The organism is Shewanella sp. FDAARGOS_354, assembly GCF_002209245.2.
Classification (GTDB): domain Bacteria; phylum Pseudomonadota; class Gammaproteobacteria; order Enterobacterales; family Shewanellaceae; genus Shewanella; species Shewanella xiamenensis.
In genome coordinates this window covers 1,153,432-1,211,102 of sequence record NZ_CP022089.2, presented here as the reverse complement: position 1 = coordinate 1,211,102, position 57,671 = coordinate 1,153,432, and the positions used below count along the sequence as shown (strand labels likewise).

52 protein-coding genes and 8 tRNA genes (2 of these 60 only partly in view) are annotated in these 57,671 nt (G+C 45.5%); 32 read left to right on the top strand and 28 right to left on the bottom strand.

The window, feature by feature from the left end; all coding sequences use genetic code 11:
- The 7 genes from CEQ32_RS05550 to CEQ32_RS05520 all read left to right on the top strand — a co-directional run.
- Positions 1-244: the end of a chemotaxis protein CheA gene (locus CEQ32_RS05550; protein ID WP_122040743.1), read on the top strand. It extends 1,862 nt beyond the left edge of the window; 244 of the gene's 2,106 nt are visible here — the last part of the coding sequence; the start codon falls outside the window, past its left edge; it ends in the stop codon at positions 242-244.
- Between the two features lie 14 nt (positions 245-258).
- Positions 259-771, top strand: a complete 513-nt coding sequence (locus CEQ32_RS05545) for a chemotaxis protein CheW (RefSeq protein ID WP_037418008.1) — start codon at positions 259-261, stop codon at positions 769-771.
- 5 nt (positions 772-776) lie between these two features.
- The gene (locus tag CEQ32_RS05540) at positions 777-2,747 is read left to right on the top strand and encodes a methyl-accepting chemotaxis protein (protein ID WP_088585659.1); all 1,971 of its coding nucleotides are present in this window, start codon (positions 777-779) and stop codon (positions 2,745-2,747) included.
- Entirely contained in the window at positions 2,748-3,599 is an 852-nt protein-coding gene (locus CEQ32_RS05535; protein ID WP_055647834.1) for a CheR family methyltransferase, read from the top strand.
- The gene (gene cheD, locus CEQ32_RS05530; protein WP_037418018.1) at positions 3,580-4,200 is read left to right on the top strand and encodes a chemoreceptor glutamine deamidase CheD; all 621 of its coding nucleotides are present in this window, start codon (positions 3,580-3,582) and stop codon (positions 4,198-4,200) included. Before CEQ32_RS05535 ends, cheD begins: the two co-directional genes overlap by 20 nt.
- Positions 4,201-4,203: 3 nt before the next feature.
- Positions 4,204-5,256, top strand: coding sequence for a protein-glutamate methylesterase/protein-glutamine glutaminase (locus CEQ32_RS05525; protein ID WP_055647832.1), 1,053 nt, complete (start codon positions 4,204-4,206; stop codon positions 5,254-5,256).
- 121 nt (positions 5,257-5,377) lie between these two features.
- Positions 5,378-6,409: an IS630 family transposase gene (locus CEQ32_RS05520; protein ID WP_047532823.1), complete on the top strand. Its 1,032-nt coding sequence runs from the start codon at positions 5,378-5,380 to the stop codon at positions 6,407-6,409.
- Positions 6,410-6,440: 31 nt separating this feature from the next.
- Here the strand turns inward: CEQ32_RS05520 and CEQ32_RS05515 are convergent, their stop codons facing one another.
- Positions 6,441-8,072 (bottom strand): diguanylate cyclase, encoded by a 1,632-nt coding sequence (locus CEQ32_RS05515; protein WP_037429090.1) that lies wholly within the window; start codon positions 8,070-8,072, stop codon positions 6,441-6,443.
- A 351-nt stretch (positions 8,073-8,423) separates the two neighbouring features.
- Here CEQ32_RS05515 and CEQ32_RS05510 point away from each other — a divergent pair, with 351 nt between their 5' ends.
- Both CEQ32_RS05510 and CEQ32_RS05505 read left to right on the top strand, forming a co-directional pair.
- A complete protein-coding gene (locus tag CEQ32_RS05510; RefSeq protein ID WP_122040742.1) occupies positions 8,424-9,446 on the top strand; it encodes a nuclease-related domain-containing protein in 1,023 nt (340 codons plus the stop codon).
- 265 nt (positions 9,447-9,711) lie between these two features.
- Positions 9,712-9,993 carry an SRPBCC domain-containing protein gene (locus CEQ32_RS05505; protein ID WP_264291152.1) on the top strand — a complete coding sequence of 94 codons (282 nt, stop codon included), beginning with the start codon at positions 9,712-9,714 and terminating at the stop codon, positions 9,991-9,993.
- 143 nt (positions 9,994-10,136) lie between these two features.
- Here the strand turns inward: CEQ32_RS05505 and CEQ32_RS05500 are convergent, their stop codons facing one another.
- The gene (locus CEQ32_RS05500) at positions 10,137-11,729 is read right to left on the bottom strand and encodes an ABC-F family ATPase (protein ID WP_088585657.1); all 1,593 of its coding nucleotides are present in this window, start codon (positions 11,727-11,729) and stop codon (positions 10,137-10,139) included.
- A gap of 991 nt (positions 11,730-12,720) precedes the next feature.
- Between CEQ32_RS05500 and CEQ32_RS05495 the strand changes: the two genes are divergently transcribed.
- Positions 12,721-13,293 (top strand): helix-turn-helix transcriptional regulator, encoded by a 573-nt coding sequence (locus CEQ32_RS05495; RefSeq protein ID WP_226871873.1) that lies wholly within the window; start codon positions 12,721-12,723, stop codon positions 13,291-13,293.
- Between the two features lie 9 nt (positions 13,294-13,302).
- Here CEQ32_RS05495 and CEQ32_RS05490 read toward each other — a convergent pair whose 3' ends face one another.
- Positions 13,303-14,511 carry an IS4-like element IS10A family transposase gene (locus CEQ32_RS05490; RefSeq protein ID WP_001206290.1) on the bottom strand — a complete coding sequence of 403 codons (1,209 nt, stop codon included), beginning with the start codon at positions 14,509-14,511 and terminating at the stop codon, positions 13,303-13,305.
- 128 nt (positions 14,512-14,639) lie between these two features.
- Between CEQ32_RS05490 and CEQ32_RS05485 the strand changes: the two genes are divergently transcribed.
- The 7 genes from CEQ32_RS05485 (at position 14,640) to CEQ32_RS05455 (ending at position 21,099) form a co-directional block, all read left to right on the top strand.
- A complete protein-coding gene (locus tag CEQ32_RS05485; protein WP_226871872.1) occupies positions 14,640-15,038 on the top strand; it encodes a hypothetical protein in 399 nt (132 codons plus the stop codon).
- On the top strand, positions 15,035-16,240 hold the full coding sequence (locus CEQ32_RS05480; protein ID WP_088585656.1) for an EAL domain-containing response regulator: 1,206 nt from the start codon (positions 15,035-15,037) through the stop codon (positions 16,238-16,240). The genes CEQ32_RS05485 and CEQ32_RS05480 overlap by 4 nt, the downstream gene beginning before the upstream one ends.
- Complete coding sequence (locus CEQ32_RS05475; protein WP_088585655.1) at positions 16,233-16,541, top strand: hypothetical protein; 309 nt, start codon at positions 16,233-16,235, stop codon at positions 16,539-16,541. The genes CEQ32_RS05480 and CEQ32_RS05475 overlap by 8 nt, the downstream gene beginning before the upstream one ends.
- Positions 16,531-17,628: a sensor histidine kinase gene (locus tag CEQ32_RS05470; RefSeq protein WP_088585654.1), complete on the top strand. Its 1,098-nt coding sequence runs from the start codon at positions 16,531-16,533 to the stop codon at positions 17,626-17,628. Before CEQ32_RS05475 ends, CEQ32_RS05470 begins: the two co-directional genes overlap by 11 nt.
- 113 nt (positions 17,629-17,741) lie before the next feature.
- The gene (locus tag CEQ32_RS05465; protein WP_011787758.1) at positions 17,742-19,352 is read left to right on the top strand and encodes an IS1634-like element ISSpu7 family transposase; all 1,611 of its coding nucleotides are present in this window, start codon (positions 17,742-17,744) and stop codon (positions 19,350-19,352) included.
- A 76-nt stretch (positions 19,353-19,428) separates the two neighbouring features.
- Positions 19,429-20,232, top strand: coding sequence for a hybrid sensor histidine kinase/response regulator (locus tag CEQ32_RS05460; protein WP_226871871.1), 804 nt, complete (start codon positions 19,429-19,431; stop codon positions 20,230-20,232).
- Between the two features lie 84 nt (positions 20,233-20,316).
- Positions 20,317-21,099 carry a CLCA_X family protein gene (locus CEQ32_RS05455; RefSeq protein WP_088585652.1) on the top strand — a complete coding sequence of 261 codons (783 nt, stop codon included), beginning with the start codon at positions 20,317-20,319 and terminating at the stop codon, positions 21,097-21,099.
- A 10-nt stretch (positions 21,100-21,109) separates the two neighbouring features.
- On the opposite strand, the gene CEQ32_RS05450 is transcribed toward CEQ32_RS05455, so the two are convergent.
- Positions 21,110-22,036 carry a hypothetical protein gene (locus CEQ32_RS05450; RefSeq protein WP_088585651.1) on the bottom strand — a complete coding sequence of 309 codons (927 nt, stop codon included), beginning with the start codon at positions 22,034-22,036 and terminating at the stop codon, positions 21,110-21,112.
- A 476-nt stretch (positions 22,037-22,512) separates the two neighbouring features.
- Between CEQ32_RS05450 and CEQ32_RS05445 the strand changes: the two genes are divergently transcribed.
- From CEQ32_RS05445 to CEQ32_RS23190, 3 genes are all read left to right on the top strand, one after another.
- Positions 22,513-23,682, top strand: coding sequence for a PepSY-associated TM helix domain-containing protein (locus CEQ32_RS05445; protein WP_088585650.1), 1,170 nt, complete (start codon positions 22,513-22,515; stop codon positions 23,680-23,682).
- Positions 23,682-24,146, top strand: coding sequence for a hypothetical protein (locus CEQ32_RS05440; protein ID WP_088585649.1), 465 nt, complete (start codon positions 23,682-23,684; stop codon positions 24,144-24,146). Before CEQ32_RS05445 ends, CEQ32_RS05440 begins: the two co-directional genes overlap by 1 nt.
- Before the next feature lie 97 nt (positions 24,147-24,243).
- Positions 24,244-24,378 (top strand): hypothetical protein, encoded by a 135-nt coding sequence (locus tag CEQ32_RS23190; protein ID WP_264291151.1) that lies wholly within the window; start codon positions 24,244-24,246, stop codon positions 24,376-24,378.
- Here CEQ32_RS23190 and CEQ32_RS05435 read toward each other — a convergent pair.
- Complete coding sequence (locus CEQ32_RS05435) at positions 24,359-25,258, bottom strand: IS982 family transposase (RefSeq protein ID WP_088585327.1); 900 nt, start codon at positions 25,256-25,258, stop codon at positions 24,359-24,361. The two genes, CEQ32_RS23190 and CEQ32_RS05435, sit on opposite strands and share 20 nt — an antisense overlap.
- 66 nt (positions 25,259-25,324) lie before the next feature.
- Between CEQ32_RS05435 and CEQ32_RS05430 the strand changes: the two genes are divergently transcribed.
- Positions 25,325-25,525: a hypothetical protein gene (locus CEQ32_RS05430; RefSeq protein ID WP_122040741.1), complete on the top strand. Its 201-nt coding sequence runs from the start codon at positions 25,325-25,327 to the stop codon at positions 25,523-25,525.
- A 163-nt stretch (positions 25,526-25,688) separates the two neighbouring features.
- On the opposite strand, the gene nth is transcribed toward CEQ32_RS05430, so the two are convergent.
- The 13 genes from nth to CEQ32_RS05365 all read right to left on the bottom strand — a co-directional run bounded on the left by nth (position 25,689) and on the right by CEQ32_RS05365 (position 35,662).
- Positions 25,689-26,330, bottom strand: coding sequence for an endonuclease III (gene nth / locus CEQ32_RS05425; RefSeq protein WP_088585648.1), 642 nt, complete (start codon positions 26,328-26,330; stop codon positions 25,689-25,691).
- A gap of 65 nt (positions 26,331-26,395) precedes the next feature.
- On the bottom strand, positions 26,396-27,094 hold the full coding sequence (locus CEQ32_RS05420) for an electron transport complex subunit E (RefSeq protein WP_037418658.1): 699 nt from the start codon (positions 27,092-27,094) through the stop codon (positions 26,396-26,398).
- A complete protein-coding gene (gene rsxG / locus CEQ32_RS05415; protein WP_088585647.1) occupies positions 27,087-27,725 on the bottom strand; it encodes an electron transport complex subunit RsxG in 639 nt (212 codons plus the stop codon). The genes CEQ32_RS05420 and rsxG overlap by 8 nt, the downstream gene beginning before the upstream one ends.
- A 54-nt stretch (positions 27,726-27,779) precedes the next feature.
- Positions 27,780-28,829: an electron transport complex subunit RsxD gene (rsxD, locus tag CEQ32_RS05410; RefSeq protein ID WP_069455019.1), complete on the bottom strand. Its 1,050-nt coding sequence runs from the start codon at positions 28,827-28,829 to the stop codon at positions 27,780-27,782.
- A gap of 80 nt (positions 28,830-28,909) precedes the next feature.
- Complete coding sequence (rsxC, locus tag CEQ32_RS05405; protein ID WP_088585646.1) at positions 28,910-31,717, bottom strand: electron transport complex subunit RsxC; 2,808 nt, start codon at positions 31,715-31,717, stop codon at positions 28,910-28,912.
- Between the two features lie 3 nt (positions 31,718-31,720).
- Positions 31,721-32,302, bottom strand: coding sequence for an electron transport complex subunit RsxB (gene rsxB, locus CEQ32_RS05400; protein ID WP_011626120.1), 582 nt, complete (start codon positions 32,300-32,302; stop codon positions 31,721-31,723).
- A complete protein-coding gene (rsxA, locus tag CEQ32_RS05395) occupies positions 32,303-32,881 on the bottom strand; it encodes an electron transport complex subunit RsxA (protein ID WP_023267235.1) in 579 nt (192 codons plus the stop codon).
- Positions 32,882-33,006: 125 nt separating this feature from the next.
- On the bottom strand, positions 33,007-34,911 hold the full coding sequence (locus CEQ32_RS05390) for a GGDEF domain-containing protein (protein ID WP_088585645.1): 1,905 nt from the start codon (positions 34,909-34,911) through the stop codon (positions 33,007-33,009).
- A gap of 202 nt (positions 34,912-35,113) precedes the next feature.
- Positions 35,114-35,189, bottom strand: a tRNA-Asn gene (locus tag CEQ32_RS05385).
- 45 nt (positions 35,190-35,234) lie between these two features.
- A tRNA-Asn gene (locus tag CEQ32_RS05380) sits at positions 35,235-35,310 on the bottom strand.
- A 45-nt stretch (positions 35,311-35,355) separates the two neighbouring features.
- Positions 35,356-35,431, bottom strand: a tRNA-Asn gene (locus CEQ32_RS05375).
- A 31-nt stretch (positions 35,432-35,462) separates the two neighbouring features.
- A tRNA-Asn gene (locus tag CEQ32_RS05370) sits at positions 35,463-35,538 on the bottom strand.
- Between the two features lie 48 nt (positions 35,539-35,586).
- A tRNA-Asn gene (locus tag CEQ32_RS05365) sits at positions 35,587-35,662 on the bottom strand.
- 1,079 nt (positions 35,663-36,741) lie between these two features.
- Here CEQ32_RS05365 and uvrB point away from each other — a divergent pair.
- Positions 36,742-38,763: an excinuclease ABC subunit UvrB gene (gene uvrB / locus CEQ32_RS05360; protein ID WP_047533490.1), complete on the top strand. Its 2,022-nt coding sequence runs from the start codon at positions 36,742-36,744 to the stop codon at positions 38,761-38,763.
- A gap of 148 nt (positions 38,764-38,911) precedes the next feature.
- Here the strand turns inward: uvrB and rrtA are convergent, their stop codons facing one another.
- Together rrtA and queC are read right to left on the bottom strand one after the other, a co-directional pair.
- Positions 38,912-39,526, bottom strand: coding sequence for a rhombosortase (gene rrtA / locus CEQ32_RS05355; RefSeq protein ID WP_088585644.1), 615 nt, complete (start codon positions 39,524-39,526; stop codon positions 38,912-38,914).
- The gene (gene queC / locus CEQ32_RS05350) at positions 39,523-40,239 is read right to left on the bottom strand and encodes a 7-cyano-7-deazaguanine synthase QueC (RefSeq protein ID WP_088585643.1); all 717 of its coding nucleotides are present in this window, start codon (positions 40,237-40,239) and stop codon (positions 39,523-39,525) included. The genes rrtA and queC overlap by 4 nt, the downstream gene beginning before the upstream one ends.
- A 188-nt stretch (positions 40,240-40,427) precedes the next feature.
- Here queC and queE point away from each other — a divergent pair, with 188 nt between their 5' ends.
- Positions 40,428-41,096, top strand: a complete 669-nt coding sequence (gene queE, locus CEQ32_RS05345; protein WP_088585642.1) for a 7-carboxy-7-deazaguanine synthase QueE — start codon at positions 40,428-40,430, stop codon at positions 41,094-41,096.
- A 186-nt stretch (positions 41,097-41,282) separates the two neighbouring features.
- Here queE and CEQ32_RS05340 read toward each other — a convergent pair.
- From CEQ32_RS05340 to CEQ32_RS05330, 3 genes are all read right to left on the bottom strand, one after another.
- A tRNA-Tyr gene (locus tag CEQ32_RS05340) sits at positions 41,283-41,367 on the bottom strand.
- Between the two features lie 117 nt (positions 41,368-41,484).
- Positions 41,485-41,569 (bottom strand) — tRNA-Tyr (locus CEQ32_RS05335).
- Between the two features lie 39 nt (positions 41,570-41,608).
- Positions 41,609-41,693 (bottom strand) — tRNA-Tyr (locus CEQ32_RS05330).
- Between the two features lie 125 nt (positions 41,694-41,818).
- On the opposite strand from CEQ32_RS05330, the gene CEQ32_RS05325 reads away from it, so the two are divergent.
- The 3 genes from CEQ32_RS05325 to CEQ32_RS05315 all read left to right on the top strand — a co-directional run bounded on the left by CEQ32_RS05325 (position 41,819) and on the right by CEQ32_RS05315 (position 45,130).
- Positions 41,819-42,307 (top strand): VC2046/SO_2500 family protein, encoded by a 489-nt coding sequence (locus CEQ32_RS05325; RefSeq protein ID WP_088585641.1) that lies wholly within the window; start codon positions 41,819-41,821, stop codon positions 42,305-42,307.
- 164 nt (positions 42,308-42,471) lie between these two features.
- Positions 42,472-42,759 (top strand): DUF406 family protein, encoded by a 288-nt coding sequence (locus CEQ32_RS05320; protein WP_037418691.1) that lies wholly within the window; start codon positions 42,472-42,474, stop codon positions 42,757-42,759.
- Between the two features lie 187 nt (positions 42,760-42,946).
- Positions 42,947-45,130: a putative bifunctional diguanylate cyclase/phosphodiesterase gene (locus CEQ32_RS05315; RefSeq protein WP_088585640.1), complete on the top strand. Its 2,184-nt coding sequence runs from the start codon at positions 42,947-42,949 to the stop codon at positions 45,128-45,130.
- 120 nt (positions 45,131-45,250) lie between these two features.
- Here CEQ32_RS05315 and CEQ32_RS05310 read toward each other — a convergent pair whose 3' ends face one another.
- Both CEQ32_RS05310 and CEQ32_RS05305 read right to left on the bottom strand, forming a co-directional pair.
- Positions 45,251-45,745, bottom strand: coding sequence for a YchJ family protein (locus CEQ32_RS05310; RefSeq protein ID WP_088585639.1), 495 nt, complete (start codon positions 45,743-45,745; stop codon positions 45,251-45,253).
- Positions 45,746-45,774: 29 nt separating this feature from the next.
- Complete coding sequence (locus CEQ32_RS05305) at positions 45,775-46,350, bottom strand: YybH family protein (RefSeq protein WP_037418700.1); 576 nt, start codon at positions 46,348-46,350, stop codon at positions 45,775-45,777.
- A gap of 132 nt (positions 46,351-46,482) precedes the next feature.
- Here CEQ32_RS05305 and smrA point away from each other — a divergent pair, with 132 nt between their 5' ends.
- The gene (gene smrA / locus CEQ32_RS05300; protein ID WP_088585638.1) at positions 46,483-47,073 is read left to right on the top strand and encodes a DNA endonuclease SmrA; all 591 of its coding nucleotides are present in this window, start codon (positions 46,483-46,485) and stop codon (positions 47,071-47,073) included.
- A 140-nt stretch (positions 47,074-47,213) separates the two neighbouring features.
- On the opposite strand, the gene CEQ32_RS05295 is transcribed toward smrA, so the two are convergent.
- Positions 47,214-49,064, bottom strand: coding sequence for a M2 family metallopeptidase (locus tag CEQ32_RS05295; protein WP_088585637.1), 1,851 nt, complete (start codon positions 49,062-49,064; stop codon positions 47,214-47,216).
- Positions 49,065-49,282: 218 nt separating this feature from the next.
- Here CEQ32_RS05295 and CEQ32_RS05290 point away from each other — a divergent pair, with 218 nt between their 5' ends.
- Both CEQ32_RS05290 and CEQ32_RS05285 read left to right on the top strand, forming a co-directional pair.
- Complete coding sequence (locus CEQ32_RS05290) at positions 49,283-49,921, top strand: TetR/AcrR family transcriptional regulator (RefSeq protein WP_037419025.1); 639 nt, start codon at positions 49,283-49,285, stop codon at positions 49,919-49,921.
- A gap of 16 nt (positions 49,922-49,937) precedes the next feature.
- A complete protein-coding gene (locus tag CEQ32_RS05285) occupies positions 49,938-52,217 on the top strand; it encodes an acyl-CoA dehydrogenase (protein ID WP_099458141.1) in 2,280 nt (759 codons plus the stop codon).
- 140 nt (positions 52,218-52,357) lie between these two features.
- On the opposite strand, the gene pyk is transcribed toward CEQ32_RS05285, so the two are convergent.
- Both pyk and CEQ32_RS05275 read right to left on the bottom strand, forming a co-directional pair.
- Entirely contained in the window at positions 52,358-53,797 is a 1,440-nt protein-coding gene (pyk, locus tag CEQ32_RS05280; protein ID WP_037418713.1) for a pyruvate kinase, read from the bottom strand.
- A gap of 184 nt (positions 53,798-53,981) precedes the next feature.
- Positions 53,982-54,836 carry a MurR/RpiR family transcriptional regulator gene (locus CEQ32_RS05275; RefSeq protein ID WP_011072455.1) on the bottom strand — a complete coding sequence of 285 codons (855 nt, stop codon included), beginning with the start codon at positions 54,834-54,836 and terminating at the stop codon, positions 53,982-53,984.
- Positions 54,837-55,148: 312 nt separating this feature from the next.
- On the opposite strand from CEQ32_RS05275, the gene zwf reads away from it, so the two are divergent.
- The 3 genes in view from zwf to edd are tightly spaced (at most 12 nt apart) and all read left to right on the top strand, a layout consistent with a single transcriptional unit that may run on beyond the window.
- Entirely contained in the window at positions 55,149-56,621 is a 1,473-nt protein-coding gene (gene zwf, locus CEQ32_RS05270) for a glucose-6-phosphate dehydrogenase (protein ID WP_037418717.1), read from the top strand.
- A gap of 9 nt (positions 56,622-56,630) precedes the next feature.
- Entirely contained in the window at positions 56,631-57,329 is a 699-nt protein-coding gene (pgl, locus tag CEQ32_RS05265; protein WP_037418721.1) for a 6-phosphogluconolactonase, read from the top strand.
- A 12-nt stretch (positions 57,330-57,341) separates the two neighbouring features.
- Positions 57,342-57,671, top strand: partial view of a phosphogluconate dehydratase gene (gene edd / locus CEQ32_RS05260; protein WP_088585636.1) — the 5' end (the start) only. Its footprint extends 1,497 nt past the window's final position; the window shows 330 of its 1,827 coding nt (coding positions 1-330); it begins with the start codon at positions 57,342-57,344; its stop codon lies beyond the right edge, outside the window.

The window sequence follows — 57,671 nt, the reverse complement described above, 5'->3', positions numbered from 1 at the left end:
ATTGATGGAAATCGATCCGTTTGCCAAGCGTCCCGAAGAGGGCATTGTGGTGCTCCTTGAAAGCAACAATAAACGTTTTGGATTGTTTGTTGATGCATTGGTTGGTCAGCAGCAGGTTGTGATTAAAAGTCTTGAAAAACATTATCGTCGGATCCCTGGCGTGTCTGGAGCCACCATTATGGGAGATGGTAGTGTCGCTTTAATTCTCGATGTGGAATCACTGGCCCAGCATATTAAGCATTAACTGAGGACATGCTAATGGAAAGTCGCACATTGCTCGGCCCTAAACCGGAATTTAGTGCCCATGATGAAGTAGAGTTTTTAAGTTTTGTGCTGGGTGAAGAACACTATGCATTGGACATTATGTCGGTAAAAGAAATAAGAGGTTACGAGCCTGTCACAAAAATTGCCAATGCGCCCAGTTTTATTAAAGGAGTGCTTAACCTGCGTGGTGATATCGTACCGATTGTCGATTTACGAATGAAATTTAATGTCGGAACAGCTACTTATGATGAGTTCACGATAGTGATTATGCTCAATGTTTGTGACCGAATTGTCGGCATCGTGGTCGATGCTGTTTCAGATGTCATTAAACTGGCGAGTGAAGCCATTTTACCCGCCCCGCAATTTGGCGCTGCCTTTGATAGTCGCTATCTCAAAGGTCTCGCAACCGTTGAAGAAAAAATGATTATTTTGGTCAATATTCAAGCTCTTATCAGCAGTGATGAGTTGGGGCTAATGGATACAAACAGTCTTTCTGAGCAGGAGTAAACACTATGGGTATCTTAGATATTTTCGGTAATACCGAAGAGCGCCAACGTCGAGATGAAGAGCGCCAACGTTATTTCCAATTGCTCGATAACAGTGGTAATAATTTCATGATTGCCGATAGTGAGCGCAATATCATTTACGCCAATAAAGCCGTACTGAATATGCTGTCAGAGGCTGAGGCTGATATCCGTAAACAGTTACCCCAGTTTTCCGTTGCCAAGATCGTTGGCAGTAATATCGATATCTTCCATGTTAATCCCGCTCATCAGCGCAATATGCTAGAAAGATTAACACAACCACATACGGCACAAATCAGCATTGGTAAGCGTACCTTTAAATTGATACTGACACCTATTATTTCCCGTGATAATAAGCATTTAGGGACTGGTGTTGAGTGGATTGACCGCACTGAAAGTATTGAAGCTGAACGGGCAACCCAACGCATATTAGAAGCGCTCAATAACACAAGCACCAATGTGATGATCGCCGATGCCAATCGAACCATTATTTATATGAACCGTTCAGTTGAAGCCATGTTAAGCCGCTCTGAAAGTGAAATTCGCCAGGTTTTACCCCATTTCGCCGTGGATAAGATCATCGGTAGTTCTATGGATATCTTCCACCGTAATCCGGCGCATCAAGCGAGTCTGCTTGACAAGCTCGATCGTAAATATGAGTCGCAGATCAAAGTGGCGAGTTGTCATTTCCGTCTAACGGCAAGCCCGATTATTGCAAAGTCAGGTGAACGGTTAGGCACAGTTGTTGAGTGGCTCGACCGTACTGAAGAAGTACAAGTTGAACAAGAAATTGCTCGGATCGTTGGGGCAGCCGCTGCGGGAGACTTTACCCAACGTGTTGATAGTCAAAGTAAGCAGGGTTTTTTCTTAATGTTAGCGAATAGCCTCAATGCTTTGATTGAAACCTCTGATAGAGGATTACAAGATGTTGCTCGTGTGCTAATGGCCATGGCTGAAGGGGATTTGACCACGAGGATTTATAACGAGTATGAAGGCACCTTTAATGATTTAAAAAACTATTCAAACCAAACCGCTGAAAAGCTCTCTTATATGATAAGAGATATTCAAAAAGCAGCTGATACCATCAATACCGCATCTACTGAAATCGCTCAAGGTAATGCCGATCTGTCCAGTCGAACAGAGGAGCAAGCCTCGAGTCTCGAAGAGACTTCCGCCAGCATGGAAGAGTTAACGGGAACTGTAAAATTAAATGCTGATAATGCCAGCCAAGCCAATGCGTTAGCTTCAAAAGCTGCCGATGTGGCTGAAGATGGGGGAGAGCTTATCCAGCAAGTCGTGCAAACCATGGCGTCAATCAACGAATCCGCGCGCAAAATTGCCGATATTATTGGTGTGATCGATGGTATTGCCTTTCAAACCAATATCTTAGCGCTCAATGCTGCGGTCGAGGCAGCCAGAGCCGGTGAGCAGGGGCGTGGGTTTGCGGTCGTGGCCTCAGAAGTGCGAAGCTTGGCTCAACGTTCTGCAAATGCAGCGAAAGACATTAAGGCATTAATCTCTGACTCGGTCAGTAAAATTGAGAGCGGCAATAGCCTCGTCGGAAAATCCGGCGATACCATGAAGGAAATTGTCATTGCAATCAAACGAGTGAACGACATTATGGCGGAAATAGCCTCCGCCTCTAATGAGCAAGCGATTGGTATCGATGAAATAGGCAAAGCCGTTGTGCAAATGGATGAAATGACGCAGCAAAATGCGGCGTTAGTCGAAGAAGCCGCTGCGGCTGCTGAAAGTATGCAATCTCAGGCGCAGCAACTTGCTGATAGTGTGGCAAATTTCAAAGTCGATGAGGAAACAAGCGTAATTGGCCGCACCTCTGAGCTTAAAAAAATAGCGACTAAAACCCCCTCATTAGCACGAGTGTCCACGAAACCTAAAGCAATGACGCCTAAGCCTAGGTTAAATAAAGTCGATCAAGATGAATGGGAAGACTTTTGATTGAGTGATCTCAGACCGCTAGGTAAGGAATATGCGTTTACATTGGCTCACTTTAAGGCGGTGAAGACCCTGCTGTATCAGTTCGCTGGTATAAAATTAGCCGACAGTAAAGACGCTATGGTGTATAGCCGATTAGTGAGGCGAATTAGGGCACTGAAATTATCGGGATTTACGGCTTATTTAGAGTATTTACAAGCCAATGAATGCGAACACCAGGAATTTATTAATGCACTCACGACTAATCAAACCGCGTTCTTTCGTGAGCCGCATCATTTTGAGGTGTTAAAACGCTATTTACAGACTCATCCACACACAAAACGGATCTGGTGTGCTGCAAGTAGCACGGGTGAAGAACCTTATTCAATAGCTATGGTTGTCGCTGAGCATTTTGGTCGATTTAATACGCCGATTGAGATAATAGCGTCAGATATTGACAGTGCAGTCTTAAAAAAAGCGCAGACGGGGATTTATCCGATAGAGCGTATTGAGACGGTGAGCGATGAGCGTAAAACGTTATTTTTTCAGCGGGGTAAAGGGGCGAAACTCGGTCAAGTCCGTGTGATCCCGGAATTAAAGCAAATGTTGCAGTTTACTCGAATCAACTTAGTTGATTCTTTTTGGTCGATTAAAACCCCCGTCGATATTATTTTTTGCCGAAATGTAATGATTTATTTCGATAAAGCAACTCAAGAAGCCATTTTAAAACATATGGTGCTGTCACTAACGGAAGAGGGGTTATATATCGCGGGACATTCTGAAAATTTCAATATGTTTCCACAGATCCTCACCCCTGTAGGACAAACTACTTATCAGGCCGTAAAGGGAAAAACGAGTGCTAAGACCGAATATTGAATATCCTGCCCTAGGGCCAAATCGGTATTTTGATCACTTGTTTGATTGTGAAGCCGTGAAAATTATGCCGGGTGAATATTATGCCACTCGGGAGGGTAACTTAATTGTGACTGTATTAGGGTCGTGTATTGCCGTTTGCTTATATGACCTCGAACGGAAAATTGGTGGCATGAATCACTTTTTATTGCCCAGTTGTGATAATCATGGAAATGGTATTTTAGCTGAATCAGCGCGTTATGGTGTCTATGCGATGGAGTTGCTGATCAATGATTTATTGAAATTAGGTGCAAGACGGCAGTTCATTGAAGCGAAGGTGTTTGGTGGTGGCAACATGCTATCAGGATTAACATTACACAATATTGGTGAGCGTAATGCTGAATTTGTGTTGGATTACTTGCAGATAGAGCAAATACCCGTCATCGCTGCGGACTTACTCGATATTTACCCGCGTAAAGTGTACTTCTTCCCGGAAACAGGATTAGTTAAAGTTAGAAAAATCAAGACGATGCATAATAGCACTATTATGGATAGGGAAAGTGAATACCGCTTACGGATTAAAAATCTTCCGAGTGGTGGGGATGTGGAACTCTTTGGTGAATAGCAGATGGCAATAAAGGTATTAGTGGTAGACGATTCAGCCTTAATCCGCAGTCTGTTGGGCAGGATGGTCGAGTCCGATCCTGAGTTGTGTCTCGTTGGCATGGCAGTCGATGCCTATATGGCCAAGGATATGGTGAATCAATTTCGGCCAGATGTGATTACCTTAGATATTGAAATGCCAAAGGTTGATGGACTCACTTTTTTAGATCGATTAATGAAGGCAAGACCAACAGCTGTCGTGATGATTTCTGCCTTAACCGAAGAGGGCGCAGATGCGACATTCAATGCACTAGCTCTGGGAGCTGTGGATTTTATTCCTAAGCCTAAGCTGGATTCACCTCAGGGATTTAATGAATATCAGGATTTAATCCTCGAAAAAATTAAGTCTGCGGCAAAGGCAAAGTTGCAAAGCCTGCCTGCACCGACCATAACGCTGAAACCCAGTTTAAAACCTGCCTTAAATCAACGTACTGTTAATACCCAGTTAGTGGCTATTGGAGCTTCCACTGGCGGGACCGAGGCTATTTTGCACCTTTTACAACAATTTCCTGCGGTTATGCCGCCAATCGTGATTACGCAACATATGCCTGCTGGATTTACCCGTACCTTTGCAGAACGACTAAACAAACTCACTCGTCTTAATGTAAAGCAAGCTGAGGAAGGGGAGCGGTTATTACCTTGTTATGCCTACATAGCACCAGGGGATCAGCACTTAGAAATCATCAAAGTCGGTGGGAGTTTTAAGGCAAAGCTTAGCCAAGGTGACAAAGTCAGTGGGCATAGACCATCAGTGGACGTGTTATTCCATTCATTGGCTCAATATGCGGGCGCGAATGCGACAGCTGTGATCCTAACTGGTATGGGTAAAGATGGGGCCGATGGGATGGAAGCGATAGATAAGCAAGGTGGCAAAACCTTTGCCCAAGGAGAGCAGAGTTGTGTGGTATTTGGTATGCCTAAAGAGGCGATCAAACGCGGTGCGATTCATCATATAGTAGAATTGCCTCAATTAGGGGATAAACTGCTCCAGTATTTGGCATCATTAAAACGAGACTAGGTCATGCTGATTTTTACCCTAAATAGCTGTTCCAAATAGTAGATCAAAGGAAGGGAACTCAGTCCTGTTTGAGCGATCTGATCTATCGCCAAACAAACCCACCACTCGCCGAGGACTGAGAATGGCCATCTTACCACCACTTTGTCGCGCAGAGCGCAAACAACTACAGAAATTGATCCATAAAACCAAGGATAAACACTTCGCTCGACGTCTTATCGCTATGCTGATGCTGCATCAAGGGCTGTCGATTACTGACGTTCATCATGCTACTGGTGCAGCACGCTCCAGTATTGGTCGTTGGTTAGGCTGGTATACCGAAAGCGGCGTTGATGGGCTTAAATCTCTGCCGCTGGGACGGCCGGCAAGCTTGCCCATAGACCCCATATTGCTCTGTCTATCTTTGCTTATTCAGCTATGCCCACAGGACTTTGGTTACCAACGTAGCCGCTGGAGCAGTGAACTGCTTGCCATGGTGATTAATGCACAGCTTAAGCTCAACATCGCTGCATCCACCGTCCGCCGATTACTACCCAAAGCAGGAATGGTCTGGCGCCGCTCGGTTCCGACATTGCGTATCAAAGACCCACACAAAGAGGAGAAAATGGCCGCGATAAATCAGGCACTTGAGCAGTGTTGCGTCGAGCATCCGGTTTTCTATGAAGATGAAGTAGACATCGACTTGAACCCAAAAATCGGGGCAGATTGGATGCCAAAAGGACAGCAAAAACGCGTTGTCACCCCAGGCAAAAACCGTAAGCATTACATAGCTGGAGCCCTGCATGCCAGCACCGGAAAAGTGCTTTATGTAAGCAGCGATAGCAAAGCGTCAGAGCTGTTTATTGCCATGTTGGAGAAGCTTAAGCGTCATTACCGCAAAGCCAAAACCATCACGCTCATCCTGGACAATTACATTATTCATAAGAGCCGTAAGACCGTAGCTTGGCTCAAGCATAATCCCAAATTCAGATTACTATTTCAGCCGGTATACTCGCCGTGGGTCAACAAGATAGAACGCTTATGGCTCGCACTGCATGAAACGGTAACCCGCAATCACGCTTGCAGGAACATACGGGAACTGCTTGGCATGGTATGGCATTTTATGGGAACCGTTTCCCCATTTCCTGGCAGTGGGCATGGCACGGCGAAAATGTAGCTGTATTCGGATCAGCTATTTAGGCAATACATTAAACTAAGGTATTGATAATACAATTTCGTCCGCTTCGTTTGGCTTCATACAAGTTTTTATCCGCTAATAATAAACACTCTTGAAACTGATGACATTCGGTTGAAAATGCCAAACCACCACTCAATGTGACTTTAAATTCGGCGCCTTCTTCAACAAACACAATATGGCTAAAGCTTTCGCGAATGGCATTAATTTTGGCAATCGCCAGCGGTGCGGGCATGTCAGGTATGACCAGCATAAACTCCTCACCGCCATAACGCCCCATAAAATCCGCAGGGCGTAGGGACTGTTGTAACAGGTGCGAAAAAGCTAATAGAACCTTATCACCACCTGAATGGCCATAAGTATCATTCACTTGCTTAAAGTGATCTAGATCCAGCATCGCGATACATACGCAAGAGTTTGCTCGTTTGGCTAAGCTGAAACTATGACGAGCCGCAACAAGGATTTGAGTATGATTCAATAAGCCCGTTAAACTGTCACGGCTGGCAGAACTGCGTATATCATGGCCACGTTGCGCGCGGGAAATCACTTGGGTAACAAAGAGGCTGGGGGCCGTTTGTTTAGAGATAAGATCATCGGATCCCGCCTGAATAATGCTGACTTTATTTTGCATGGTGTCATCTGAGCTCAACACTAAAATAGGGCTTGAAGTATATTTATCGAGCTGACGGATCATTCTTGCCAGTTCTAAGCCATTTACCTCCGGCATATAGAGATCAAAGATAAATAAATCCGGTTCAAATTGCTCCAGGGTTGGCATGACGTGCTCGGGTTTGGTCATGCCTCTAACCATTAACCCATGGCTACGTAATAAGCTCGAAAAATAATCCACCATCGATTGCTGATCATCCACTAACAGCACTTTAAGGGGAGGCTTATCGGACATTTTGAGCCATTGATGAATTTTACGAACCAACAATGTTGTTTCGGCCGGTTTAACAAAATACTCGCTGACATTGGCACGAATCGCTAATAAACGCATATCAAAATCGCCACGAGAAGATAATACAAATACCCGAGTATTATTTTTCTCAAATTCGGTGGCGGCTTCGAATAGTGCCTCTTCGGTATAATCGGGCAAGATAAGATCTAATAAAATTAAATCGAATGGACTTGAGTATTGCACCTTGAGAAAGTCGGTAAAATTTAAGAAATGTTGCACATTAAAACCAAACTCGTGTAGTTGTTTTGTGATCATTAAGCCCACATTACTGTCATCTTCGATGATGGCAATACAGTATTCATGGCGAGACTTTGAGGGTTTATAGGGGCTTTGTTGCATTTGCGCCTCAACCACGGGGGCCGCAGGCTGACAATGCTGATTATTTTGCAGTAACTGGTGAAAAAGCGTATCTAGGCCTTTGATCACATTTAGCGTTGGTGCTGGGGTGTCGAGAAGATGTTTCAATTGAAGCTCAAGCTTATCGACTAGATCTTTGGTCTCGATTAAGCCAAAGGTTTCACAGGAACCTTTTAAATTATGCACTTCGCGATAAACGGCTGACAGCATATGTCCTTGCCAGTTTTTCCGTAGTGAGATCCATAACGTAATGATTTGTTTCTTTTTATCAGGCAAAGCATGTAAATACTGACGTTTGAGTTGTTCTAAGGATTCTTCAAGACTCATAAAACCATCACCATGATAAGGATTTACAGAATAAACTGGTGCAGCGCTGCTGCGTATGCAATACCCCTTAGAGATTTAGTATTTAGTTGTGTTTTGTTGGGTACCTAATGAGTGTAAACCAAGGGAGAAAAAATGCGGCAGAAATACAGTGTTAATAACATTTAAACCTTAAAGCTACCTATTTTTAGCTGAAGTGATACTTTGATAGCGCTTAGTGGAAATAACCTATGCAATTAGAAAATAATAAGTAAGATCAATTAATTTATAAGCGTTAGCAATGGTAACAGGAGTGATTTCAACGTGAAGGGATGCGTAAAGAATATCAGGCACAACGCCAAGTTTTGTATATTGTTGGCTGTAACGGCCAGTGTCGTTGGTATTTATCCATTCTCGCTAAAAGCATTAGAGAAACAAGATTCTGAAGCCATCTGTATCCTTATCCAAAGTGAGATCCAAGATTGGCATCCAACCACGCCGCGTTATCAGGAGCTCAAAGCAAGATTCGATGAGCGTTGTCAGCAACCCGTAGCCAATGGCATAAAATCCCTAACTAACCAGCCTAAAACGCAATTCACTGCTCGCCATGATACGCCGGAGCAGAAATCCAATGTGATCCCTACCGAGATAACACCTAAACATACGCCCACTCCAAGCGCGATCTCACCTATTTCCTCAATACTCGAGGCGCTATCTATTCTTGTGAGTATCCCAGTCTTTATGATTGTGTTGACTGTAGCCATATGGCTATTTCGTCCATTGCTAAGACGATACCGAGCCGAAAGGTTAGGCCAACAGGGTGAAAAGCGAGTCGCTAACTTACTCAAGCAAGGACTAAAAGATGAGGACTACCGACTTTATCGTAATCTAATTTTACCCATGGATGAGTTGAGTGAAGGCACGCCCTCTTTGACAGAGGTTGATTTAGTCTTATTGACTCATTTTGGTGTTTTTGTTCTTGAAGTTAAAAATTACTCTGGCTGGATATTTGGGGGAGAGAAGCAAGCGCAGTGGACGCAGAAAATTTTTACTAAACAAACTCGCTTTAAAAATCCGCTCCATCAAAATTATAAACATTGTTTAGCGGTTGCCCATTGCTTAGGGTTAGTCGAGGGGCTCCATTCTGTAGTCGTTTTTAGTGATGAGGTGAGCTTTAAAACCCCATTGCCTAAAAATGTGGTAAATGAGTCGGGACTTTTGAGTTTTATCGCTCAATATAAAGTACAAACGAGTGAAACTTCTCAAAACACACATTTAGAATTTTCTCGCGCTGCAGAACGGCTGGATATCGCCAAGCAGCAGTCGAACTCTGATGCTAAGTCATTGCACTTAAAGCAGTTTAAGCATCGTCGCGTTGAACCAACCATCTCAAGTTGATATTAGAGTTAGATTCTCGCTAAGGTGATAATGAATGGATTATTGCGCTATCTTTAAGAACACCATATAACCTATAAACAAGTGGAAGGATAAGGATATGTCGGATAACACTGGTACAGTGAGATTACATCGGGTGTTGCGTGCGCCAGCGGCGTTAGTCTACAAAGCATTTACCGATAAAGCGGCGTTAGAACGTTGATTACCACCTTATGGCTTTGTCGGGGCAATTCATGAGTTTGAGTTGGCTGTCGGTGCAGGGTATTCCATGAGTTTTACCCAATTTGCGACCGGGTACAGTCATTCTTTTAAGGTGACTTATACCGAGCTAATCCCTAATAAACTTATCCGCCATAGCGACCAATTTGATGATGCTAATCTACCCGGGGTGATGCAGGTGACAATTGAACTTGCCGAGGTAGCCTGTGGTACCCGCTTGCAGATAGTACAGGAGGGCATTCCTGCGATTATTCCTGAGGAGATGTGTTATTTAGGCTGGCAAGAGTCACTACTGCAACTTGCGGCTTTGGTGGAAGCGAAGACGGAATGAGGTCGTCAGTCACTGGGTGATATAAAAAGGGTGATATAAAAAAGACGCTTATCTCGAGTAGAGTGAAGCGTCTTTTTTATTGGGTAATTTTATTGGCAAAGGATAAAGCCTTTAAAAAGGCTTAGTACCTAGTACCCGCAGGGCTACGCACTGGCAAGGTTTGCCAGATACTCATCAAACGTCCCTTGAAAGTTCACCAATTTTCTATCACGAATATCAATAATGCGAGTCGCTAACGAAGAAACAAATTCGCGGTCATGGCTGACAAAAATCAGCGTGCCTTCAAAATCTTTGAGGGCATTATTGAGCGCTTCAATTGCTTCCATATCCATATGGTTAGTCGGTTCGTCCATAATGATGACGTTGATATCTTGCATCATTAACTTACCGAAAATTAAACGGTTTTTCTCTCCGCCGGAGCAGTTTTTAGCCTTTTTATTAGCATCATCTTCGGTAAACAGCAAACGACCTAACATGGCGCGTACCATCAAATCGTTATGTTTGGGTTGGCGCCATTGGTCCATCCATTCAATGATAGTCAAGTCATTATCGAAATCGCTGGTACTATCCTGTGGGCAATAGCCGATAGCGGCATTTTCGGACCACTTAATCGTGCCTTCATTATGGATTAATTCATTGACTAAACAGCGTAATAGGGTGGTTTTACCCACACCGTTCTCGCCAATAATTGCTAGTTTTGCGCCAGCTTCGAGAATTAAATCACCACCTTCGAATAAGTTTTCGCCATCAAAACCATGGCCAAGATTTTCTAGCACTAAGGCTTGGCGATGCATTTTCTTGCCAGCAGCAAAACGAATCGATGGGGTAATTCGGCTGGAGGATTTCACTTCATCCAGTTTAATTTTGTCCATGCGTTTGGCGCGCGAGCTGGCTTGTTTTGCCTTAGAAGCGTTGGCACCAAAGCGGTTAACAAAGTCCTGTAATTCTTCAATCTCGGCGCTCTTTTTGGCGTTGCCAGCTAAGAGTTGTTCACGCAACAATGCCGATTGGGCTAAAAAATAGTCATAGTTGCCGGGATAAATACGCAGTTCGCCGTAATCGATATCCGCCATATGGGTACACACTGCATTAAGGAAATGCCTATCGTGGGAGATGATGATCATGGTACATTTGCGTTTATTCAGCTCAGTTTCAAGCCAACTAATGGTATGAATATCTAAGTTGTTGGTCGGTTCGTCGAGTAGCAAGATATCAGGGTTAGCAAACAGCGCTTGGGCTAATAACACCCGCAGTTTCCAACCAGGCGCAACCTGAGACATAGGACCGTAGTGGAAAGACTCTTCGATACCGGCTTCGATCAGGATTTCGCCCGCGCGGCTCTCGGCGCTGTAACCGTCCATCTCGGCAAACTCACTCTCCAAGTCACCCACGCGCATGCCATCTTCTTCGCTCATATCTGACTTGGCGTAGATGGCGTCCCGTTCTTGTTTGATTTTCCACAGCTGGGTATCACCCATAATCACTGCATCGATAACCGTGTATTGCTCAAAGGCGAATTGATCTTGGCTTAGGGTGCCGACTTTTAGGCCTGGGGTGATGGACACGTTGCCTGATGTCGGGGCGAGGGCGCCACTTAAGATCTTCATAAAAGTCGATTTGCCGCAGCCGTTAGCGCCAATCAAACCATAACGGTTGCCGTTGCCAAATTTTGCCGAGATATTTTCAAATAATGGCTCAGGGCCGAATTGCATGGTGATATTTGCGGTAGAGATCAAGGGGATGTCCTAGGAGTTACGTCTTAATAAAAGGCTTAAACCGGCTGCGTTGCTGACAAACGCCGTTGCAACAATCATGCTGATGTCAGCAAAGTCTTGGCCAAGATAATTTGGCCGCGCAGTATAGCGATTTCACGCGCAATATGCGAGTTACAAACAAATCCTTAAAGATAAGAAACTTGCCGATGAAGCCCGTTTAATAAGCATGCAGTGTCTCTTGGCTCCGCGAGGGAAGGGCATCTACGTAAGCGCCTTTATCCTTGAGTGATGCCTGTGATTAGCAGAACCCATTTAAACCTTGGAGTGGTTAATTACTGCTTATTTCCACTATGGGTTCGCCTCGTTTGCCTCCTAAAGCGGGTTTTGCTCACCAAGCGCACAGGTTATTTTGAATTACTATTCACCAATGTGCATATCCTTTAGCGAAATCCCCTAGGTTAGCCTTTTATTTATGCAAATTTTAGAATAAAAAACCGCTTAGGGTTTCAGTGCCTTCTTCACTGTCATGCCCCCTTGATTCAATAATTAGTCTCGTTAGTTGGCATGAGTTGCCGCCGTTGTCTGCTTATCGAAATACTGGTGTTAGCGATTGCGCCTTTATTTTCTTCGAGGCCGATATTTAACTGAATGGTAATAAAACATTGCAATTCTATGTTTGATTTCTGTATCTATTTGTATCGTCAGTAATACAGCTTGTTCGAATAGATATTACCGCATGGTTCACTAGACACTTTTTCCCATGACACACTGTAATAGTGCCATGGTCTTATTTAAAAGATGACACTTATACTGCTATTACCGTAGCAAAATTATGGTTATATGGCTAAATCTATAAAGGTATAAGTGATGCAAGAAGAGAAAATCACAGGTCTCTATTTTGTGGAAGAACAGCAACGTATCTGGATTATCTATACCCTAAGGTATCCAGAACCAATAGATGATGTTGACCTTGAGACATATATGGAGCTGCTTGAGAAAATAAAAAAGACTGATGGAACACGCTATGATTTGTACACCTATCTCCTATCAAAGCAAAACAAGTGCACAGACATTCTCCAATTTCTTAAAACACACACGCACTGAAAATCAACTTTCACAGGAAGATTTATGTTGTTTACTCAGGGAAAAAAGTTGTTTATTTGATGCTTTAGATGCGATTACGATTAGCCGTTGGGAGCGAGGAGTCAATATTCCATCGCTAGCAAAACAGGCAGAAATTGTAGAAATTTTTGGTTCAGAATTATTTGATATTTATCGGCTGGATAAAAGTTTTGTTAGTGAAGGACTCGCCTCGATTAATTTATTTGATTCGAGTGTCGAACGTAGCGAACATCCTTATTATCGTAATAAACCTTATCGTGTCGAATTTATTGATAACCATCATGATAACTTTTTGACCTTACTACAGTTGAGCCTGGTGTATGAGAGTAACCCCCGGCTTTGTTTGAATAATTTCCAATTATCGCAACCCTTTTTTTTGGGATTATCGCTCGTTGTTGCATTTAGTTTTGGTGAGCAGATTGTTGGGCATTGTTTGTTTTGCCGCACGCACGCTAAGGTCTGAAGGATCCCCTCATAAATCAGCCATAGCATAGCCATATTTGAGCAACTGATTGGCGAATAATACCCAGGCCGCCAGCAATTCTTTCTCCGTGATTTGATAATCAGGCCGCCTGAGTACCTCCAATCCCAAGCGAATCGTTGAGAGTACCGTTCGATGCCCAATGGTATTGGCCTGAAAATGCTTATCCCAGCCCTGTTGCTGTGCGTGTAAACCAACTAGCCACAACAGGCATTGAACCATCAACGCTATCAGTAGGATGATGTCGAATCGCTCTGGACTGTTGGTACGACTTTGGCGTAAGCCAAAGCCGTATGCCGGGCTTTTGAGGTCACGAAAGGTTTCCTCTATTTGCATACGTTTGGCGTACAGGTTTACCAGCTGCTTTGGGCTCCGAGATTCTGGTGGTAAATTGCTGGCTAACACCCAAGGCTCTTTCGCCGATGTTGAGTACGTTTTTGCCGATGGATGGTGGCAATTAGTCCTCGTTGAACGCTGATTTGTACGCCCCTTAGGTTTGCTACGATAAAGCGTGAGATGGCAATTGATAGGGTTAGTTTTGGTCAAGGTCTTACAACCCAGGCTCTTCGCTTGACCGTTGGCCAAGTCATGTGTACTGCGAACTGCACGCCAATTTTCAGCGCCAATATCTGCAAATTGAACTGTACCGCGAATACGGCTTAGCCAAAACCAACCATGCGCCTCAACCTCTTTGTACCAAGGCACTTTGAACCCCGCGTCAGTCACGATGAGAGGGGTAACATGCAAAGGTAAAATCTTGGCTAAGTCCGCTAAAAAACCGTTGTGGGAGGCCTTAGAGCATTGTTCTGATAGGGGATAGGACTTCTCATACAGGGTAATAGAGCGGCCATTGAAGGCTATTGAGGCGCGCAGAGCCATGATGCGTTTATGCTCTCGGATGTCTGACCAATCGACGAGCACAATCGGCATAGGGTTACCAGAACAGATGAGGCTGGCATGCCATTGGTAGACAGCTAACCGTTCTTGATGCAGATGCGTGTTGCCGAGCAAACGATCAATGCGCTTGATGTTGTGCTTGGTTCGGGCCGTGGTTGGTAAATTTCGACCTAACTCAGTCAAGGTCAGTGTCTTACATTCAATCAGTGCCTTAGAGGCCAGCATCAAGCTGTTTAATCGTTTTAGGTGAAGTTCTGGGCAGTATTGGTGTAAAGAATGTTGTAGGATATTGGCTTCGCGCATCTTGTTGTCCAAGTGTAGTTTTTAGCGAAACCATTTGATCATGCAACAAGATGCGCTTCCACTCTAATTTGATGATTTATTTGTAAATCATCAGGGGATTCTTCAGCGCTAAGGTCGCGCTCGAATTTATGAATGATGAAGTGGATTTGTTTGAGGTTATTAGTCATAACAGTCAGTCTAGCCCCGATACCTTAATGGTGTTTTCTTCTTTTGGTGTCACACCTCATATTGAAAACTATATGATGTCTGTCTACCTGAATGAAATGGCTTTATGTCGTTCGATAAAGTACTTAAGTTTCAGCATATGTGATGAATCCTTAAAAAGGAAGCTTTCCCAATTCAAGTTACCTATTTTTAAAATTAGAACCTTAGAAAACAATCATAGATCTATAAAGAATTATTCCTTTTTCGCCAGTAGAACCGAAGTCATGGCTAATCGAAATTTGCTGAAATTATCGGTTATTCCTTCGGCTAAGTCTCAGACAATCGATCCTATTTTCTTTATGCAGCTAGAGACCAATATATGAATATACTCATTATTGATGATCAAAAATTTATCCGAGAAACGCTCAAAGCGGATATCAATAAATGTTTAGCCGAAAATGAAATTAATATTTATGAAGCCAGTAATGGCAATCAAGGGATTGATTTAATTATGGGGTTAAATGTATCACTCGATCTCATCATTATCGATTTGAAGATGGATCAGGGCGATGGTATTGCTGTCATCAATATGTTAGCGACAGAGCCTCGGTGGATGTCGATTCCGATTGCCGTGATCAGTTCTTCCGATAAACGAACTCTTGAATTGGTAGACGGTATTATTCATACACTCAGGTTAAACCTATTGGGTGTGTTTGCAAAGCCTGTCAATGCCAGTGATATCTTAATGCCATTGCTTACGACCGACACCGAAGATGTGCCTGAGTCAACTACCCATCGTCATCGAGGTCACCGACATGCAAATATCAACGTTCAACAGTTACTTAAGGATGAACAGTTGATCCTCTGTTACCAGCCAAAGATTAATTTAAAAACCCAAGAAATTACTGGTTTTGAGGTGTTGTCTCGTTTATGTGATCGCCACCATGGTTATATTTATCCCGATGTATTTTTGCCTTTAATCAATCAACAGGGATTAAACAGTATTTTTTCGCGGATGGTGATTTCTCAGGCGTTGCAGTGTTGGCTACGACAGCCTCTACTCACCCCATTTTCATTATCAATCAATATTACGGCAGATGATCTCACCTGTGAGGAGTTAATTGAATACATTATCGAGTCTAGTCGTGCTCATACGGGGATTCACTTAATTTTAGAGTTAACTGAATCACAGGAAATCATTAATCAAGATCGAGTTCTTAATTCGATTGCCAGGCTCATTATTAATAATATTGATATTTCACTGGATGATTTTGGTAAAAGCTATTCGACCTATGATCGTCTTGATGCTATTCCTTTTAAAGAAATAAAAATTGATAAAAGTTTTGTCTCCGATATGGATATCAATCATCAACATTATTTAATTGTTGAGTCGACCATTGCCCTAGCGCAAAAGATGCACGTAAAAGTGGTTGCCGAAGGCGTAGAAACCGCCGCTATTGCCGCTATTTTGACAGCCTTAGGTTGTGATGTAGCACAGGGATATTTGTATAGTCCACCCATTGAAGCTCGTTACCTTATTAACTGGATAGGCCATTATCAAAGTGAGTGTTTAATACATGAATAATCATGGGCTTGAACACCAAGTGAAGCAAGCGTTGTCAGTTTTTTTGGCGCAATATCAACAGCCGCAGCAACAAGTGTTAAGGCGAGCTTTACTCATAGAGCTTGAACGCATGAGTCTGCAACTTATGTCACTCAACGCTGAAGAATGTTTTTCTGACCTTAGGCATGAGTTTTTGGGGATGACGAGTTATCTCGCCTTGGATGAGACGTTGTGTGTTTCAAATTTGGCTTCAGTGTCGGCTTTTAACACCCAGATCCAATTTTTGTTAAATGCCTTAAAGGAGCAAGATAATGGGGAGTAAATATACTTCAAGCATGTACTTGCTTACCGGGTTATTTATTACGCTGATTATTATTTGCTTAACGCTTGCCCATTCAATTAATGAATTTAAAGCGGTTTATCAAAAAAAAGCTCAGGCAGTATTTTCATCATCCCAAGATATGTTTTTACAACACCGTATTATGTTAGATGCATTGCGATCGTTTTTTAATGCTTCCGCTGCGGTGACCACAAAAGAATTTGAAGTATTTGCTAAGGATTTGCTGAAGATCAAATCTGCCGTTGCCTTCACATTAACCCCTGAACTCGAACTGGCGTATATTTCTGATCCATCCATTTTGCCAGAACTTAAGCCATTAACATTAAGTATCATGGACAACGGGAGTTTACACGCCAGGCTAATCAATTATACCCTTTTGACCGTTAAGATTGATGAACCTCAGATGCCTTATTTGATTTATGCCATTTCCCAAAAAAGGATTTTGACGCGTATCGATCAAGAGCAAGATGTATGCATTACGTATCAGTTCGAGCATTCAATTTTACGAAGCGCTTACTGTGATATCCCTGCTGCAACGGGGATTTGGCGCTTATTTGCCTATTCAGATCGTCAGTTTATTACATTGAACGAATATCAGACCCGTTTCAATTTACAGGTTTATTATCAGGTACCTCGAGCGGAAGTGATTGAGCTTTTCGTTATAATCCTATCGATTGCGCTTCTTGGGCTAGCATTTTCGCTACTATGGTTTTTTAAAGCGAAACATCAACAGCTTATTGAACGCATCGAATGTGAAAATCGTTCGAAATTAGCGGTAATGGCCAGTATTAATCATGAGATCCGTACGCCAATAAATGCGTTGCTTGGTTATAGCCGGATGCTCAAGAAAACTCTTTCAATACCATCCGAGCGAGCGCAGCAGGGCACATCAAAACAGGAGCTAAGCCATATTGTCGATAAAATGATCTGGTCAGCAAATTTGCTTTATTCGGTTGCTGAAAACACATTAAATTACAGTAAGGCTGAAGTTGGAAAACTCACATTAGATCAGCATGCGATTAACCTCAGAGAATATGTTGGTCGCATTCAGCCGTCATTCCGCAGCTAATTCCAGAATTTAAATAGTGTGATCTGGCGATCAGCTTTTCATAAAAACTACGACACCATCTTGACCGCGATCGACAGTTTTGATCTATTACTGCTATTTGACGGTCTCAAAATATGTCTACCCATCCTGTTATTAAACGCTTAGATCACCTTGGTCTCATTGCCGCCTTTTGTCACGAAATTGGCCTGCCACGGATGATAGATGCCGTTATCCCAAAATATTCTGACCACAATGTTTCTCATGGTGACGCGGTATTGGCCATGCTCCTAAATGGACTTGGCTTTCATAGCAGAACACTGCACATGTTCTCGGACTTTTTTAAGACCAAGCCTGTATCTAAGCTACTCGCCAAAGACATTGAAGCACACCACCTGACTGATGATGTACTAGGCCGCACATTAGATGCTCTATACGAAGCCGATGTCTCAGCGCTCTATCAGGTTATTGCTGAGCGTGTTGTTGATAAACTGGGCTTGACGACCGATTCTGTTCATCTTGATATCACTAGCTTCCACGTTGATGGTGAGTATGCACAAGATGAAAACACCAACGTGATTAAGCTTGTAAGAGGTTATAGTCGGGATCATAGGCCAGAGCTTAACCAAGTCGTGCTTGAACTCATCTGTGAAAACCAAGCAGGTATTCCTGTTTACATGCAAGCACTGAGTGGTAACACCAATGATGCCAAGGCATTCGCTGAAGTCACTAAAAGACACATACATTGCCTAAAAGCCGCGCAAAATAGTCGTTACTTTATCGCTGATGCCGCTTTGTACACCGAAGAAAGCATCTCCTCGCTAGATGAGCAAAATCAAAAATTCATTACCCGTGTCCCCATGACCATCAAGCTCGCAAAACAAGCACTACTTGCGCTAGAGCCAGAGCAATTAAGCACTATCGGTCATGGCTACTCAGGATGTTGGATAGACTCGGATTACGGAAAGGTCAATCAACGTTGGTTGCTCGTTCACAGTGAACAGGCCACCAAGCGGGAAGAAATCACTTTCTTCAAGAACTTAGAGAAAAACATAGCAAAAGAAATCAAAGCGTTGGAAAAGCTAAGTAAAAAACCATTCGCTTGTGAAGTTGACGCAGAATTAGCGTTTAACGATTTCAAGAAACAATGTGACTTACTTGGGTTTGAACAAGGCACTCTCATCAAACAGCCGACTTACTCTCATTCGGGCCGCCCAAAGACAGATGAAGCACCGACAGGATACCAATACTTTATCGAAGCCGCCCCCTTCACCGACCTAGAAAAAGTAAAACTGGCTAAGCTCAAAGTAGGCATGTTTATCCTCGCGACGAATGACACCGACAATGAAGCACTCACCATGGCGGCTCTTCTAGCACATTACAAATCGCAACAAAAAGTCGAGCGCGGCTTCCGTTTTCTAAAAAGCCCTGAGTTTTTAACCTCTTCCATCTTCTTGAAAAAGCCTGAGCGCATTGAAGCGTTGCTAATGATAATGACGTTGAGCTTGCTTGTTTACGCTAGTTTAGAACACAAAATCAGAGAACAACTCGCACAAACCGAAGCGTTCTTCCCAAGTATGGTAAAGAACAAGACGACCTCCAGACCGACGGCACGTTGGGTCTTCTTGCAATTCGAAGGCATAGATACGCTAGAGATTAACGGCCAAAGGTTCATCACTGGACTTCAAGATCACCAAACACAACTACTCAAATTACTCGGTAGATTCTATGAGGTAGTTTATTCCTAAATTAGCTGCGGAATGTCGGATTCAGGAATACTATCAAGCTTTCAATACTACTTCGGGTAAAACCCTCACGGTGTCGGTGAGTGATAGGTTACCTGACTTGCTTAAGCTTGATGGCACTAAGCTATTCCAACTTGTCACCAATATTATTAATAATGCTTTTAAATACAGTACTGGTGAGCAGGTACACTGTTATATGGATTTACATCCTTCATTTAATCAAGCTTCAGCTTCACCTATGTTGAGGGTGTTGATCCGTGATTTTGGTGAAGGTATGCCTATGCAGGCAAAGCGGGCGTTAGATAGTCCCTTTATTTATCAATCACTGTCCAGCTCCTATGGTATTTCGGGAATAGGGCTTGGGCTTTATACCTGTAAGCGATTATTGGAGCAGATTGGCGGTAAATTACGGATACGCAGTCAGCAAGGACGAGGAACCACGGTATTAATGCACTTTCCGTGTCAGTTTTATCACCAGAAGCAGGAGCCAATACACCGTTATACCCAGCAACCATTACTATTAGTGGACGATAATCTGTTTAATCTTGAGATTTGCCGTGGAGCGCTCGAGTCCCATTTTGCTCAAATCCACTGTACAGATCAGGCTGAATCGGCGTTAAGGCTATTTAAAACGCTGCGGCCACCATTGGTGATTGTCGATTATCGGTTAAAGGAGACTGACGGATTAGTGTTAATCCAACAAATGCGCCAGCTTATCATTGAGATGGATGATAGTACTTGGGAATGCCAGTATTTTCTGCTTTCAGCCAATGATAGTGATGAGATCCCAGCACTTGGGCGATTTCCCGATGTGGTCTTTATCCAAAAGCCCTTTAGTTTAGAAGTATTTTTGAGCAAATTAGCGGCAATTACGCCAGTATAGGATAGCTACTGGAACACTATAAATACATTCGGCTTTCACATAGAATGGCCTTTATACATACTTAACCGACGATTCTAACGGATTGTGCTAATCCATAAGCAATACCACCGTCATGGCCCCGATTATCGCTTTGGGGAGCAAATGACTTTTCTCGACGTGAAACAAACCTTTGGCTTTAGTCATGTGCGCGTAGGGCGTTGGGTTACGCGGGAAGAATCCTTAATTGCCGCGAATTTAGTGTTTGATTCGCTGGCAGACCTTGCCTTTATCCTGCATTTACCGCCCTTAACCTTAGGGCTAAGGCAAACCTTAAGCCTTGCTTTTGGTCATGGCGGGCAAAAGGGTGTGCAGGCCCATTATGCGCCAGCAGCTAGAGAGCTGGCATTGGCAAAAAATGCCGGCGCTGGCGCCTTGGCCCATGAATTTTGGCATGCGTTTGACCATTATGTGGCGCCTAAGGCGTTTTCGCGAACCACGGGACGTTTTAAGTGCGCCAGCGATTTATGGCTTGCTGATCTGCCGCTCATTGATCATCCGTTAAATCAACGTTTAGCCGAAATTTTTCGAGTGACATTACTCTCTGATGACAATCTAGCGCCGAGCGATTATGTACGCCGCGCAATAGCATTAGATAAGCGTTATGGTGCGCAGTATTTTGCTAAACCCACCGAAATGATGGCTCGGGCCTTTGAAGCGTGTATCGAATCCTATCAAGGGATCCAAAATCCGTATTTGGTGTCTGGCACACGTTACTCTGCGCTGGCAAAGGAAGGAGCTTATCCCGATGAATCACATAGACAACGTATCTTTAATGCCTTGATAGCCTACTTTGAGCCATTAGGCATAGCGTTAGGGAAAGTAGGATAAGCGAACAGTGTTAATCGGCGAGTTGCTGCTGGCAGTAGGCAAGTTGGTGGCGAATGGGATCGAGCCATTGTGAGGCGTGGTAATCCATTAAATACCAAGGGCTGAGCTGTGTTTCGGGCTGATGATTAAAAAACAGCGACTCACATGCGATGAGTTTAGCTTTATCCGCATACTGCAACCAAATCGCACTGGGAATGCAGGCTAACTCGGCTAAATGCTGCCGAACTCCTTGCTTGGTATCCTCATTTACACACTCAATGAGGCGATATTGTCTCAATAAATCCAGTTTGATAAAGGGATCTTCACTTTCACTGATAAAGTTTACTTGGTGTGTTGCCTCCGTTGTTTGCTCCCAAGGTTTCAGCGTAAATTCAGCCCAGTCTAAGCGATCACAGAGTAGGGCTTTAGCGATTCTTCTTTCCCCTAACCAGTTATGAACCATGCAGGGGAGATGGACCGTCTCGGGCAGTTCAACACTGCGCCGTAAGCTGGGCAGTAGCGACATGCGCTGAACTTGTAGTTGTTGTGCCAAGGTCATCATAAGAACGATCGCCGTTAAGCCAGATGATGGCCAGCAACCGAGAGTTGCAGTGAGATCGGTGGCGACTTGGGTTAATGCTTTCGCCAGTTGCACACCTTGGGGATGACCTTGTACTTCAAAAGCATATTGCGATTCGGCAAAGCCACCATTGGCAATCGTAACCACATGACCATGGGGCGTGAAATGCTGCGGACATTGCGTACCATTAAAAATAAAGGTGAGACCTTTCGCGGCAGGTTGCCATTCCCCTGACGCATTGCCAATGATGGTGGCTTGCTCAAGCTTGAGTTGCTCGGCAAGTGCTTTAAGGGAAATCCTAGGTTGCGGCTTAGCCAATTGACGGTGCATATGCGTATGTGGCTGAGGCGCATCGGCTAAGGGGTGTGAATAGGGCATACTCGCAAGGACTCTCTAAAGCAAAGAGGGCTAGTGTACTGGATCTTCTGTGCTGACTAAAGAATTATTGCCTACAAGCTATCGATAAAATAATTAATAAAATTTTATAATAACAGTACGTTACACTGTTTTGTTTATCAGTATTACTTACTCACTAATCATCATAAACACAGGTATCTCAGCAAGAAACCTATACCAATTGCTCCAGAGTTTCATCTAGACGCGCCTTCGACAGGCTAAGGAATATATGTCGATTTTAATCGGTGGTAATCAGCAGCATGCTATAAACATTTTCATTTAAACCTATCTCGATTCATCCATCCTAAGCGCTGCTTGAGTTGAATATCCAGAGGTTGGCCGTCCTCAAATGTGTGACTGATCTTGTAAATATAGTAGATTCCCCATATGTCGTATTGATAATAATTCGTATTAACTTTACACTGACAGGATTTTAAAAGAGGTAGGAACAACTCCCCATGGCGAAAATAAGTAATCGCTTCTGGTTTATGTTACACGGCTGGGTATCATTGCCCATCTGGATTTTATTCAGTTTCATCTGCTTAACGGGCACGGTTGCAGTACTTAGTCATGAACTGACTTGGCTGACTAACCCTGCAGCCCGTGCGACCAATCCGAATGAGCTACCCGCTAAACCTGTTGATGAATTAATGCTGGTGGTGGAAAAGGCCTATCCGAATGCGCAAGTCATGGGAGCGATGACCTTTGAGCCTTATATAGTCAATGCCATTACTTTTACCGATGCCGATAAGCCTTATGCTATCGCCTATGTGAATCAATATACGGGTGAGATCCAGCAGATCAACGAAGGCATCACTTTTATCGGCTTTATGCGTTCATTACATGGTTGGCTGTTGTTTCCGTGGCAAGGCGGTTATAGCTTGGGGTATTACCTAGTGTGCTCTATGGCGCTCTTGATGCTTGCCTCATTAGTGACAGGGCTCATTGTGTACAAACGCTTTTGGCGCAGCTTTTTTGCGCCTAAATTACGTCTAACGCAAGGAAAGAAGACCTTGTTGTCGGATCTGCATAAGTTATCGGGTGTTTGGTCGATTTGGTTTATCGCGATAATGAGCCTCACCGGGCTTTGGTATTTAGTCCAAGCTATCTTCTGGCATGCGGATATTGATATCGAGCCCCATGCACCATTGATTGCTGCCGAGCAAGTGCCGCTAGTACAGGCTGGCGATTCAAAAGTGCCAAGCGCCAATGTCTCTTTTACCGAGGCTTTAAGTTTAGCCAAACAGCGCTTCCCCGATTTTCAACCAAGTTATGTGATGCTGCCTGAGCATCAACGGGATATGTATCATTTAAGCGGCAGCGGCGATCATATTTTTTATGATCAATATTCCTATAATCTGAGCATTAATCCATGGACCGGCGAAATCGCCAGTGTCAGCTCGCCAGAAACCATGACAGGCATGCAAACCTTAATGCATATTGCTGATCCGCTGCATTACGGCACCTTGGGAGGGATTTGGACTAAGTTCATTTGGTTCTTTTTTGGTCTGGTGCTTTCTGGGATGTCAATCACTGGTTTTATGATGTGGGGATTGCGCCATGTTCGCGCCTTTAAACAGGCCGAAACCACAGATTTGGCCGCAGATATGATTGGGGAGGCTCGCTAATGGCAAAATCAGTATTTTGGTTAAAGCATAAATACAAGCTCAGTGGCTTGATTTTAATCTTACCCTTAGTGTTCCTCTATCAGTCGCTTAGCCCGAGTTTTCCACCCGCTTGGCCGAGTCAGCAACTAGGGGAGTTTAAGATTGCGCCTATGCCGTTAGATTTAAAGTCGCCCTATAAACACCACGATGATTACGTTAAAGATTTTATGTTGATCTTTGAACAGGGAGATGTGGCCCATATTCGTCAAGCTTATGCTAATATTGGCCCAGTGGCACTGCCATTAGAAGCCCTACAAAAAGGTGAAAATGGGGTGTTACATGGCAGCAAACATGGCCAGCATGTGCATGCGATTACGGGCGCTAAGTTAGCGGCAACGGACAGCTTGTGGGTGTCGATTCAAAATTGGCAGGGCGAATGGTTGGTTAGCCAATGGCCCGTGCCCGAGGCGGTGTTAGTTCAGTAATACCGCTAGCAAATTGTTTGCAGTAAACTAGCCCTCAGGTGCAAACTGTGCCTGAGGGTTATTTTTATCGGGTAGGTTTTACTGCATAGGATGTGATATGGAATTTACTGAAACAGAACTCGCGTTAATCGCGGCCGCAACACAAAAAGTGCAAATGGCGCAGCGGGTGCGGATGGGGGTGATTATTTTGCTTATCTTAACCTCAGATCTGGTTAAGCCAGCACTAAATTAGAGCTATCTAACAGTTCAAGCTCCTGAGCTGTTAGATTTAACGATGGCTTTTCTTCTTTTAAACAATATGCAATCAATCCACCAAGTAGATTGAGCATGAACCCATGCTCGCTGCGGTGTCTTGAGTGTTCAATATAGGAAATGTTCTTCAATTGGTCATTCACTGTTTCAATGATGAATCGCTTTTTTAAGATTGCTCTATCCCATAGAGAAATAAACTTTTTCTTCATGTTCTTACGAACTGTGGTGATTAACTCAACGCCCTTTTCCAAAAGCTCACCTGTTAGGGCTTGGCTAATATAGCCTTTATCACCATAAAGCTTACCAAAAAGAGACTCAGCCATTTCACTGACAGGTTGCCTGTCATCGACATTACCTTTCGTCAGTTTTAACGCTACAATTTCACCCAAGTGATTGATAATAAGATGCAGTTTAAATCCAAACGACCAGCCCATAGTTCCCTTTCCATGTTCGGCAATGCCTTCAAAAACCTTATTTCGCTTCGCTCGAATAATATGACAGACTTCAATTTTAGTGGAGTCGACAAACTGAATTCCCGTTGGCTTTCCAAGCTTTGAAGTCAGATAGCTACACATAGGGACAACGACGCTAGGCATTAATGCAAGGAAACGAGTGTAGCTCAACAACTCTGGAAAATAGGGTTTTAGCTGGCGACAAACATAGTGCAGATAATAATTTTTGAAATCTCGGTAATGTGATTGATGGAAATGAATGATAATGGTCATCACTTCTGCGGGAGAAAGGCGACAAGGTCTATTACGCTTCATTTCACCATTATCAAGCAATAAGCGTTGCCAATGTGGGATAAATAACTGACAGAAATCATCGACATCACAGTAAGTTTCAACTAGTTTGTTCATGCTCGTTCCTTTTTCTAATCACTCTTGGTCGAATGATCGGATCAGGGAACGAGCATTTAGTTCCTTTTGGGAGCTAAATTCTTATCCGAAGCTCAGGTTATCTTAGGTACGTTCACGTTGCTGGCAGGATTTTGGCGTCACCCTTACGCGATTTATATTGCCTTTGCGCTGGTGGTCTTTGCGGTCGCGCTACCTCAGTTTGGCCAAGGGCCCAAATATGAAGAATTGCTAGCTCTATTGCAGCAAAAAGCCGCTCAAGCAAAATGATTAATCTGCATCAAAGTGCTAAGAACGGTGCTAACAACAGCGCTAATAACAAAAGGGCTTTCAGCAAAATATTCTCGAACCTGAAAGTATTCTCTAGCCTAAAAGCCCTTGTTACTTGTTCATTCCGTTAGTTAAAGCGCTTAACGAAAGCCATATGGCGCCCTTATTCTTCGGGGTAGACCTTTTCTTTAAATTCGCAAAGATCCTCAATAATGCAGCTGCCGCAGCGGGGTTTGCGGGCAAGGCAAGTATAACGACCATGCAGAATAAACCAGTGGTGCACATCGACCTTAAATTCAGCGGGAACAACCTTTAACATACGCTCCTCGACGCCGACCACGTTTTTACCTGGGGCGAATTTAGTGCGGTTTGCGAGGCGAAAGATATGGGTGTCGACGGCGATGGTTGGCCAGCCAAAGGCGGTATTGAGCACCACGTTGGCGGTTTTGCGGCCGACACCGGGAAGCGACTCTAGCGCTTCTCTGTCCTCTGGGACTTCGCCATTGTATTTTTCAATCAAGATCTCACAGGTTTTAATCACATTGATAGCCTTGTTGTTATACAGGCCAATCGTCTTGATATATTCCTTTAATCCTTCCACGCCTAAGGCATAAATGCTGTGGGCGGTATTGGCCACCGGAAACAGTTTATCGGTCGCCTTATTCACGCTCACATCAGTTGCTTGTGCCGACAAGGTCACCGCCACCAGTAATTCAAAGGGACTGGAGAAATTCAGCTCAGTTTCGGGTTTGGGATTGTTTTCACGTAGGCGGGTGAGGATTTGGATGCGTTTTTGTTGATTCATAGTGATCCTTGTCAGTAGTGGGTTTAACGTTAAACCCACTACTTAAGCTGTTATCTCAATGAGGCTTAACTCACTTTGGTGATCCGCGCCCGTGTCACACTAGGCTGCGCTGCTGCTTGTGGCTGGCGCTCTTTAAGCTTTTTATCGACAATATTTTTCAGGGCGATAAGTAGGCCCATTACAATAAAGGCGCCGGGCGGTAACATCGCCAGCAGGAAGGGGGTATCGACTTGCCATACTTGAATGGTTAAAGCCTTTGCCCATGGGCCGAGCAATTGGTCGGCGCCATCAAACAGGGTACCTTGGCCAAGAATTTCCCGCGTAGCCCCAAGCACTGCTAATACTAAGGTAAAGCCTAGTCCCATCATCAAGCCATCGAAGGCCGAGCTAAAAGCATTATTACGGGAAGCAAATGCTTCGGCGCGGCCAATGATAATGCAGTTGGTCACAATCAGCGGTAAGAAGATCCCTAACGACATATACAATCCATAGGCGTAGGCATTGACTAACAGTTGCACCGCTGTCACCAGCGCCGCAATGATCATCACAAACACGGGGATTCGGATTTCCTTCGGAACATAGTCGCGCACTAACGAGACTAAAACGTTTGAGCCAATCAGCACCAGCATTGTCGCGATACCTAGGCCAAGGGCGTTGGTGAGGGTGGCGGTTACGGCCAGCAGTGGGCAAAGCCCCAGCAGTTGCACTAACCCTGGGTTATTTTTCCACAGTCCTTGCCAGGCAATTTCGCGATAATTAGTCATGCTTGGCCTCACAATTCAGTGGTTGGCTGAAAATTTCTGTTTGATGCTGAGTAAAGTACCACACGGCGCGTTTAACGGCTTTCACATAGGCGCGTGGTGTAATTGTCGCGCCAGTGAATTGGTCGAAATCGCCGCCGTCTTTTTGTACCTGCCACTGCTTATCATCTTCAGATGTAAGCACTTTACCGACAAATTTGGTGACCCAATCGGATTTACGTAACTCGATTTTATCCCCAAGCCCGGGCGTTTCTTGGTGAGAAAGTGTGCGTACGCCTAATACTTCACCTTGGGTGTTGATACCAACAATCAGCTTAATATTACCGTTGTAACCATCGGGAGCGATGGCTTCTAAGGCGATAGCGACGGGTTTACCCGCTGCGGTGGCAATATACGCAGGCAAGGCATCTTCAGTGCCGAGCGCCTCTTTATTTTGCAGTAACGTGCACTGTGCGGTCAGCTCATTGTCATGGAGTTCATCTGGGATCAGTTGATGTAAGATGCCCATCAGTTCTTTCTGCTGTTGCAGCTTTATTTCATCAAAGGTCTGTTGATTAACCACAGCCACTAAGCCGGTGCAGAGCAGGGCAAATAGGGCAAGTAGCAGACCATTTTTAATCATTGGGTTATTCAATTTTTTTCCTCAAGAGTCTTTGTTCAAGCTCGCTTGATTCTCTATTTCACAGGTCTAGCCCGCTGAGTGGCCATAGGCACGCGGACGCACATAATAGTCAATAAATGGCGCGCACAGGTTGGCGAGCAATACAGCAAAAGCAAATGCGTCGGGATAACCGCCTTGGGTACGGATGATATATACCAAGACACCGATTAAAGCACCGAAAATCAAACGGCCGCGTGGGCTGGTGGCGGCGGTGACAGGATCGGTCGCAATAAAGAAGGCGGCGAGCATGGTCGCACCCGAGAATAAATGGAACAGCGGGCTTGCCTGCATATCGGGCGACAGTAAAAAGCCGATACTCGATGCCACAAATAATCCTGCCAAGACGCCAGTACTGATGTGCCAACGAATGGCTTTTAATTTAAGCAGCACTAACCCGCCAGCGAGATACGCCAAATTGACCCAAAACCAACCTACGCCAGTGCCGCCATCGAATATGCTTTTGGTCATACTTTCAGTGGTGGTGAGCCCTAGTGACAAATCGGTTTTGAGGGTATCGAGCGGCGTTGCCATACTGATACCATCAATCCCTAAACGGAATTGATCCATCCCACCATGGGCACCGAGATTGAAGATAAGTTGCAAGCTATCGATAACACTTGGGGTATTGAGTGCAACGGTACTTGGCGCAATCCAGCTGGTCATCTGTAGTGGAAACGACACCAGTAGCAACACATAGGCAGCCATGGCAGGGTTAAACAGGTTATGGCCTAAGCCGCCATAGAGGTGCTTAACAATAACAATCGCAAAGGCGGTGCCCATCACGATCATCCACCAAGGTGCTAGCGGCGGGATTGCAACGCCAATTAAGATTGCCGTCAGCATGGCGCTGTTATCGCTTAAGCTCGCTTTGATGCTGCGATGACGCAGTTTCATCACCGCTGCTTCACAGCTTAGGGCCACGATAATCGCCAGTAACACTTGAATAAGTGTGCCCCAGCCGAAAAAGGCGCATTGCACCACAAGGCCAGGTAACAAGCATAAAATAACCCTTTGCATAACCGTTGATGTATGCAAGTTACGGGTAACATGGGGTGATGAGGCTATTTTAAACGCCATTGTGATCCCTTTTATCTAATCTTGAGTCACTGATTTTTAAGCTAATCATTTTTAAAGCACTGAGGTTAAAATCCGCAGTGCTATTCATTTGCATCGCTGATCGCATTCGCTTCTCTGGCCGTTTTTTTGGCTTTAGCACGAGCAACCGCAGCAGCGACCTTGGCCTTTTTCTCATCTTCAGGACTGAGTGGCGCACTTGGTTCAGCGACTAAGCTTGATTCATTGCCTGATTGAGAGTCTGGTTCAGAGCCTGACTCATTGGTTGACTCTGGCTTAGCCTCTGTTACTAACTCGGGCTGAACCTCGGCAACCTCACTCGAATCCGCTTGCTGTGCGGCGGCCTTTTTGGCTTTCGCACGGGCAACGGCGGCCGCGACCTTGGCTTTTTTCTCATCTTCAGGACTAAGCGGCGCGCTTAGTTCAGCGGCTGAGCCTAATTCATTGCGTGATTCAACGTCTGAGCCTGACTCTTGCTTAGCGTCTGCGACTAACTCGGGCTGAACCTCGGCAACCTCACTCGAATCCGCTTGCTGTGCGGCGGCTTTTTTGGCTTTCGCGCGAGCAACCGCAGCAGCGACCTTGGCTTTTTTCTCATCTTCAGGACTAAGCGGCGCGCTTAGTTCAGCGGCTGAGCCTAATTCATTGCGTGATTCAACGTCAGAGCCTGACTCTTGCTTAGCGTCTGCTGCTCTCTTGGGCTCAATCTCGGCAACGTCAGTTGATTCAGCTTGCTGTGCGGCGGCTTTTTTGGCTTTCGCGCGGGCAACCGCAGCAGCGACCTTGGCCTTTTTCTCATCTTCAGGGCTAAGCGGCGCGCTTCGTTCAGCGGCTGGGCCTAATTCATTGCGTGATTCAACGTCAGAGCCTGACTTTTGCTTAGCGTCTGCTGCTAGCTTGGGCTCAATCTCGACAACATCAGTCGACTCTGCCTGCTGTGCTGCGGCCTTTTTGGCTTTTGCGCGGGCGACGGCAGCAGCGACTTTGGCTTTTTTGTCATCCGCCTCTGTGCTCGTAGCCGTTTCTGCTACTGGCTGATTCGCATTGACAGTCGCTTCAGTATCGCCATTGGCATCCGAGTCGGCCTTCAATGCCGTTTTTTTCGCTTTGGCACGAGCGATGGCGGCGGCGACTTTATCTTTTTGTGATAAAGACTCGGCTTGAACCGTTGGCTCGCTTGACTCAGAAGAGACTGCTTGCTTTGACGATTCTGCATTATCCGCCCCTTGAGCCGCCTTCTTGGCTTTAGCGCGAGCAATTGCGTTGGCAACAGCCGCTTTACCCTTAGGCGCTTCTGTATTGCTCGTATCAGCAGCAACGACCTCGACCGTCGCGTTATCGGTTGTGGCTTCTGCCGCTGCTGCCTTTTTGGCCGCAATCCGCGCCATGGCTTCAGCTACAGCATTCTTATCCGTTGAGGTCATGGTCGCTTGGCGACGCGCCGCGGCTTCTTTAGCCTTGGCTTCGCGGGCGAGTTTTTCTTCTTCGAGGCGTTGAATACGCGCCTCGAAGCGCAGTTTGGCGCGCTCGGCTTGATGCTTCTCATCGGCGGTTTGTTTTAGTGCCGATTTAGCGATGCGGTAGTATTCCACCAGTGGAATATCACTCGGGCACACATAACTACAGCAACCGCATTCGATACAGTCTTTTAGGTTGTAGCTGGCCGCCTTGTCATATTCTTCGGCTTTTGCATGCCAAAACAGTTGTTGTGGTAGCAAGAGAGCAGGGCAGGCATTGGCACATTCACCGCAGCGGATACAGGCCTTTTCCTCTAGAGTTATCCCAATCTCTTGACTGCTCGGGACCAAAATACAGTTTGTGCCCTTTAAAATCGGTACTTGGATGGTTGGCAATGCGTGGCCCATCATTGGCCCGCCAATAATCACTTTTTGTTCGGCTTCGGCATTAAATTCAGTTTGCTTGAGCACATGTTCAACGGGCGTGCCTATGGGTAACCAATAGTTGCCAGGTTTACCCACATTTTGCCCGGTAACGGTTACCACACGTTCAATCAGCGGTTTTCCTTGGGTCACGGCTTGATGAATCGCAAAGGCGGTTCCCACGTTATGCACCACAATCCCAAGCTTAGCGGGAATGGCGCCCGAGGGGACTTCACGACCTGTGATGATTTGGATCAGCTGTTTTTCACCGCCAGAGGGATACTTCGTTGGGATCACCGTTACCCGAGTGCTGCCCGCAGGGAGCGTGGATTGACTCACCGCCTGTTGCATGGCTTTGATGGCTTCAGGTTTGTTGTCTTCGATAGCAATCACAATGCGTTTTGGCGACAAAAGGCGATGGATAATCGCAATCCCCGCCAGAATGTCTTGGCTGTATTCGCGCATTAAGCGATCGTCGGCGCTGATATAAGGCTCACATTCCACGCCGTTGATTATCACTAATTCAATTTCACTAACGGGATTGAGCTTAATATGGCTTGGGAAGGCGGCGCCACCCATGCCTGCTATCCCCGCACCATGGATTTTGGCAATCATCTCCTGATTGCTGAGCTCAATTGAGCCTGGCGTTAACTCGCACCAGCGGTCTTCACCATCGGCGGCAATCACGCAGGTATTGACCGGCAAGGCTGAGGCGTGGTTACTGGCTCTTGGCTCAATGGCGACCACAGTACCAGAGGTTGGCGCGTGCACGGGCAAATGCCAAATTGAGGTACCTTGAGTTAATGGCGCGCCTTTTAATACTTTGTCACCCACTTTGACTGCAAGGGTGCAGTTTTCGCCTACCTGTGGCACAGGCACAAGGTATTCCTGCGCTAATGGCAGTTGGCTAATCGGTGTAGTGTTGGAGAGGAATTTGACTTCAGGTGGATGAATGCCACCGGGTGAGCGCCAAAGGGTTCCTTTATCTAATTGATCTAATAAAGTCTGCACCGCTTATCCTCTCTTTTCTTCGTGCGGGGTCTCTTGGATAAGAGTCACGGGAATGGCATTTAAGCGCCAGTTCCAGTTTTTCAGATTTTGGCCCACAGGGATCATATCGATACAGTCAACGGGGCAGGGCTCGACACAGAGATCGCAACCTGTGCAGTCGGCGGTGAGCACGGTATGCATGAGTTTGCCCGCGCCAATAATGGCGTCGACAGGACAGGCCTGAATACATTTAGTGCAGCCAATACATTCATCTTCGCGAATGTAGGCGACTTTTTTAACTTGAGACTGGGCCTCGGCATTGAGCGGCTCTGGCTCTACGCCCATTAAGCTGGCGAGCTTTTCCATGGTCGCGGTGCCGCCAGGCGGGCACTTGTTGACTTTATCACCATTGGCAATCGCTTCGGCGTAGGGGCGGCAGCCGGGATAACCACATTGACCGCATTGAGTTTGTGGCAGAATCGCTTCGAGTTCATCGACGATAGGATTACCTTCAACCTTAAATTTTAAGGCGGCAAATCCGAGTAATACCCCAAAGAACAATGCCAATAGGGTCAATAAGATAACAGCAATTAACATGGTGGACATCTATTTAACCAATCCTGTAAATCCCATAAAGGCCAATGACATCAGGCCCGCGGTGATCATGGCGATAGCACCGCCTTTAAACGGCATTGGCACATCGGCCGCCGCTAAACGCTCACGCATCGCGGAAAACAGAATTAACACTAAGGAAAAACCCACCGCAGCACCAAAACCATAGATAGCAGATTGAATAAAATCGTGTTTTTCGTTCACGTTTAATAGGGCTACCCCTAATACTGCACAGTTAGTGGTGATCAGCGGCAGATAAATTCCCAGTGCGCGATGTAGGGCTGCACTGGTTTTCTGCACTACCATCTCGGTAAATTGCACTACCACCGCAATCACCAGAATAAAGCTCATGGTACGCAGATAACTGAGATCAAAAGGCAATAATAGGTATTGATTCACTAGGTAACTGAGAATGGATGCCAAGGTCAACACGAAAGTGGTCGCCATAGACATACCGATAGCGGACTCCAGTTTGCTGGAGACCCCCATAAATGGACATAAGCCTAAGAATTTCACTAATACGAAATTGTTGACCAGTACAGTGCTGATCAACAACAGGAGATATTCACTCATCTCAATACTTGTCTAAACGGATCTTGGCCGTATTATCGACTTTTCCGTTTGCATAAACAACATATAGAATGCAGGGTTAACTATCTTTACTGTAAATATGCATGCTTGATTAACCCTGCATTGGTTTAAATTTGATCAGTTAGGGTGATGGCCTGTGGCTGAGCAATGTAATAGCCTTGGAGGCCATCAACGAGAAGTTTTTCGAGGGTTAATTTTTCTTCTTGGCGCTCAACACTGGTCGCAATTACGCGGATACCAATACGTCTGGCAACGTCTACCATCATACGCACGAAGAATTTGTTATTGCTGTCTTCATCGATCGCCGAGGTGTAGCTACCATCAAGCTTAATGTAGTCTGGGCGCACTTCGCTGAAGAATTTGAACGAGGTAAAACTCATGCCAAAACGCTCAATTGATACCCTCGAACCTACGCTATGCACTTCACGTACAAACTTATAACTCGCCCCTAAATTGGCTTGCATACCGGATTCGTTAATCTCAAATACTAAGCGTGAAGCGATATATTTATGCTTGCCAAGAATATCCTTTAACCAGCCTACAAACAGTTCTTGATGCGCTGAAAAAGCACTGATGTTGATGCCAAAATTGCCGCTAATGGTGGGATTTTCTTTAAGCATTTTTAATGTAGTGATCACCACGAGTTTATCTAATTCTGTGCTCATTCCATGGCGCTCCGCCATGGCAATGACTGTGGTGGTCGGTAAAAACTTCCCTTCACTATTGTAGAAGCGTGCCAGCAACTCGCGATATACCTCGACATCGTTACGGCAAGGTTGAATCGGTTGTTGGAAAAATTTAAGCGCTTGGCGGGTGATTAGATCGTTGATTGCCAGTTTCCAACGGTCGTCACCAAATTGCTGATCCGCATTGAGCTTTTCTTGAATATGATAACTATTAGGACCAAGGGTTTGCGCTATGCTGACAGCCGTATCTGCAAGGGATAGCAAATTGACGGGATCTGTCCCTTGTTGGTATGGGACAAGCCCGATATGTGCCGCGGATTCTGCTTTGATCATCTGTTGATATTCATCAAGGAAAATTTTCAGTTGATCTAAAAACTTAGGTCCATCCTTTAACACTAAATCTGGCAAAAAAATCGCAAAATCGGCACTGGAAACGCGATAGCACTCTGCATCGGGATATTTTGAACAGGCTTTACGAATGCAATTAGCCACATTCGATAAATAATCGTCACCCGCTGAGCGCCCTTGAAGTTGGTTGATATGAGCCAGTTCAGTCGCCTTAACCATGGCCATTAATCCGAGTTGAGGAATGGCACGATTGCTAATACTTTCCAACTTGGAGGTAAAACGAGGACGACTGCCAAACCCCGTAATGGGATCTTGATAAGCCACTTTATGCAGTTTCTGGTTTTCCTGTGTGAGGCTATCGACTCGTGATTTTAACGTTGTTCGGCACTCCTCAAGCGCTAATCTGACGGGGGTCATTTCACCATTCAGTCTAGAAGACTCTATGGCTGAAAAACTCAACTCCGGAACATGCATAATATAATCGGCAGCATAACGGATCGAAGATTTTAATTTATTGATAAGTAATAAAAAAACAACAACTAATACAATGTAAGCTAGCAGTAATGAGAATCCTAGCTGCTGGGTATTGGCAATGGCGTTTTCGATGGCTTGGTTAACACTCAACTTAACTTGTAACCGACCCGCAGGCAGCTTTTGTGTATGTGACAAATCTAAGGAAAATAACCCAGCAAGTGGGTGAGCCATTTGGACGTTGAGTTCACCTTGAGTGTAATTAAGTTGCCCATCAGTATCATCAATATATTGAAAAAATTGCAGAGGGTAATGTTCGGAGAGGCTTTGGTAAAGTTCGCTACCATTACCTTGCCACTGGTCAAAGTTGACCATGTATTGTTTGAAATTATTGAGTTCCTGCTGTTGTTCTGCCTGTAACTGGTGATTTTCGCTTTGATAAATCCAACCAAAAAGGCCTAAAAAGATCAGCAACAAAAAAATGGGATACGATTTAGACATCGCCATAAAATTCGCTCTCAATATGTCAAAGTATTTGCAATAAGATATTGCATGAGATTTGAAATAACACCGTTATCTGCGTGATGATACACGGTATTTTGGTTAACAAACTGCTCACAGTGTAACCGTATTTAAGGCAAAACAGAAATGAAAAGCGTGATCTATAAGCGTTAGATGTAGGATAAAAAACAGATGAAGTGAAATAAAATGGCTCCCCTGACTGGACTTGAACCAGTGACATACGGATTAACAGTCCGCCGTTCTACCGACTGAACTACAGGGGAGTAGAGGGTGCGATATTACTATCGACTTTAGATATTAACTTAAAATGGCTCCCCTGACTGGACTTGAACCAGTGACATACGGATTAACAGTCCGCCGTTCTACCGACTGAACTACAGGGGAGTAGAGGGTGCGATATTGCTATCGACTTTGGATATTATCTTAAAATGGCTCCCCTGACTGGACTTGAACCAGTGACATACGGATTAACAGTCCGCCGTTCTACCGACTGAACTACAGGGGAATCGTTTTAACGTATCAGCTTGCTAACTAAGTGGCTCCCCTGACTGGACTTGAACCAGTGACATACGGATTAACAGTCCGCCGTTCTACCGACTGAACTACAGGGGAATCGTTAGTTATCTAACTGTATTCTCATTGATTATCAAGATTAAAGAGTGGCTCCCCTGACTGGACTTGAACCAGTGACATACGGATTAACAGTCCGCCGTTCTACCGACTGAACTACAGGGGAATCGCTTTAATCGTCTCGATGACTCGTTGAGAACGGAGCGCATAGTAAAACGCTCTGTTGGAGGAGTCAACTCGAGTTACTAAAAAAAGTGTAATTATGCTGTTAAGTGCTCATCTAATGTGCATCATGGTGTAGAAATCAGCATTTTGATGAAGAAATAACTTAACTTTTCGCAAGATAGCGCTGTTCGGTACCATAAAATTTGTCAATGAAAAGTGCTTAAAGGCTGGCTCATATCTTCAATTGCTTAAAGATCCGTCGCTTGAGCATCAAAATCACTACGGCATTGAATAAATACACGAAAGTGCAAAATTGGCTGAATGTTTACAGGAATTAATAGCAAACAAAGTCAATGCGGATTCCGGCAGATGCGAACCCTTACTCAGAAAGGTTTTTGCCCGCATAAATGATCGCTTACCTCGTTATAATGTTGATGCCGCTATTTGGGCTTAGTTTATCGCGTGAGTGGTGAGCACTGACGTTTAGGCAAATAGAGCCACAACTCGGGCATTATCCTCTTTCTAGTCACTAGATGAGTGCCGTTAAACATCAAGATGACCATTTGATTGCAGCAAAGTGAAACTTTTTGACTACGGCGTTTTAGTGCTCAAACTGACGATAAAACGCACTGAAATTCAGGATTAATGCCAAATTAATACACAAGGAAGGACTTTCATCTGCTTACAAAATTGCAACTTAAATTTATGCAAAAAAAGATAAGGCTTGCAATTGTCAACTATATGAAATTTAAGGATTAATATTTTTATCGCCAAAATAGTGCAATTTAAGTCCATCGCCCGCGCACCAAGGGTTTGCCGCTTGTTTTAAGTCGCAACTCACAGGGTTATCCACAGAATTTGTTGATAAGTCGAAATAAGCGAGAAACCATGCGGGATTGAGGAGTATTTTTCATCCCCAACATTGGAGATAAATGGTTTGTAATTTAATTACATTTGATAAAAGTTACTACTTGTTACATTGGCGTTTATGTTCAGTGTAGGTTGATTATAAGATAACTGCTGGAGCTTAATCTGTCTCTTGATTAGAATGGTTCGACTAACCACAAGGATATGTAGCGCGTGTCAGAATCTGTTTTTCAGCTTGAATCCCAATTTGCCCCCGCAGGTGACCAGCCAACAGCCATTGCTAAATTGGTTGATGGCCTCGAATCAGGCCTTGCTTGCCAAACCCTATTAGGGGTGACGGGCTCTGGTAAGACGTTCACCATCGCCAATGTGATTGCCAAGCTTGGGCGACCGACCATTATTATGGCGCCAAACAAAACACTCGCCGCACAGTTATATGGCGAGATGAAAGAGTTTTTCCCCAATAATGCGGTGGAATATTTTGTCTCCTATTACGATTACTATCAGCCTGAGGCGTATGTCCCCGCATCTAATACCTTTATAGAAAAAGATGCCTCGGTAAACGCCCATATTGAACAAATGCGGCTCTCGGCCACCAAAGCCCTGCTGGAGCGCAAGGATGTGGTGCTGATTGCCTCGGTATCGGCGATTTATGGTCTTGGCGATCCTGACTCTTACCTAAAGATGCTATTGCACCTGCGCCAGGGCGATACCATGGGACAGCGGGACATTCTTAAGCGCTTGAGTGAATTGCAATACACCCGTAATGATATCGAGTTGCAGCGCGGCACCTTTCGTGTTCGCGGCGAAGTGATTGATATTTTCCCTGCCGACTCAGATCGCTACGCGATTCGGGTGGAGCTATTTGACGATGAAATTGAACGCTTAAGTGAGTTTGATCCGTTAACTGGGCAGATTATCAAACGTATCGCTCGCACTACAGTGTACCCTAAGACCCACTATGTGACGCCGCGGGAAAAGATCCTTGAAGCCACCGAGCTGATTAAGCAAGAGCTGCGTGAGCGCAAGCAATATCTGCTCGACAATAATAAGTTGATTGAGGCGCAGCGCATCCACGAACGGGTGCAATATGATATCGAGATGATGGTGGAGCTAGGCTATTGCTCCGGCATTGAAAACTACTCCCGCTATTTATCCGGACGCGCCCCCGGTGAGGGGCCACCAACGCTGCTCGATTACTTACCCGCTGATGGTTTATTGGTTATCGACGAATCCCATGTCACCGTGCCACAAATTGGTGCCATGTATAAGGGTGACCGTTCCCGTAAAACCACCTTGGTGGAATATGGCTTTCGTTTGCCCTCGGCGTTGGATAACCGGCCATTGAAGTTTGAAGAGTTTGAGCAGTTAATGCCGCAGACGATTTATGTGTCGGCGACGCCAAATCCCTATGAATTGGATAAGAGTGGCGGCGAGATTGTTGAACAAGTTGTGCGGCCCACAGGATTGCTCGACCCTGAGCTTGAGGTGCGCCCCGTTGGCATTCAAGTGGACGATTTGCTCTCTGAGGTCGCTAAACGGGTTGCGGTAAACGAGCGGGTGTTAGTCACCACGTTAACTAAACGTATGTCGGAGGATTTAACCGAATACCTCGATGAGCATGGCGTCAAAGTCCGTTATTTGCATTCGGACATTGATACCGTGGAGCGGGTGGAGATCATCCGCGATCTGCGCCTGGGTAAGTTTGATGTGCTGGTCGGGATTAACTTGCTGCGCGAAGGCTTAGATATGCCGGAAGTCTCACTCGTCTGTATTTTGGATGCAGATAAGGAAGGTTTTTTACGTTCGGAGCGTTCGCTGATCCAGACCATTGGTCGCGCCGCGCGTAACGTTAATGGTAAGGTGATCCTCTATGCCGATCGCATCACCAACTCGATGGCAAAGGCGATGGGCGAAACCGAGCGCCGCCGAGAGAAACAGCGAGCCTACAACCTTGAGCATGGCATTGTGCCAAAAGGCGTGGTCAAGCGTATTACCGATGTGATGGATGTGGACGATGGCAGAGAGTCTGAAAAGGGTTATGGTCAAGCATCCCTTGGCAGAGTCGCTGAGCCTAAAGCCAAACGTTATCATGCAGATGCTGCGCAGCTGAGCCATGATATCGACAAGCTCGAGAAGCAAATGCATGAACATGCGCGTAACTTGGAGTTTGAACAGGCGGCGGCCTTGCGTGATGAGGTGAAACGCTTAAGGGAATTACTGATCAGCGCATAAATGAGTTTCTCGCCTAAGCAAGGCGTTGAGACTCGACGCTGTGATGCTAACGTTCTGCCACTAAGGTGTTTTACTGAATAAAAAGCCGCTAACACAATGTGTTTAGCGGCTTTTTATTGGATTAGATCATCAAAGAAGAATTAAGTATTTACGCTTTAGCTTTGATTAGTATCGAGCGTTGGAACACAAAGAATAATAGCGCGCACAGTAATCCGCAGAGCAAACCAACTAAGTGTGCTTCGGTGGCTACCCGCGCGCCGATCATTGCGGTTACATCATCACTGGCGCCATAGAACTGTTCATGGCCGACTTTGACTATCACCCCGAGCAGCAGCAAATAACCAGAGTACATTTTGCGGCGAATATCCTGCACTGCGCCAAAGGCAAATAGGCCATGTAACATGCCGCTCAAGCCTACATAGCCAAATAATTGTGGGTAACCTAAATACAGACCAATACCTTCAAACAGACAAAGCAGGATAAAAAGTACGGTCAATCCCCTAAGCTGATAATGGAAGTGGTGCAAAAACAGCACTACCCATAATCCCGCCAAATTCATCAGCAAATGCCAATGATTGGTATGTAGCAGATTACCGGTAATCAGGCGCCACCACTGACCGTCACTGATATCGCTGCGTCGATAGGCAAGCAGAGTATCTACGCTTGGGGTAAAAAGTCCCGCAACATACAAGAGCGCGCAGAGCAGACTGACGATAAGCGCCAGCCAATAGGGGCTGAGTTTTGTTAACGTCACCAGTCTCACGCCTGCGGTTTACCCGTTTCAGTTGCCTTGTCGAGCGAGGTCATCACCTCTGCTTTATTTTGCAGGTAATCCTCTAAGCCTCGTTTACGAAGGTGGCAAGCAGGGCAGTCACCACAACCATCACCGACAATGCCGTTATAACAGGTCAGGGTATGGTGGCGAACTAAATCGAGTTGCTGGTATTTATCGGCCAGCGCCCAAGTTTGGGCCTTGTTGAGCCACATTAATGGCGTGATGATCTCAAGCTTTTTATCCATGCCTTGCACCAGTGCTGATTCCATTGCACGGACAAAGTCGTGGCGACAGTCGGGATAACCCGAAAAATCGGTTTCGCAGACACCGGTAATAATCGCCTCTGCCCCTAATTGGTAGGCGTAGATCCCCGCCAAAGTCAAAAATAGGATATTACGCCCAGGCACAAAGGTATTGGGCAGGCCGTTTTCCATTAACTCGTGGGACACTGGGATCGCATCCCGGGTGAGGGCAGAAATGGCTAACTCGTTGAGTAAACTCACATCCATCACTTTATGGCTGGTGATGTTTAAGCGTTTGGCGAGGGATTTAGCCACGTCAATTTCTTCACGGTGGCGCTGTCCATAATCGAAGGTGATACCATGGACTTCATCATACTGTGTTAAGGCTTGAATAAGACAAGTTGTTGAGTCTTGTCCACCACTGAATACGACCACGACCTTTGAAACTGATGCTGACATAAGATCCACTTTAGAGTGACACAAAAATAGGGCGTAAGTGTAACCCAGGTGCTAGGGCTTGAAAACTTTTTGCTGGCGTGTGGTGACAGGCATTCGGCTCTTGGCATCACTCTGTTAGCAGCGGTAAAAACTTGCAGCTGCAGCTAAAATCCTCTATAACTGCCGCCCCAGAAAAACGGAACGCTAGTATGAATTACCCAGTCAACGAAGTCTTTGAAACTATTCAAGGTGAAGGTGTCTTTACCGGAGTACCCGCCATTTTTGTGCGTTTACAGGGCTGCCCTGTAGGCTGTGCTTGGTGTGATACGAAACAGACTTGGGATCTGCTTGAGGAAAATAAGGTGTCACCCGAACAAGTGATTACCGTCGATGGCTCCGTGGGGCGCTGGGCTAACCATACGGCGCAGAGTCTTATCGAGGCGTTCAACGCTAAGGGATATACGGCGCGCCATGTGGTGATCACTGGTGGTGAGCCTTGCATGTACGATCTGCATGAATTAACTCACACGTTCCATGCTGCCGGCTTTGCCACTCAAATCGAGACCAGTGGCACCTTTGAGGTGAAGTGCGATAAAGATACTTGGGTCACTGTCTCACCCAAGGTGAATATGAAAGGTGGTTATAAGGTGTTAGCGCAGGCCTTAACCCGCGCCAACGAGATAAAGCATCCGATAGCGACCGAACATCATATCGACGAACTCGATGAGTTACTCAAAGGGATTGATGTGTCAGGGAAAACTATTTGTCTGCAACCGATCAGCCAGAAACCAAGGGCGACGGAATTAGCCATGAAGGTGTGTATTGCCCGCAACTGGCGTTTATCGATTCAGACCCATAAGTACTTAAATATCGATTAATCGCCACTTAGTACTTAGTGCTGTGCACTCTTCTTTAACGCTCCGAAAGGGGCGTTTTTTATCAGCAAAATCTATGAATTAAAGACAATAGTTTTAACTAAGCGATAAAATAATTTTGGATAAGGTGGAGTGCTAGAAAGAAAACTTAGGGAATAAAGCGATATATAGAGCGAGATGAGAAAGAAGTGGTGGAGGGAGAAGGATTCGAACCTTCGAAGGCGGAGCCGTCAGATTTACAGTCTGATCCCTTTGGCCACTCGGGAACCCCTCCACATATTTTCTTCCGACTTTTAAGTTGCGCTTAAAAATCATCTTAAATCTTGGCCAGATTTAAGGGTAAAGCAAGTTTACAGCAGACTAACGATTGACGAACAACAGAAGATAAAAGTGGTGGAGGGAGAAGGATTCGAACCTTCGAAGGCGGAGCCGTCAGATTTACAGTCTGATCCCTTTGGCCACTCGGGAACCCCTCCACGAGTATCTTTTATAGCATCGCTAATTGTTAGTGCAAATGGTGGAGGGAGAAGGATTCGAACCTTCGAAGGCGGAGCCGTCAGATTTACAGTCTGATCCCTTTGGCCACTCGGGAACCCCTCCTCAATTGCGGCCGCCATAGTAGTCAGAAACCTTAGGCATGTAAAGTCTAAATATGAAAATTTTCCTAAAGTTCTTGTTCAACTGGTCGATTAACTGACAACGAGTTGTTTTAGCGATGTTTTTTTATGCAAATCGATGTTCCTTTAATCAATGAAGCCCAAATTGGCTCCCGCTTAAATGCGGCAATCGAACACAACAGGCGAGGTGAGTTTGCCCTGTTGCTGTCGCTATTGTCTGCTGACGCGAGGGACATGGCGCAGTTTCAATGGCAAAAAGAACTCGATACTGCCGAAAAACTACAACGTCAGTTTGAATTACCACCAAAACAAACGTTAGTGGCGGATTTATCCTCAGACAATCATATTATCGACAATAGCGCCGTGTTTATGCAGCAAGGGGCAAGAGCTTTTCAATTGCAACAGGCCTTGCGACCGGAAGCGTTAGTGATCCGAGGTGGTGAACCCATCGCCATGGCCGAAGCCTTAAGTAACTGTGAGTTTACAACTCGCTTGCGTCAGCGGGGGCAATTGCCATCTCCTCAAGTTGAAATCATGCACTTTGCCGATCAACTGGCGATCCAACGTAATTTGATCCCACGCTTAGCCAGTGCTTAGTGCTACTGAGGCTATTTATTATCAAAGGTATTATTTCGGGTAATAAGCGTGAGCAATACCAGAGTCTCTCTCATCATCATTCCCTATAATTAGTCGTTAGTGATATTAATGTTGAGTCGCTTATGTTGAGTTTTTAACATGAGACCATTAGAGAGGATAACCCTATGAAAGGTATCATTGCAGGACAAACCCCCACAGTAAACGACACATGTACCGATTGCGGCAGCTTTGTCGACATAGGCGCAGTGATTGATGAACAAGATACTGTACTTGAGTTGCAGTTTACGGGTGGCGAGGCGGAAAATGAGGCGGCAAAGATGGTTGAGCGTGCCCAGACACGTTTTCGACACACGCAAGCGAGCGTTACTCGAGGTGAAACGGGTGTGACGCTCAAACTGGTATTTGATGTCAGTGTCGAAAAAATGATTTTCCAGTTAGAGAATGGTCTATAGCGCAACCCCTGTGATACAAGTCGAGGTTAATTTGTAATAAAGTGTGGCCGATGTTGCTGTTTTAAATGTAGATAGTGTAATCTGCATCAACAAAAATAAAGATAAATAGGCTCTATTAACACGCTTCTTTAGTGTGTTAGTCGCAGCAGTACCGTTTTACCCAACACGAAGTTTTGTAGGAATCAGAGTGAAGCGACGTCAGCATCAGCATTTATTAGAGTCTTTAGTGCATTCCACGGCTAAACAGCAGGGTGATTTTACTAAGACCGCAGAGTTAGCCACTGAGCTACTTTGCCAAAATTTAGCCGTTTCTCTGGTGTCGGTTTGGATTTTTTCCGCCGACCAATCGAGCCAATCCCTAGTGGCGCAATTTGGCGCTATGCCCCTACAAGACACTCATCGTCCTTCGCAGTTGCAGACGCTGCCACGCTATTTAGATGAACTCAAAAATCATCGCCATATCGATGCGAGTAATACGCTTATCGATCCGCGTTTGACAGAGTTAGTCGATAACTATTTTATCCCTCGGCAAATTTTATCTAGCCTCGAGATTGGCATTCGCATTAATGGCCATCTCGAAGGGGTGCTTTGCCTCGAGCGAGCGCAACTGACTCACCATTGGCACGACAGCGAAATTCACCTTGCCTGCCAAATGGCCGATCAACTGGCCCTCACGCTGGCCACCAAACATACCTACGATAAAGAAGAGCGCTTAAGCCTGTTTCGCTGTGCCACCGAGCAGTCTCGCCAGATGAGCATGCTGATTAACCTGCACACCGAAAAAGTGGAATACGTGAACCAAGCCCACGAGGAGATCACTGGCTTAGCGCGTGAAAAAAGCATAGGCACCAATTTACGCGAGTTAAGTTTCTTTAAGCAGCACAGTGAATTAGCCGAGCAGACCTTGGCTAAAATTTTCAGAGGCGAGCAGGCTAAAGGCGAAGTGCAATTTAATCGAGCCGATGGCAGTCGCTACTGGCTCAAGTATGTGGTCAGCCAATTTATCACCGATCGCGGCAATCATTACGCTTTAGTGTCGGGTGAAGAAAGTACGGATGAGCATAACTACAAAGCGGAGTTGGAACGTCTGGCGTGGCGTTGTAGCTTGACTGGACTTAACAATCGCAGTCACTTTAATCGAGTGCTCGAGCGAACAACACATGGGCTACTGTTGCTAGTCGATTTAGTCGCCTTTAAACGTTTCAACGATACCTATGGCCACGAAAATGGCGACAGCTTGCTGATTGAAATTGGCCGGCGCTTAAAACATTTTTCGGAAATTAATAAGGCAACCGAAATTGCCCGCGTCGGTAGCGACGAGTTTGCCGTGTTGCTCACCGATGATAACGCGGTTTACGATCTGGATTATTTCAGTACCCGCCTATATCAGCATTTAGCCATGCCGATTTTAATCGGTCGTGAGCAAATCGAACCTAAACCCGCACTGGCGGTTGTCGATATCGCCTCGGTGGCCAATCTGTTTGCGCCGCTGACCTGCGCCGATATTGCGGTGCAATACGCAAAGAAGAAAAAGGGTACAGCTATTCAAGTGTTTAACAGCACCTTGCTCAGTGCCTTTAAGGAAGATGCGCAAATCGAGCGTGATTTACATAGCGCGATTCGCGGTCGTCAATTCGAACTTTATTATCAGCCCTTACGGGATCTGGAGCAGAAAACCTATATCGGTGCCGAAGCCCTGATCCGTTGGCATCACCCGAAAAAAGGTGTGCTGTATCCCGGCGCCTTTATCGATATTGCCGAGCAATCTGGGATGATAAATGCCATTGGCAGTTGGGTGCTGGAGGCCGCGTGCCGACAATTGAATATATGGCAGCACCATAATGCCGATTTAAGCATGCATGTTAACGTGTCGGCGCGGCAGTTTTTTAGCGGAAACCTGTATGAGCAAGTCTGGCAACTGCTGACGCGCTATCGTTTAAAGCCTAAAACCCTGATCCTTGAGATCACCGAGACGGAATTGATGGGCGACATTCGCCATGCCACGCTCTTATGTCAGGAATTGGCAGAGCTGGGTGTGGGGCTGGCCATAGATGACTTTGGTACGGGTTACAGCTCGATGCGCTATCTTAAACAATTCCCGATCAGTAAGTTAAAAATCGACCGCTCCTTTATCTCCGATCTCGCCATTAGCCGCGAAAGCCAAGAAATCGTCTCGGCCATTATTGCGATGGCGAGTGCGCTCAATATTTCCTTGACCGCAGAAGGGGTAGAAACCGTTGAGCAGGAGGCGTTTTTAGCCAAGAGTTTGTGTCATCAGGCACAGGGATATTTATACAGTCCAGCCCTGCGAGAACCCGAGTTTGCGCAGTTTTTGCTGGCCGCGAAACAATCGAGTTTTATCGCCCACTAAACCAGATGTTCGTATTGATGTGATGAAAAAATAAAGGCAATCAATTGATTGCCTTTATTTTATGAGTCGATTGTTTTATGAATCGATAGTTTTATGAGTCGAAACTGTCATCAACAACAACTATCGTGTTAAGCAGCACTGTTTAAATTTCTTACCACTCTGGCAAATACAGGGATCGTTGCGCCCAGGGCGTTTGGCCTGCATTTGTTGTCCTTGGGTATAGTACCAACGGCCCTGTTCAAATATAAACTCAGATCGTTCATAGATTGCATCAATCTCACCCGTGAGTTTATACCAAGCTTTGAAGGTCACATTGCCGCGTTGAGTACCATCGGGATAGATTTCTTCATTCGCAGCTAAGACCTCAAGCCCTAACCAATGTGGATGTGGGCCTTGCTGTAGTTGTTCGAAGGTTAAGCCATCGAGAAAGTTTACATGGTGAGTTTTAATAATGTAATCAAAATTTTTCAACACAAATGCGCAGTAGCGTGAACGCATTAGTTGTTCGGGAGTGGTGGCCACTTGAGTCCCTGAATCAACATTAAGGTGCAACGTTTCACAACAGTGCTGATAAGGTTTTTGTCTGCCACAGGGACAATAGGCTTCTGGTGTCATGAGTGTAACTTGCTAAATAATAAAGATTATTACTTTGGTTTTTTACTGTCAGGTAACGGCGGAAACTGACGGCCATAGTAAAGATTTGGCACAGGCTTCGCATTCAAATAAAAACTAGGCTCGGCTCGATTGTTCATATCAAGGGTGACATTCCAGCGGTGCTGGGTGTCTTTTTGTGTGCCAATGACGAACTTGCCTGCAAATTCACTCACGGGTTCGCCAGTCTCTTCGGCGGGATAAAAACGCACTAAATAATAGCCAGTGTCGAACGCGCTGTTGCCTGATAATTTGCGGTTTAGCACCCGAAAGTCGATATCGATACGGGCCTTTTTGGTTCGGATTTTATCAAAAAAGCGTTGATAAATGGCGACAATATTATCACGGCCGTAATAAATTTCTTTACTTTGACTTTCTGACAGATAACTTGCGTCTTTCGCATAAATCTCGGCAGTGACGTCGTGATTAAGTTCATTAAATGCTTGAGTAAACAAAGGATAATTCGCATTTATCAATTGATCTGTTGTCATGCTGGTCTTGGCTTTTGAGGGGGTCGCAAAACTCGGCAGCGACAATAGGCATATCAGGGCTAGCAGCAAAAATCTCATTACATTATTCTAATCAAGCATTCATGGCGCCACTATAATGGAGGTGCCCGCTGAACTAAAGGGGTGAATGTTTACAAAGTGTGTTTCTGTTGTAAAAGTGCACACTGAGAGTCAAGAGTGGAGGAGCTTGCCATGCTGGATAATGAATCGGCACTATTTTTTGAAGAAATGGCGGGAGTTGTGCCACTTAAAGGTGATGTCAAGGTGGTGAATTTACAACCTAAGGCATTAACGGATGAGCAAATTCAGCGCCGTGATGCGCTGCAACGTGAGGCTTATTTGGCTTGTATGCCGCTGGATTTAAGCTTGATCCCGATTATGGCATCCGATGATATAGCCAGTTTTAAGCGTGAAGGGGTTCAGGGGGCTGTTTTTAAGCGCTTAAGGCTGGGGCAGTACAGTATTAAAATGGAGTTAGATGTGCATGCCTACCGTTTGAGTCAGGCCAGAGATGCGTTACTCAATTATTTGTTAGCGGCGCAGGCCCATGGGGAACGTTGTGTGATGCTTATCCATGGTAAAGGCCATAACAGTAAACCCGTGGCTGGATTGCTTAAATCAGCGGTATGTCACTGGTTATCTCAGCTTGATATGGTACTTGCCTACCATTCTGCGAAAACCGAGCAGGGCGGCACGGGCGCCTTATATGTGATGTTGACTAAATCCGAGCAGCTTAAGATTGAGAATAAAGAAGCAAATCGTAAGGGAATGGGATGGCGTTAATGGATTTGCGAACGCATTGATTTCTCTGATTGTCGCGAGCGTTAGACGTTAATACTGGAGCTTAAAAAAATGCCCAACATCGTTGGGCATTTTTATCGGTTTAGTTTAAGGCGTGGATATGACTCGCACCTGAGGCTTAATTACCAGCCACATTGACGATTCGCAGCTTTGTTCTGCTCATCAAGCCAGATTTTAAGCGGCGCAAAATAATCGAGTACGGCGCTCGCATCCATCATTTCCGTTCCTGTGACTTCTTTTAAGGCAACGGGCCAAGGTTGGCTTGCACCAAGCGCTAACATTTTATTGAGTTTTTCTCCTGCCGCTTGATTGCCGTAAATACTGCATCGATGCACAGGGCCCTTGTCTCCAGCCGTTTCACACAGCGCCTTGTGGAACTGGAATTGCAGAATATGCGCGAGAAAATAGCGGGTATAAGGCACATTACCGGGCACATGGTATTTTGCACCTGGGTCAAAATCGGCTTCGCTGCGGTCAGTCGGGGCCTTAACGCCTTGGTATTTCTCTCTTAATTCCCACCAGGCTTGGTTATATTGCGCAGGGGTAATTTCGCCACTAAATACCTTCCAACGCCATTGGTCGATCATCAAACCAAAGGGGAGAAAGGCGATTTTATCCAGAGCTTGTTTAAGCAGTAAGCCAATATCCTTCGAAGCATCGGGTACGTCTTCGAGCAAACCAATCTGTTTTAGATAGCTTGGGGTGATAGATAGCGCAATCGTGTCACCAATGGCCTCATGGAAACCATCATTGGCACTGTTTTTAAATAGGAAAGGCTGCTGTTTATAGGCACGTTGATAGAAGTTGTGTCCAAGTTCGTGGTGAATGACGGTGAAGTCTTCAGCGGTTTTCTGGATACACATCTTGATGCGGATATCATCGAGGTTATCCAGATCCCATGCCGAGGCGTGACAAACGACATCACGGTCTTTGGGTTGTAAGAATAAAGAGCGGCTCCAGAAACTTTCTGGCAGCGGCGCAAAGCCCAAAGAGGTGAAAAAGCTTTCGGCTTGTTTCACCATCTTCTGTTCATCGTAGCTTTTCTGCTCAAGCAATTCCGTCACATCATAGCCTGGATCTGCATCATTCGGGGCGACGAGATCGTACACATTCCCCCATTGCTGCGCCCACATATTTCCTAGCAAATGTGCCGGAATCGGGCCTGTTTTCGGCGCAATGGCATCACCGTATTCGTTATTCAGCTCGCCGCGAACATAACAATGCAGGGATTCGTAGAGGGGTTTAACTTGTCCCCATAAACGGTCTAATTCCTGTGAAAATTCATCGGGTTTCATATCGTATTGGCTGCGCCACAACTCGGACAGATTCGCGTAGCCTAAGTCTTTTGCGCCTTCGTTAGCGAGTTCAACTTCACGTTGAAATAGCGGGCGCATTGGTTTGGCAATTTCACGCCAGCCTTTCCACGCTTCAAGTAATTTAGCGGGATCCCGCGATTCCGCCATCAGGGTAGACAGTTCAGGTTGCGTCATACATTTGCCATCGGCGAAGCAATATTTGCCTTTACCGTAGAGCCCATTGAGCTCGGAGCTGATTTGCGCGAGCTCAGCATTTTTGGCGGGATCCAGCGGCGCCGGTAACACAAGTGCACTGCGCAGAATATTCAGTTTGCGCGCATTGGCGGGATCGAGTTCCACATTGGCATACTTTGCGGCTTCAGTGGCAAACTTAACGGAAGCGGCGCTGACTTTTTCACCCACGGCGACCGATAATGCTGCGGTATCTTCGGTAATAAAGTTGCTGTAAATCCATTCGGCACGATTCGCTTCGATGGATAACTGCGCCATTTGCGCTTCCGCATCTTGTATAAAGGCAATGGCCTGGGCTTTATCGGGCGCATTTTTGTTAGCTGTAGTAGCATCGGCCTTGCTTTGTGCATCATTACAGGCGCTTAAGCCTAAGGTTAGCGCAATGGTGAGCGCGAGTGTCGTGGGATGATTTAATCGAATAGTCATGTATTGCAATCCGCTGTTGTTTTTGTGTTGCACATTCTACCTAAGTGGATTGTATTTTGAATAAAACTTGATGGCTTTTGGCTCTTTTTTGCAATCACTGTGATTGGCTTGTTAAGCCTCGTTGTTGTGACGCAGCTTATTTGGTCATTTTTCGTTTGACAATGACCATACCAATGTTTAATTTAAACGAGTGTTTTAAATTAATTCAAGGTCACGGAATGGCAAGTCGATCTGATACAAAAACAAGAATACTTGATGCTGCAGAGAAACTCTTTGCCGAAAGAGGTTTTTCTGAGACGTCATTACGACTTATCACTAGCAAGGCAGAGGTCAATTTAGCGTCGGTGAATTATCACTTTGGCTCTAAAAAAGAGTTAATCCGTGCAGTGTTAGCCCGCTATTTAGACGTTTTTATGCCCGCTGCATCGACGGCTATAAAACGTTTACATACTGCATCCTCTCAGGCTTCGCTAGAGGATATTTTATCGGCGTTAGTCGATCCGTTATTGGATTTAAATGACTTGCGCACGGAAGGTACCACGATTTTCCTACAGCTACTTGGACGAGGCTATATCGAAAGCCAAGGGCATCTGCGCTGGTTTATCACCACCCACTATGGACAACATCTAGATACCTTTGTGAAGGCGGTGTCGGCAAGTGCTCCCCATATACCTCCTGCTGAAATGTTTTGGCGCTTACACTTCACCCTCGGCACAATCGTTTTCACTATGGCATCCGCTGATGCGTTAAACGATATTGCTGCGGCTGAATTTGGTGAGCACAACGATATTGAAGCCGTGATCCGCAAAGTGATCCCCTACATGGCTGCGGGCGTATCTGTTCCCGTAGCTTCTTAATAAAAAGGTCTTGATTATGTTGACGATTATAATTATTGCCCTGATAGCTGTTATTGCGCTGTTTGCAGTAAAAAGCCTCAGAATGCAATTTATCACCCAGCCAGTTTTCCATTTTTTCAAAAAAGTGTTACCGCCATTATCCGATACTGAGCGCGAAGCGATGGAAGCTGGCGATGTATGGTGGGAAGGGGAGTTATTCCGCGGTAATCCGAACTGGAACACGCTGCACAGCTACGGCAAGCCAACGCTGACGGCAGAAGAGAAGGACTTTATTGATAATCAGGTCATGACGGCCCTGACAATGATCGATGATTTTGACATTGTCCATAATCGTAAAGATTTGCCGCCAGAGCTGTGGGATTATTTCAAAAAAGAAGGCTTCTTCGCGCTGATCATTCCGAAAAAATTTGGTGGTAAAGCGTTTTCGGCTTATGCCAATTCGACGATTGTGAGCAAGTTAGCTAGTCGTAGCGTGAGTGCTGCGGTAACTGTGATGGTACCTAACTCATTAGGCCCTGGTGAATTATTAACTCACTATGGCACTGAAGAGCAAAAGGAACGTTGGTTACCTGCATTAGCGAAAGGCGATGAAATACCTTGCTTTGCGTTAACAGGCCCAGAAGCAGGCAGTGACGCTGGCGCAATCCCAGATGTGGGCATTGTGTGCCGTGGTGAGTTTAACGGCGAAGAGGTTTTAGGCCTTAAATTAACCTGGAATAAGCGTTATATCACCTTAGCACCTGTTGCAACGGTATTGGGTTTAGCCTTCCAGATGCGCGATCCTGACGGTCTATTAGGTGATAAAAAGAATCTTGGTATTACCTGCGCGTTGATCCCAACGGATCATCCTGGCGTGGTGATTGGTCGCCGTCATAATCCACTTAATATGGCGTTTATGAATGGTACAACCCAGGGCGATGAAGTGTTTATTCCGCTCGATTGGATCATTGGTGGTCCAGAATTTGCGGGCAGAGGCTGGCGCATGCTGGTTGAATGTTTATCAGCGGGTCGCGGTATTTCTTTACCAGCGCTGGCAACTGCTTCAGGCCATATGGCAACCAAAACCACCACAGCATACAGTTATGTGCGCCACCAATTTGGCATGGCGATTGGCCAGTTTGAAGGGGTGCAAGAAGCCCTTGCTCGTATTATTGCCAATACCTACCAGTTAGAAGCTGCACGTCGTTTAACCACCACGGGGATTGATCTTAAAGTCAAACCCTCAGTGGTCACGGCTATTGCGAAGTTCCACATGACTGAACTTGGCCGAGCTGTTATGAACGATGCGATGGATATTCAGTCGGGTAAGGGGATCCAATTAGGACCTAAAAACTACCTCGGCCATCCTTATATGTCGAATCCAATTTCGATCACCGTAGAAGGCGCGAATATTCTTACCCGCTCGTTAATGATCTTTGGTCAAGGCGCAACCCGTTGTCATCCTTACGTTCTGGCCGAAATGGAAGCGGCAGCTATGGAAAATCAGCACGAGGCGCTTGCGCGTTTTGACTCGTTGCTAATGGGTCATATGGGGTATGCGACGCGTAACGCGTTCAGCGCATTATTTAGTGCCTTAACTGCGAGTCGTTTTGGTAGCGCCCCAGTAAGTGGCGAAACCAAACAGTACTACAAAGATATGTCTCGTTTGTCTTCGGCGCTGGCCTTTATGACGGACATTTCAATGTTGATTATGGGCGGCGATTTAAAACGCAAGGAAATGTTGTCTGCACGGATGGGCGATGTATTGAGTCAGTTGTACTTAGGCTCTGCAACGCTAAAACTATTTGAAGACAATGGTCGCCAACAGGATGATTTACCTGCGGTACGTTATGTAATGGCTAATCGCTTGCACTTAGCGGCGAAAGCACTAGAAGATGTGATCCGCAACTTCCCCAATCGTCCAGTTGCTTGGTTATTGCGAGCACTCATTTTCCCCATCGGCAATCATTTTAATGCGCCGAGCGATAAAATGGCAACTGAGCTTGTCTCTGGCATGTTAAAACCGAGTCCTGCCCGTGAGCGTATTACCTTCCTTTGTCCTGAGTTTGAAGGCGATGTGGGTGGTATTGCTGAAGTAGAACAAGCGTTTGTAGCACAGTATGCCTGTAAAGAGATTTACAAAAAGCTCAAAAAAGCACAGCGCAGCGGTGAGTTACCTGCAAAAGTACCAAACTTGGTTCTATTTGCTAAAGCGTTAGAGCAGGGCACGATTAATAGCGAAGAACATCAAACACTATTGCATGCGGATAAGTTACGTTTAGCCGCTATCAATGTGAATGATTTTGAAGCCTTATAATCTGATTTGCTAGCACGACTACAATAGTTTCTCACCGTTACAAGACATAAAAAAACCACCTCAACTGAGGTGGTTTTTGTTTTTAAGTTTAATGACTTTTAGCCTAACTTTTTCGTCTAGCGAAAGCCAATCAGCAAAGATTAAGCGACGATTAGCACTTTACAAGTGTTAGTGCCACCGATGGTTTCCATCGCATCACCTTTGGTCATTAACACTAAGTCACCGCTGTGTAAGTAACCCGCTTTGGTTAATGATTCCAATGCTTTTTGCGCGAGCTCATCGGCTGGATAGATCGTTGAGTCGAAGTAAATCGGTAATACACCACGGTACAGAGCCATCTTCGCCAGTGTTGTGTCATGGCGAGATAGGCCAAGGATTGGTAAAGATGAACTGATACGCGACATCAGTTTAGGTGTTGCACCTGATTCTGTTAAAGCAATAATCGCTTTAACACCTTCTAGGTGGTTTGCCGCATACATAGTCGATAGGGCGATGGTTTCTTCAACTGAGGTGAAACGTGCATCCAATCTGTGTTTAGAGACTTTCACACTTGGGTGAGATTCTGCACCAACACACACATTCGCCATTGCTTTAACCGTTTCTTCAGGGAAGTCACCGGCAGCGGTTTCGGCTGATAACATCACAGCGTCGGTACCATCAAGCACGGCGTTTGCCACGTCCATCACTTCTGCACGGGTTGGCATTGGGCTTGAGATCATTGACTCCATCATTTGGGTCGCTGTGATGACGATTTTATTGAGCTGACGTGAACGGGCGATGAGTTTCTTTTGCACTGCCACAAGTGCAGCATCACCAATCTCAACCCCTAAATCTCCACGGGCAACCATGACAACGTCAGAGGCTAAAATCACATCATCCATTGCTTCATCGCTAGCAACCGCTTCTGCACGTTCAACTTTCGCGACGATCAGTGCATTGCTACCAGCCTGCTGTGCTAAAGAACGTGCGTATTCTAAATCGGCACCGCTACGTGGGAAGGAAACGGCTAGATAATCCACTTGGATCATCGCTGCGGTGAGAATGTCAGCCTTGTCTTTTTCGGTCAGTGCCGCAGCGGACAAACCACCACCTTGCTTGTTGATCCCTTTATTGTTTGATAAAGGACCCGCAACCGTTACCGTCGTATGGACTTTACGACCTTCGACGCGCTCAACGCGTAGTTGGACACGGCCGTCATCGAGCATCAGGATGTCGCCAACATTCACATCATCAGGTAATTGCTTATAGTCGATACCGACTTGATTCTCATCGCCTTCACCTTTGGGGAGTTCAGCATCAAGAATATAAGCTTGGCCTAATTTCAGTTGGACTTTCTTGTTGTCTTTAAAGGTAGAAACACGGATTTTAGGACCTTGTAGGTCACCTAAAATCGCTACATGTACACCTAATTCTTTTGCAATTTCGCGAGCTTGAGTCGCGCGTTTGAGATGATCTTCGGGAGAGCCGTGGGAGAAGTTAAGACGAACAACGTTTGCACCTGCCGCGATAATACGGCGTAAGTTATCGTCACGGTCAGTGGCGGGGCCCAGTGTGGTGACGATTTTGGTTCTGCGGAACATAAGATACTCCGTTAAAGTTAAAAAATCTTGTGACTATATTAGCATGCAATTCCAAATTATGTAGTAAAGTTACAATCAAATTGATCTGAAGTTATGTTTTAAAATTGTGAGGTATCGCTGAAATTTGCTTTAAAAAAGGCTAGACGTAGGGTTTGCGCTAGCCTTTTTAAAGATAGGAAGTGAATTACAGTATCGGATCTTTATTGATACGAGACTCTTTCAACACTTCTTTTACCCGTTTTAAATTATCACGGAAACGAGGGCCGCGGCGTAGGGTAAAACCCGTCGCCAATACATCTATAGTCACCAATTGCGCTAAACGCGAGGCCATAGGTAAATACATATCTGTATCCTCTGGCACCTCCATCGTCACAGGCAGTGTACATTCCATCGATAACGGCGAGTTACGAGCCGTAATACCAATAACGGCAGCGCCGTTTTCTCTTGCTAAACGTGCTATTTCAATCAATGACTTAGTGCGGCCTGTGTGGGAAATTAAAACCACAACATCGCCTTCATTGCTGTTGATACAACTCATGCGTTGCATCAGAACATCGTCAAAACAGATGACAGGCACATTAAAACGGAAAAATTTATTTTGTGCGTCATGGGCGACTGAGGCTGATGCCCCTAAGCCAAAGAATGAAATTGTCTTGGCCTGAGTCAGAATATCAACGGCTTTATTGATGGCCGCTACGTCTAAACTTTGACGGGCAGTATCTAAAGAAGCCATTGAAGATTCGAATATTTTTGTTGTGTATGATTCGGGAGAATCATCTTCTTCAACATGGCGACTCACATAAGGCGTGCCGTTTGCGAGACTTTGTGCCAGATGTAACTTAAAATCAGGAAAGCCTTTAGTATCTAAGCGGCGACAGAAACGGTTCACAGTAGGTTCACTGACATCTGCCATCTTAGCGAGTGTGGCGATACTGGAGTGAATAGCTGTTTGCGGAGAGGCTAAGATGACCTCTGCAACCTTGCGTTCTGACTTACTAAAATGGGTGAGGCTTTTTTGAACCTTTTCTAGGGTATTCATACGCGTATGTCCGCTAAATTGAGTATGTAATTTTATTTTTTTTTGTTTAGTGCCACAGATCAGCTTGACGATCCCACTAATCAAGATTGCTTAAGTAAGTTTTACGTCGGTTTTTGAAATAAGAATTTACTATCATCAGTAATTTAAGCACAAAAATCATATCAGATTTATGCCTTAGGTGCCTAGTTAGCTAGAATGTTAATATTGATAAAAAGAGATGCATTTAACAAATTCTGTTGTTATATTACAACAAAAGTGTGGATTCCTTCATTAGCATGAAGGGACACGACATACAAAGGAGAGCGTAACGCAATGGGCAAAACATCATCAGGCGCCAAAGCTTGTGACTTCGTACTCTTTGGTACTAAAGGCGACTTGGCAAGACGCAAGTTGTTACCTTCTTTATACCAGTTAGATAAGGCTGAACTTCTCGACAAAGATACTAAGGTGATCGGTGTCGCAAAAGATGAATTTAGTCAGGATGAGTTTAGAGAGCTAGTCATTCTTGCGTTAAACACCTTCGTCAAAGAACCCCTCTGCGAAGAAACGCTTAACCGATTCGTGTCCCGTTGTCATTATGTCGGCACTAATTTTACTGATTCAGCAGGTTACAGCGCCTTCCATGAATTGCTCAAACCAGAAGAGCGCGTCATGGTCAGTTACTTTGCAACCCCACCGTCGATTTTTGGGGATATCTGCCGCTGTTTACATGAACAAAATCTGATCCACAGCGACTCGCGCGTCGTTCTCGAAAAACCCATTGGCTCTGATCTCGCATCTTCCCGTGTGATTAACGATCAAGTTTCTGCCTACTTTAAAGAAAGCCAAGTCTACCGTATCGACCATTATCTCGGTAAAGAGACAGTTCAAAACTTAATTGCGCTGCGTTTTGCTAACTCCTTATTTGCCTCTAAATGGGATAACCGGACCATTGACCATGTCCAGATCACGGTTGCCGAAGAAGTGGGTATCGAAGGCCGTTGGGGTTACTTCGATAAAGCTGGTCAAATGCGCGATATGATCCAAAACCACTTACTGCAAGTGTTGACGCTGGTTGCGATGGATCCACCTGTTAACTTAGATGCTGACAGTATCCGCGATGAAAAGGTGAAAGTACTGAAGTCGCTGCGGCCGATTAATGCTGACAACGTGTATGAAAACACCGTCCGTGGTCAGTACAGTGCGGGCTTCCTCAAGGGCAGTCCAGTGCCTGGTTATTTAGAGGAAGAAGGGGCGAACGTACACTCGCATACTGAAACCTTTGTGGCGCTGCGTGTCGATATTGATAACTGGCGTTGGGCTGGCGTGCCGTTCTATCTGCGCAGCGGTAAGCGCATGCCGTTTAAGAGTTCTGAAATTGTGGTGTATTTCAAAAATCCACCACATAACTTGTATCGCTCTAGCTACCGTAACTTGCCACCTAACAAGTTAACCATCCGTCTGCAACCACACGAAGGGGTTGAGATCCAGATGATGAACAAGGTGCCAGGGTTAGAGCAAAAACAACGTTTGCAAACCACCAAACTCGACTTGAGTTTCTCTGATACTTTCAAAAACGAGCGCATTGCCGATGCCTACGAGCGTTTATTGCTTGAAGCCATGCTCGGTAATCAAGCCTTGTTCGTTCGCCGAGACGAAGTGGAGCAAGCTTGGACATGGGTTGATGGCATCATCCAAGCATGGGAACAGAGCAATGAAAAACCGAAACCTTATCCTGCGGGCACTTGGGGACCCGTGGCTTCCGTCGCGCTGATCACCAAAGACGGTCGTTCGTGGGATGAATAGGGGGCTTTGATGATTAAAGAAACCGTATTTAAATCCTTTGATACACCTGCTGCGCTCGAGCAACAGTTAGCGAATAAGATCGCTAGCCAGTTACAAGAAGCGGTGGATGCCCGTGGTAAGGCGAGTTTAGTGGTCTCTGGCGGCTCAACGCCGCTGAAACTGTTTGAGCTACTTAGCATGAAATCTATCGACTGGAGTGATGTTTACATTACGCTTGCCGATGAGCGTTGGGTCGATGTCGAAGATAGCGCCTCTAACGAACGTTTAGTGCGCGAGCATTTATTGCAAAACCGCGCGGCCAATGCCAAGTTCCGCGGATTAAAGAATATGTTTTCCACCGCCGAAGCGGGCGCCGATATGACCGCCGAGTTGCTGTCTAACTTCCCGCGTCCCTTCGATGTGGTGGTGCTCGGGATGGGCAACGATGGCCACACTTGCTCATGGTTCCCTTGCAGTGCTGAGTTAAACGATGCCTTAACTACTCAAGCTTTGTGCGTGGCAACCAATCCCACCACGGCGCCCCATGGTCGGATCACATTATCTAAGAATGCGATCCTCAATAGCCGTCAGATTTATCTGCATTTGGTTGGGGAACAGAAATTATCCGTATATCGTCAAGCCTTAGAAAATGATGATGTTAATGCTATGCCTATCAGAGCCGTATTAGCGCAGCGTAAAACGCCCGTTGACGTGTTCTGGAGCGCTTAAGGAGTCACTCTCATGCATTCAGTCGTTCAATCTGTTACCGACAGAATTATTGCCCGTAGCAAAGCATCACGTGAAGCATACCTTGCTGCATTAAACGATGCCCGTAACCATGGCGTACACCGTAGCTCGTTAAGCTGCGGTAACTTAGCCCATGGTTTTGCGGCTTGTAACCCCGATGATAAAAACGCATTACGTCAATTGACGAAGGCCAATATCGGGATTATTACTGCATTCAACGATATGTTGTCGGCACATCAACCCTATGAAACGTATCCTGATTTATTGAAAAAGGCCTGTCAGGAAGTGGGTAGTGTTGCACAGGTGGCCGGTGGTGTTCCCGCC

Excerpts from the sequence above, each read along its gene's own strand:
- CEQ32_RS05545 (WP_037418008.1), top strand. The coding sequence starts at position 259 with ATGGAAAGTCGCACATTGCTCGGCCCTAAACCGGAATTTAGTGCCCAT.
- CEQ32_RS05540 (WP_088585659.1), top strand. The coding sequence starts at position 777 with ATGGGTATCTTAGATATTTTCGGTAATACCGAAGAGCGCCAACGTCGA.
- CEQ32_RS05525 (WP_055647832.1), top strand. The coding sequence starts at position 4,204 with ATGGCAATAAAGGTATTAGTGGTAGACGATTCAGCCTTAATCCGCAGT.
- CEQ32_RS05520 (WP_047532823.1), top strand. The coding sequence starts at position 5,378 with ATGGCCATCTTACCACCACTTTGTCGCGCAGAGCGCAAACAACTACAG.
- CEQ32_RS05515 (WP_037429090.1), bottom strand. The coding sequence starts at position 8,072 with ATGAGTCTTGAAGAATCCTTAGAACAACTCAAACGTCAGTATTTACAT.
- CEQ32_RS05505 (WP_264291152.1), top strand. The coding sequence starts at position 9,712 with ATGAGTTTTACCCAATTTGCGACCGGGTACAGTCATTCTTTTAAGGTG.
- CEQ32_RS05495 (WP_226871873.1), top strand. The coding sequence starts at position 12,721 with ATGGAACACGCTATGATTTGTACACCTATCTCCTATCAAAGCAAAACA.
- CEQ32_RS05490 (WP_001206290.1), bottom strand. The coding sequence starts at position 14,511 with ATGCGCGAAGCCAATATCCTACAACATTCTTTACACCAATACTGCCCA.
- CEQ32_RS05485 (WP_226871872.1), top strand. The coding sequence starts at position 14,640 with ATGAATGATGAAGTGGATTTGTTTGAGGTTATTAGTCATAACAGTCAG.
- CEQ32_RS05480 (WP_088585656.1), top strand. The coding sequence starts at position 15,035 with ATGAATATACTCATTATTGATGATCAAAAATTTATCCGAGAAACGCTC.
- CEQ32_RS05475 (WP_088585655.1), top strand. The coding sequence starts at position 16,233 with ATGAATAATCATGGGCTTGAACACCAAGTGAAGCAAGCGTTGTCAGTT.
- CEQ32_RS05470 (WP_088585654.1), top strand. The coding sequence starts at position 16,531 with ATGGGGAGTAAATATACTTCAAGCATGTACTTGCTTACCGGGTTATTT.
- CEQ32_RS05465 (WP_011787758.1), top strand. The coding sequence starts at position 17,742 with ATGTCTACCCATCCTGTTATTAAACGCTTAGATCACCTTGGTCTCATT.
- CEQ32_RS05450 (WP_088585651.1), bottom strand. The coding sequence starts at position 22,036 with ATGCCCTATTCACACCCCTTAGCCGATGCGCCTCAGCCACATACGCAT.
- CEQ32_RS05445 (WP_088585650.1), top strand. The coding sequence starts at position 22,513 with ATGGCGAAAATAAGTAATCGCTTCTGGTTTATGTTACACGGCTGGGTA.
- CEQ32_RS05440 (WP_088585649.1), top strand. The coding sequence starts at position 23,682 with ATGGCAAAATCAGTATTTTGGTTAAAGCATAAATACAAGCTCAGTGGC.
- CEQ32_RS23190 (WP_264291151.1), top strand. The coding sequence starts at position 24,244 with ATGGAATTTACTGAAACAGAACTCGCGTTAATCGCGGCCGCAACACAA.
- CEQ32_RS05435 (WP_088585327.1), bottom strand. The coding sequence starts at position 25,258 with ATGAACAAACTAGTTGAAACTTACTGTGATGTCGATGATTTCTGTCAG.
- nth (WP_088585648.1), bottom strand. The coding sequence starts at position 26,330 with ATGAATCAACAAAAACGCATCCAAATCCTCACCCGCCTACGTGAAAAC.
- CEQ32_RS05420 (WP_037418658.1), bottom strand. The coding sequence starts at position 27,094 with ATGACTAATTATCGCGAAATTGCCTGGCAAGGACTGTGGAAAAATAAC.
- rsxD (WP_069455019.1), bottom strand. The coding sequence starts at position 28,829 with ATGGCGTTTAAAATAGCCTCATCACCCCATGTTACCCGTAACTTGCAT.
- rsxB (WP_011626120.1), bottom strand. The coding sequence starts at position 32,302 with ATGTCCACCATGTTAATTGCTGTTATCTTATTGACCCTATTGGCATTG.
- rsxA (WP_023267235.1), bottom strand. The coding sequence starts at position 32,881 with ATGAGTGAATATCTCCTGTTGTTGATCAGCACTGTACTGGTCAACAAT.
- CEQ32_RS05390 (WP_088585645.1), bottom strand. The coding sequence starts at position 34,911 with ATGGCGATGTCTAAATCGTATCCCATTTTTTTGTTGCTGATCTTTTTA.
- queC (WP_088585643.1), bottom strand. The coding sequence starts at position 40,239 with ATGTCAGCATCAGTTTCAAAGGTCGTGGTCGTATTCAGTGGTGGACAA.
- queE (WP_088585642.1), top strand. The coding sequence starts at position 40,428 with ATGAATTACCCAGTCAACGAAGTCTTTGAAACTATTCAAGGTGAAGGT.
- CEQ32_RS05325 (WP_088585641.1), top strand. The coding sequence starts at position 41,819 with ATGCAAATCGATGTTCCTTTAATCAATGAAGCCCAAATTGGCTCCCGC.
- CEQ32_RS05320 (WP_037418691.1), top strand. The coding sequence starts at position 42,472 with ATGAAAGGTATCATTGCAGGACAAACCCCCACAGTAAACGACACATGT.
- CEQ32_RS05310 (WP_088585639.1), bottom strand. The coding sequence starts at position 45,745 with ATGACACCAGAAGCCTATTGTCCCTGTGGCAGACAAAAACCTTATCAG.
- CEQ32_RS05305 (WP_037418700.1), bottom strand. The coding sequence starts at position 46,350 with ATGAGATTTTTGCTGCTAGCCCTGATATGCCTATTGTCGCTGCCGAGT.
- smrA (WP_088585638.1), top strand. The coding sequence starts at position 46,483 with ATGCTGGATAATGAATCGGCACTATTTTTTGAAGAAATGGCGGGAGTT.
- CEQ32_RS05295 (WP_088585637.1), bottom strand. The coding sequence starts at position 49,064 with ATGACTATTCGATTAAATCATCCCACGACACTCGCGCTCACCATTGCG.
- CEQ32_RS05290 (WP_037419025.1), top strand. The coding sequence starts at position 49,283 with ATGGCAAGTCGATCTGATACAAAAACAAGAATACTTGATGCTGCAGAG.
- CEQ32_RS05285 (WP_099458141.1), top strand. The coding sequence starts at position 49,938 with ATGTTGACGATTATAATTATTGCCCTGATAGCTGTTATTGCGCTGTTT.
- pyk (WP_037418713.1), bottom strand. The coding sequence starts at position 53,797 with ATGTTCCGCAGAACCAAAATCGTCACCACACTGGGCCCCGCCACTGAC.
- CEQ32_RS05275 (WP_011072455.1), bottom strand. The coding sequence starts at position 54,836 with ATGAATACCCTAGAAAAGGTTCAAAAAAGCCTCACCCATTTTAGTAAG.
- zwf (WP_037418717.1), top strand. The coding sequence starts at position 55,149 with ATGGGCAAAACATCATCAGGCGCCAAAGCTTGTGACTTCGTACTCTTT.
- pgl (WP_037418721.1), top strand. The coding sequence starts at position 56,631 with ATGATTAAAGAAACCGTATTTAAATCCTTTGATACACCTGCTGCGCTC.